General features: G+C 68.4%; 43 protein-coding genes and 2 pseudogenes. 18 read left to right on the top strand and 27 right to left on the bottom strand.

Annotated elements, in window-relative coordinates; genetic code table 11:
* A partial coding sequence (locus FFS52_RS18490; RefSeq protein WP_249358711.1) for a DUF222 domain-containing protein occupies positions 1 to 995 on the bottom strand: 995 nt, incomplete at its 3' end.
* Positions 996 to 1,542: 547 nt separating this feature from the next.
* Here FFS52_RS18490 and FFS52_RS18485 point away from each other — a divergent pair.
* Positions 1,543 to 2,589: a hypothetical protein gene (locus tag FFS52_RS18485; protein ID WP_078113514.1), complete on the top strand. Its 1,047-nt coding sequence runs from the start codon at positions 1,543 to 1,545 to the stop codon at positions 2,587 to 2,589.
* The gene (locus tag FFS52_RS18480; RefSeq protein WP_065631735.1) at positions 2,586 to 3,188 is read left to right on the top strand and encodes a CoA pyrophosphatase; all 603 of its coding nucleotides are present in this window, start codon (positions 2,586 to 2,588) and stop codon (positions 3,186 to 3,188) included. The genes FFS52_RS18485 and FFS52_RS18480 overlap by 4 nt, the downstream gene beginning before the upstream one ends.
* Positions 3,189 to 3,192: 4 nt before the next feature.
* Here FFS52_RS18480 and FFS52_RS18475 read toward each other — a convergent pair whose 3' ends face one another.
* Positions 3,193 to 6,480 (bottom strand): BTAD domain-containing putative transcriptional regulator, encoded by a 3,288-nt coding sequence (locus FFS52_RS18475; protein WP_137810548.1) that lies wholly within the window; start codon positions 6,478 to 6,480, stop codon positions 3,193 to 3,195.
* Between the two features lie 74 nt (positions 6,481 to 6,554).
* Between FFS52_RS18475 and FFS52_RS18470 the strand changes: the two genes are divergently transcribed.
* From FFS52_RS18470 to FFS52_RS18445, 6 genes are all read left to right on the top strand, one after another.
* Entirely contained in the window at positions 6,555 to 7,250 is a 696-nt protein-coding gene (locus FFS52_RS18470; protein ID WP_137810547.1) for a hypothetical protein, read from the top strand.
* A gap of 125 nt (positions 7,251 to 7,375) precedes the next feature.
* Positions 7,376 to 7,927: a YceI family protein gene (locus FFS52_RS18465; RefSeq protein WP_065631738.1), complete on the top strand. Its 552-nt coding sequence runs from the start codon at positions 7,376 to 7,378 to the stop codon at positions 7,925 to 7,927.
* A 307-nt stretch (positions 7,928 to 8,234) separates the two neighbouring features.
* The gene (locus FFS52_RS18460) at positions 8,235 to 9,950 is read left to right on the top strand and encodes an adenylate/guanylate cyclase domain-containing protein (protein ID WP_058253918.1); all 1,716 of its coding nucleotides are present in this window, start codon (positions 8,235 to 8,237) and stop codon (positions 9,948 to 9,950) included.
* Positions 9,951 to 10,040: 90 nt separating this feature from the next.
* Positions 10,041 to 10,931 (top strand): oxidoreductase, encoded by an 891-nt coding sequence (locus FFS52_RS18455; RefSeq protein ID WP_137810546.1) that lies wholly within the window; start codon positions 10,041 to 10,043, stop codon positions 10,929 to 10,931.
* A gap of 93 nt (positions 10,932 to 11,024) precedes the next feature.
* Positions 11,025 to 11,360, top strand: coding sequence for a hypothetical protein (locus FFS52_RS18450; protein ID WP_065631740.1), 336 nt, complete (start codon positions 11,025 to 11,027; stop codon positions 11,358 to 11,360).
* A complete protein-coding gene (locus FFS52_RS18445; RefSeq protein WP_249356467.1) occupies positions 11,321 to 11,680 on the top strand; it encodes a hypothetical protein in 360 nt (119 codons plus the stop codon). The genes FFS52_RS18450 and FFS52_RS18445 overlap by 40 nt, the downstream gene beginning before the upstream one ends.
* Before the next feature lie 20 nt (positions 11,681 to 11,700).
* Here the strand turns inward: FFS52_RS18445 and FFS52_RS18440 are convergent, their stop codons facing one another.
* The 6 genes from FFS52_RS18440 to FFS52_RS18410 form a co-directional block, all read right to left on the bottom strand.
* Positions 11,701 to 12,219, bottom strand: a complete 519-nt coding sequence (locus FFS52_RS18440) for a hypothetical protein (protein WP_137810545.1) — start codon at positions 12,217 to 12,219, stop codon at positions 11,701 to 11,703.
* 200 nt (positions 12,220 to 12,419) lie between these two features.
* The gene (locus FFS52_RS18435; RefSeq protein WP_068970695.1) at positions 12,420 to 13,049 is read right to left on the bottom strand and encodes an alpha-ketoglutarate-dependent dioxygenase AlkB; all 630 of its coding nucleotides are present in this window, start codon (positions 13,047 to 13,049) and stop codon (positions 12,420 to 12,422) included.
* A gap of 41 nt (positions 13,050 to 13,090) precedes the next feature.
* Positions 13,091 to 13,375: a GIY-YIG nuclease family protein gene (locus FFS52_RS18430; RefSeq protein WP_065631742.1), complete on the bottom strand. Its 285-nt coding sequence runs from the start codon at positions 13,373 to 13,375 to the stop codon at positions 13,091 to 13,093.
* 423 nt (positions 13,376 to 13,798) lie between these two features.
* Positions 13,799 to 15,517: a GMC family oxidoreductase gene (locus FFS52_RS18420; protein WP_137810543.1), complete on the bottom strand. Its 1,719-nt coding sequence runs from the start codon at positions 15,515 to 15,517 to the stop codon at positions 13,799 to 13,801.
* Positions 15,514 to 17,100 (bottom strand): NAD(P)/FAD-dependent oxidoreductase, encoded by a 1,587-nt coding sequence (locus FFS52_RS18415; protein WP_137810542.1) that lies wholly within the window; start codon positions 17,098 to 17,100, stop codon positions 15,514 to 15,516. Before FFS52_RS18415 ends, FFS52_RS18420 begins: the two co-directional genes overlap by 4 nt.
* Positions 17,093 to 17,674, bottom strand: coding sequence for a TetR/AcrR family transcriptional regulator (locus tag FFS52_RS18410; protein WP_137810541.1), 582 nt, complete (start codon positions 17,672 to 17,674; stop codon positions 17,093 to 17,095). Before FFS52_RS18410 ends, FFS52_RS18415 begins: the two co-directional genes overlap by 8 nt.
* A gap of 74 nt (positions 17,675 to 17,748) precedes the next feature.
* On the opposite strand from FFS52_RS18410, the gene FFS52_RS18405 reads away from it, so the two are divergent.
* A complete protein-coding gene (locus FFS52_RS18405) occupies positions 17,749 to 18,732 on the top strand; it encodes an LLM class F420-dependent oxidoreductase (protein WP_137810540.1) in 984 nt (327 codons plus the stop codon).
* A gap of 552 nt (positions 18,733 to 19,284) precedes the next feature.
* On the opposite strand, the gene FFS52_RS18395 is transcribed toward FFS52_RS18405, so the two are convergent.
* The gene (locus FFS52_RS18395) at positions 19,285 to 20,451 is read right to left on the bottom strand and encodes a pyridoxal phosphate-dependent aminotransferase (RefSeq protein WP_137810539.1); all 1,167 of its coding nucleotides are present in this window, start codon (positions 20,449 to 20,451) and stop codon (positions 19,285 to 19,287) included.
* A 97-nt stretch (positions 20,452 to 20,548) separates the two neighbouring features.
* On the opposite strand from FFS52_RS18395, the gene FFS52_RS18390 reads away from it, so the two are divergent.
* From FFS52_RS18390 to FFS52_RS18380, 3 genes are all read left to right on the top strand, one after another.
* Entirely contained in the window at positions 20,549 to 22,228 is a 1,680-nt protein-coding gene (locus tag FFS52_RS18390) for a serine/threonine-protein kinase (protein WP_137810538.1), read from the top strand.
* Between the two features lie 132 nt (positions 22,229 to 22,360).
* Complete coding sequence (locus FFS52_RS18385) at positions 22,361 to 22,633, top strand: type II toxin-antitoxin system prevent-host-death family antitoxin (protein WP_137810537.1); 273 nt, start codon at positions 22,361 to 22,363, stop codon at positions 22,631 to 22,633.
* Positions 22,630 to 23,034 (top strand): type II toxin-antitoxin system VapC family toxin, encoded by a 405-nt coding sequence (locus FFS52_RS18380; protein ID WP_137810536.1) that lies wholly within the window; start codon positions 22,630 to 22,632, stop codon positions 23,032 to 23,034. The genes FFS52_RS18385 and FFS52_RS18380 overlap by 4 nt, the downstream gene beginning before the upstream one ends.
* 1 nt (position 23,035) lies before the next feature.
* Here the strand turns inward: FFS52_RS18380 and FFS52_RS18375 are convergent, their stop codons facing one another.
* The 4 genes from FFS52_RS18375 to allB form a co-directional block, all read right to left on the bottom strand.
* The gene (locus FFS52_RS18375; RefSeq protein ID WP_321179980.1) at positions 23,036 to 24,703 is read right to left on the bottom strand and encodes a DNA repair helicase XPB; all 1,668 of its coding nucleotides are present in this window, start codon (positions 24,701 to 24,703) and stop codon (positions 23,036 to 23,038) included.
* 75 nt (positions 24,704 to 24,778) lie between these two features.
* A complete protein-coding gene (locus tag FFS52_RS18370; RefSeq protein WP_137810535.1) occupies positions 24,779 to 25,708 on the bottom strand; it encodes an oxygenase MpaB family protein in 930 nt (309 codons plus the stop codon).
* 55 nt (positions 25,709 to 25,763) lie between these two features.
* Positions 25,764 to 28,112 (bottom strand): helicase-associated domain-containing protein, encoded by a 2,349-nt coding sequence (locus FFS52_RS18365; protein WP_137810534.1) that lies wholly within the window; start codon positions 28,110 to 28,112, stop codon positions 25,764 to 25,766.
* Between the two features lie 57 nt (positions 28,113 to 28,169).
* The gene (allB, locus tag FFS52_RS18360) at positions 28,170 to 29,543 is read right to left on the bottom strand and encodes an allantoinase AllB (protein ID WP_137810533.1); all 1,374 of its coding nucleotides are present in this window, start codon (positions 29,541 to 29,543) and stop codon (positions 28,170 to 28,172) included.
* A gap of 246 nt (positions 29,544 to 29,789) precedes the next feature.
* Here allB and FFS52_RS18355 point away from each other — a divergent pair.
* Together FFS52_RS18355 and FFS52_RS18350 are read left to right on the top strand one after the other, a co-directional pair.
* Positions 29,790 to 31,301 (top strand): annotated as a pseudogene (locus FFS52_RS18355) (NCS1 family nucleobase:cation symporter-1).
* 18 nt (positions 31,302 to 31,319) lie between these two features.
* The gene (locus FFS52_RS18350) at positions 31,320 to 32,042 is read left to right on the top strand and encodes an aspartate/glutamate racemase family protein (protein ID WP_068970589.1); all 723 of its coding nucleotides are present in this window, start codon (positions 31,320 to 31,322) and stop codon (positions 32,040 to 32,042) included.
* On the opposite strand, the gene FFS52_RS18345 is transcribed toward FFS52_RS18350, so the two are convergent.
* Positions 32,039 to 32,647, bottom strand: a complete 609-nt coding sequence (locus FFS52_RS18345; protein WP_068970588.1) for a TIGR03086 family metal-binding protein — start codon at positions 32,645 to 32,647, stop codon at positions 32,039 to 32,041. The genes FFS52_RS18350 and FFS52_RS18345 overlap by 4 nt on opposite strands.
* A gap of 94 nt (positions 32,648 to 32,741) precedes the next feature.
* On the opposite strand from FFS52_RS18345, the gene FFS52_RS18340 reads away from it, so the two are divergent.
* Positions 32,742 to 33,506, top strand: a complete 765-nt coding sequence (locus tag FFS52_RS18340) for an alpha/beta hydrolase (protein WP_137810532.1) — start codon at positions 32,742 to 32,744, stop codon at positions 33,504 to 33,506.
* A gap of 10 nt (positions 33,507 to 33,516) precedes the next feature.
* Here the strand turns inward: FFS52_RS18340 and FFS52_RS18335 are convergent, their stop codons facing one another.
* Positions 33,517 to 33,927 carry an STAS domain-containing protein gene (locus FFS52_RS18335; protein WP_137810531.1) on the bottom strand — a complete coding sequence of 137 codons (411 nt, stop codon included), beginning with the start codon at positions 33,925 to 33,927 and terminating at the stop codon, positions 33,517 to 33,519.
* An 87-nt stretch (positions 33,928 to 34,014) separates the two neighbouring features.
* Entirely contained in the window at positions 34,015 to 34,470 is a 456-nt protein-coding gene (locus FFS52_RS18330) for a hypothetical protein (RefSeq protein WP_240199402.1), read from the bottom strand.
* A gap of 93 nt (positions 34,471 to 34,563) precedes the next feature.
* Here FFS52_RS18330 and FFS52_RS18325 point away from each other — a divergent pair, with 93 nt between their 5' ends.
* Together FFS52_RS18325 and FFS52_RS18320 are read left to right on the top strand one after the other, a co-directional pair.
* The gene (locus FFS52_RS18325; protein WP_137810530.1) at positions 34,564 to 34,956 is read left to right on the top strand and encodes a helix-turn-helix domain-containing protein; all 393 of its coding nucleotides are present in this window, start codon (positions 34,564 to 34,566) and stop codon (positions 34,954 to 34,956) included.
* 171 nt (positions 34,957 to 35,127) lie between these two features.
* Positions 35,128 to 36,522 carry an HNH endonuclease signature motif containing protein gene (locus FFS52_RS18320; protein ID WP_249356464.1) on the top strand — a complete coding sequence of 465 codons (1,395 nt, stop codon included), beginning with the start codon at positions 35,128 to 35,130 and terminating at the stop codon, positions 36,520 to 36,522.
* Here FFS52_RS18320 and FFS52_RS24105 read toward each other — a convergent pair whose 3' ends face one another.
* From FFS52_RS24105 to FFS52_RS18280, 9 genes are all read right to left on the bottom strand, one after another.
* Positions 36,523 to 36,894 (bottom strand): prolyl oligopeptidase family serine peptidase, encoded by a 372-nt coding sequence (locus FFS52_RS24105; protein WP_307814825.1) that lies wholly within the window; start codon positions 36,892 to 36,894, stop codon positions 36,523 to 36,525. It lies immediately after the preceding gene.
* Entirely contained in the window at positions 36,834 to 37,508 is a 675-nt protein-coding gene (locus FFS52_RS18315) for an alpha/beta hydrolase (RefSeq protein ID WP_307814824.1), read from the bottom strand. The genes FFS52_RS24105 and FFS52_RS18315 overlap by 61 nt, the downstream gene beginning before the upstream one ends.
* Before the next feature lie 4 nt (positions 37,509 to 37,512).
* On the bottom strand, positions 37,513 to 38,163 hold the full coding sequence (locus tag FFS52_RS18310; RefSeq protein ID WP_068972653.1) for a hypothetical protein: 651 nt from the start codon (positions 38,161 to 38,163) through the stop codon (positions 37,513 to 37,515).
* Between the two features lie 73 nt (positions 38,164 to 38,236).
* Positions 38,237 to 39,175, bottom strand: a complete 939-nt coding sequence (locus FFS52_RS18305) for a TAXI family TRAP transporter solute-binding subunit (protein WP_137810528.1) — start codon at positions 39,173 to 39,175, stop codon at positions 38,237 to 38,239.
* Between the two features lie 9 nt (positions 39,176 to 39,184).
* The gene (locus tag FFS52_RS18300; protein WP_137810527.1) at positions 39,185 to 40,576 is read right to left on the bottom strand and encodes an MFS transporter; all 1,392 of its coding nucleotides are present in this window, start codon (positions 40,574 to 40,576) and stop codon (positions 39,185 to 39,187) included.
* Between the two features lie 115 nt (positions 40,577 to 40,691).
* Positions 40,692 to 42,134, bottom strand: coding sequence for a HAMP domain-containing sensor histidine kinase (locus tag FFS52_RS18295; protein ID WP_068972649.1), 1,443 nt, complete (start codon positions 42,132 to 42,134; stop codon positions 40,692 to 40,694).
* A 3-nt stretch (positions 42,135 to 42,137) separates the two neighbouring features.
* Complete coding sequence (locus FFS52_RS18290) at positions 42,138 to 42,800, bottom strand: response regulator transcription factor (protein WP_068972650.1); 663 nt, start codon at positions 42,798 to 42,800, stop codon at positions 42,138 to 42,140.
* 37 nt (positions 42,801 to 42,837) lie between these two features.
* Positions 42,838 to 43,653 carry a bifunctional allantoicase/(S)-ureidoglycine aminohydrolase gene (locus tag FFS52_RS18285; RefSeq protein ID WP_137810526.1) on the bottom strand — a complete coding sequence of 272 codons (816 nt, stop codon included), beginning with the start codon at positions 43,651 to 43,653 and terminating at the stop codon, positions 42,838 to 42,840.
* The gene (locus tag FFS52_RS18280; protein WP_137810525.1) at positions 43,650 to 44,924 is read right to left on the bottom strand and encodes an aldolase/citrate lyase family protein; all 1,275 of its coding nucleotides are present in this window, start codon (positions 44,922 to 44,924) and stop codon (positions 43,650 to 43,652) included. The genes FFS52_RS18285 and FFS52_RS18280 overlap by 4 nt, the downstream gene beginning before the upstream one ends.
* Before the next feature lie 153 nt (positions 44,925 to 45,077).
* Here FFS52_RS18280 and FFS52_RS18275 point away from each other — a divergent pair, with 153 nt between their 5' ends.
* Positions 45,078 to 45,839: an IclR family transcriptional regulator gene (locus FFS52_RS18275; protein ID WP_058251688.1), complete on the top strand. Its 762-nt coding sequence runs from the start codon at positions 45,078 to 45,080 to the stop codon at positions 45,837 to 45,839.
* A gap of 11 nt (positions 45,840 to 45,850) precedes the next feature.
* Here FFS52_RS18275 and FFS52_RS18270 read toward each other — a convergent pair whose 3' ends face one another.
* Both FFS52_RS18270 and FFS52_RS18265 read right to left on the bottom strand, forming a co-directional pair.
* The gene (locus FFS52_RS18270; protein ID WP_078113539.1) at positions 45,851 to 48,223 is read right to left on the bottom strand and encodes a protein kinase; all 2,373 of its coding nucleotides are present in this window, start codon (positions 48,221 to 48,223) and stop codon (positions 45,851 to 45,853) included.
* 126 nt (positions 48,224 to 48,349) lie between these two features.
* A pseudogene (locus FFS52_RS18265) lies at positions 48,350 to 49,325 on the bottom strand (serine/threonine protein kinase); the annotation flags it as partial.

Here is a 49,325-nt window from a genome sequence, read left to right as displayed (position 1 = left end):
GGGGTGACCGGGGCCAGGGTGGCGTCGGGGCGGGCGGCGAGGTCACGGACGTGTTCGTCGCTGATGATGCCGTGTTCGTCGAGGAACCCGACCCCGGGTGCCCCGGCCAGGGTGGTGGCATCGGTGACGACATGGATCACGACTTCGGCGCGGACCGCGTCGAGGACGTTTTGTGGGTCCGGGATGTCGGCGGTGCAGGGCTGTTCATCGTCGCACTGGCAGTCGAAGCTGGTGCGGGTCAACAGCGCGAACATCGCATCGGATCGTCGTATCCCCTGGGTGCGGCCATCCCGCTTGCAGACCGAGTCGGCGAGGATGGCGACGGCTTTGGCCGAGATCCGCACGTTCTCCGCCGACATCACCGCGGTGAGTTCGGCGGTGCCGTCGGGCAGTTCGTGGGTCCATACCCCACGTTGATCCATGGCGTCTTTGCGGCGTTGCCGTACCGCGTCGGGGTCGTGGCGGAAGACCAGGCGGTCGACCATGTCGCGCAGCCGCGCCCTATCCCACACACCCTTCCGGCGGCGCACAGTATCGGCGATCTCAGCATCAAGTACTGGGGTGATCGGGTCGTCGGCAGGTACCAGCTCGGTGCGGGAAATGACCAACCGGATCTGCCACTGCGCCAAGACCCCGTCACGCAACGTGTCGGCGGTGTCGGGGAGCCGGTCTCGTAGCGCGATGGCCTCGTCGATCAGGGTTTCGGCGTGCCGGCGGGACACCCCGGCTTGGCTGGCGATGCGGGCCGCGCAATCGGCATGGCCGTCCATCACGAACCCGGACGCGCTGGTGGTGATCAGGCGGTCGGTCATCGCCGCGATCGTCTGATAGCGGTGCCAGGCGAGGTAGGACTCGCCGCGTCGTGTGGCGTCGAGGCCGGCCATCAACATGACCATGTCGGTCTCGGCGGCGTGGGCAGGATCGACCCCGGCGGTGTACTCGCCCGGTAGATCGGTCCATGCCTTCACCACGCCCCCCGACGCCTGTTCACTCACCCGCTGCGACCAGGTGATCTGTTGAAACCAATGTAAACCCGGCCACCGACAAAAACCGGATGAGTCTCCACAGGAGTGACATCGTTGTCGACGAAATAGATTCTGGGCGTTGCGGTATGGTGCCGCCCGGGTTGTCGATGGCTGAGATCGTCGGGTCGCCAGGTGGTTTCGACACGGCGACTCGCCTAGCGGCTCGTTGCCGGCTCAACCAGCGGAGGGGGCGCCGGCTCAACCAGCGGGGGTGGGCGACTCGTCTAGCGGCTCGTTGCCGGCTCAACCAGCGGGGGTGGGCGACTCGCCTAGCGGCTCGTTGCCGGCTCGACGAGCGGGGGACGGCGCCGGCTCAACCAGCGGAGGGGGGTATCGGCTCGACCAGCGGAGGGAAGGGGTGGTCGCCAGGTGGCTTCGACACGGCGACTCGCCTAGCGGCTCGTTGCCGGCTCAACCAGCGGAGGGGTGCCGGCTCGACCAGCGGCAACGGCGCAATCGTGCCGCTTCCGTTCGTCGGACCGGCCATACTCATTCGATGAGAACTCGCACGACCAGGGTGGTCGTCCGCAGCGTGTACGGCACCGCCGCCGTCGAGTGGTTCTTGATCCTCGCGATCGCGACGATCATCGTCACGCGCCTGTATCTGCACCTCACCGGGTATCCGCAGGTCGGAAGCGGAACACTGCACATCGCGCACGCGCTGTGGGGTGGCGCGCTGATGATGCTGGCGCTCATCACCGGATGGTTGTTCCTCGGGGCGACGGCGCGGATCATCGCGATCGTGCTGGGCGGTATAGGTTTCGGGTTGTTTCTCGACGAGGTCGGCAAGTTCGTCACCCGCTCCAACGACTACTTCTATGGGCCGTCGGCGGAGATCATGTACGTGCTCGTCGTGATGATCCTGTTGATCAGCCGCGTCGTCCGGGATGTCAAGCGGCCCACCGGCGCCGAGGCGCTCGCCAATGCGGCGGTCATCGCGGCCGACGGTGTCGCGCACGGGCTTCCGGAACGTCGTCGACGCCAGGCCGAAGAGTTTCTCGTGGTGGCCGAGGGCAAGGGGCTCGACGTCGAGACGATCGGTCACATCCGAGCGCTCCTCGAATCCAGCGAGGGTACGCCGGACCGGTTGATGCGACTCCGCGACCGGGCGGTCGCCCTGATCCCGGACTTCTTCCGCAGTCCCCGATGGATTCCGGTCGTCGGGTGGGGGTTGGTCATCGCGTCCGCACTGACCGTCATCGTCGGCGTGCTGAGCTTCTACTTCTCCGGAGACCGCAGCGAAGAACTCGACATCTACATCGAACTCACCGGCAGCACGCCCGCCACCTGGATTCTGTTGATCAGCGGGATCGCAACACTCGCCCTGGCGCTTCCGGCGATGGTCGCGCGCCGGCGCGGTGTGGAGCCGGCCGGGCCGCTACGAGGGCTGCGTATCGCCGCCTTGGTGTTCATGCTGTCGAACGCTCTTGTCGACTTCGCGCTCGAGGGCTTCGGTGCCCTGTTCAACCTCGCCCTGGGTTTGTTCGCCCTCAGCATCGTGAGTTACCACCTCGCGCAGGCGTCCGTCGCGTCGGACGGCAGTCGTGATCAACTGAGGGTGTGACTCATCTCGATCGGACTGTGGCTGCCGCGCGTGTCGAGGGCTTCGACCGGCGGACCGCGGACGTCCCGGGCGCACGGGCCGCCTCGGTCGTCCTTGCAGTAGCGGAGAAGGACGGCCGTCAGGGGATCTGGCTGTGCAAGCGTCCCACGACGATGCGACGCCACGCCGCCCAATTCGCACTCCCCGGTGGCCGGCTCGACCCCGGTGAGGACCATGTCACGGCCGGCCTACGCGAACTCGACGAAGAACTCGGCATCCAGCTGCCGCCGAGCTCGGTGCTCGGGGCGCTCGACGACTATCCGACGCGCTCGGGTTTCGTGATCACCCCGATCGTCTGCTGGGCCGAGGAATACCAGGAGCCGACGCCCAATCCCGACGAGGTGGCGCTGCTGTTCTTCGTCACCTTTGAGGAACTTCTCGTCGAACCGCGGTTCCTCACGATCCCGCAGTCGGATCTCCCGGTCATCCAGTTGCCCATCGTCGGCTCCCTCGTCCACGCCCCGACCGCCGCGGTGATCTACCAGTTCGCCGAGGTGGTCCTGCGGAACCGGCAGACACGGGTCGACGGCTTCGAGCAGCCGGTCTTCGCCTGGAAATAGCCACTCAGCCGGCGACGAGTCGCTGCTCGGCCCGACGCACGTAGGGCCGGGCTCCCGTGTCGCGGGCCACCCGGACGGCATCCTGCAGGTCGGCGGTTCCATCCAGCCCGACGACCTCGCGTGCGGTTCCGCGGTACAGCGTCGCGGGTCCCAGACACACGAGTCCGGGCCATTGCACCACCAGGCCCGACGACCAGTCGGCGGTGAACGGCTCGATGCGGCGGCAGATCTCACCAGCGGCGTCGCGGTGACGGGAATCGCGAGACACCGCGTAGAGCGTCTCGATGAGCAGTGGAACGCGCGCCACCACGCGCGAACCGGCCCACTGGTCGACGTCCGCGGTCAGCTCCGTCGCGAGTTCGAGGGCACGGTCGAGGTCGCCGCTCTCGGCGGCGCCCAGTGCGATCACCAGGGTGAAATCCTCGTCCACTTCTTCGGCGAGCGCATCGAACGGCGGCAACGCCGAGGCGAGCTCGCCGCGGTGCCACGCGGCGATCGACGCGCTGGTCGCCATCGACGACTCGGCGAGAAGTCGTGCACGGTCGGACAGCCCGCCGACCGTCGCAGCGAACGTCTCGGTCAGTGCCGTGCTGGTGTCGTAGTCGCCACGTAACAGCGCGATCATCACCTGCCACCACAACTGCATCGTCTCCACATCGGTACCGCCGATACGTTCGGCGAGCCGGGTGAACTCGGTGGACAGGCGTCGCGCCAGACGCAGATCAGCCGCCTCCAACGCGCAGACACGTTGCAGATGCAGCGCGGTGGCGCGTTTGTGGAGGTCGCCGGCCGACAGTTCGTACAGCTCCCGGGCGATCTTGCGTCGATCCGCCAGACGGTCGGGAACCCACCGGACGAGGAACTCGGCGAGGTCGATCTCGAAATCCACGGCACCGCTGTCGTGGACGACACGTGCGGCACCGAGATGGTCGTCGGCGCCCGGCAAGCCGAGGACGGTCAACCGGGCTGCCTCCGATGCGTGAAGGCGCGCAACCACTTCGGGGTCCAGGGCCTCGCCGTGCGTCAGTGCCTCGCGGGCGAGAGCGGCATGGTCGGCCTGCACGACGCCGTAACCGGACCAGTAGCCCGCGACCCCATTCGGTGCCGACAGCAGTGCGGTCTCGGCGAGGGCGGGCCAATCCCGCGTCAGCCGACTCACCGTCGCGGCCGATTCGAAAGAGTCCGCAGCCGAATCGAACTCCCCGATGCGCAGCGCGGCGGTGCCGGCGATCCGGCGCAATTCGACGGTCGAGTCGGGGTCGAGTCCGGGCAGACCGAGCCCACGTCGTGCCAGGTCGAGCGCACGATGATCGGCCGTTGCCGAGAGTGCGCGGTGAGCCGCCCCGATGCATGTGCGAGCGGCGACGGCGGTCGAGTCCTCGTCGACGGCGCACTCGACGCGGTGCACGGCCAGTGACTCGAGATCGTCGGGACGCACCGCTTCGAAAGCAGCGGCGAGCCGCGCGTGCGCCTCGACCCGTTGCTCGCGCGAGAGGTGGTCGGCGAGACCCTTCGTGATGCTCGCAAGCTCGCTCCTCAGGGGGCTGGTGGTGACGCTCGCAAGCTCGCTCCTCAGGGGGCTGGTGGTGATGCTCGCAAGCTCGCTCCTCAGGGGGCTGGTGGTGACGCTCGCAAGCTCGCTCCTCAGGGGGCTGATGAGCCCGCTGCGGACTGCCTCGTCGGCCACGCCCTGACCGAGGGTGCGGGCCACCTCGGTGAACACATCGTCGGGGAGATCGCCGCCTGCGATCGTCACGGCCGTGACGATCGCACGAGCGGCAGGGGAGAGATCGTCGAACCGCGTCGAGTACATCGATCGGGCGGGATGGTCCCGGTCCGGCGGCGCCCCGGTTCTGGCGATGGTGCACAGTTGTTGCGCCACAGCAGGATTGCCGAATGACTGCGCGACCAGCGCGTCAGCGTCGACCCGGCCCGTGTCACCGAGCTGCTCGAGACGCCGAACGATCAACGCGCGCATGTCGTCGGAGCCGAGTTCGGTCAGACGCACCTCGACGACCGGCCCGTGCCGGTTCAGTGTCGACCGGAGGATCTCGACGGGCCCGGCGTCGGGGTCGCGGCAGGTGACCAGGACCGTCATCGGTGCCTGTCCGATACCTGCTAGCACGCGTCCCAGCACAAGAGCCGAGTCGGCGTCGAGCCACTGGGCGTCGTCGACGAGTAACACCGACCGCCCGTGCTCGGCGACGTCGGACCAGATGCGGGCGGTGAGGTCGGCGACGATTCGCGCCGTCGGGACGGAGACCGGGGACTCGCCGAAGAGTTCCTCGAGGCCGCCGAACGTCGGTCCGGGCGGGCCGGGTCGGCCGATGAAGCGGCGGGCCACGGCACTGTGCCGTGCGATGAGGTGCTCGACCAGCGCGGTCTTCCCGATGCCCGACGGGCCGATGAGGACCACACCCGCGGGACGGTCCGCGCCGGTTTGCCAGACCTGTTCGAGCACTGCGTGTTCGGCGACTCGGCCGATGAGTTCGCGTACCGGCTGCGGCGTGGCGGAGGTGGCGGAGAGCGGCGAGACCGCGGGAGACGGGTCGAGCAGGTCGTCTTCCAGCGCGATCGTGTCGGGATGCGGATCGAGACCCAGGTCGTCACGGAGGGCCTGCCGGAGTCGGCGCAGTACGCCGAGGGCGTCGACCGTGCGTCCGTCGTCGTGCAGCGCACGAGCGAGGGTCCGCGCGGCGCCCTCGCGGTAGGGGTGCCGTTGACAGAGCGGCGTCAGCAACGCGACCGAGCGACGGTACTCGCCGACCGTGCGCAGCGCGTCGGCTGCGGTCTCGGTGAACTCGGCACGTATCTCCGCGAGCCGGACGAGTTCGGGTGCGATGTCGGCGATGTCGGCGATCTCCGGAAGCGGTTCGCCCCGCCATAGTTCGAGCGCTCGGCACAACACCTCTGCGCCGGCCCGGGGGTCGGACCGGACGAGCTGCAATCCCTCCTGGCCGAACTGGTCCAGCAGATCGAGGTCGGTGACTGCGCCGTCGCAGTGCAGTAGGTATCCCGCGGGGACGGTGTCGATGCGGACGACGCCGGTCGGGGCCAGCGAGCGTCGAAGCCGGGACACGTATCCGTGCAGTGTGCTCGCCGCCGACGCCGGTGGACGACCACGCCACAGGAGCTCGGTCACCCGCTCAGGCGAGCACGCGGTCCGTTCCGCGGCGAGGATGGCAAGCAGCTCGGCGTGCTTGCGGGCTGTCATCGGGATCGGCGACCCGTCGGCAGCCGTGACCGACAGTGGACCCAGGACCCGGATCGCCAGATGTGGTTCAGAAGCCAACTCACGCGCCGTTCGTCGGGTCGCACCAGTCGCGCACAAGGCTAACACCAGCGCGGGTTGTCAGCGTTGGCGTCATGACAACCACTGCACACACCCAGAACCAGAACCTCGACGCGTCGGATGGCGACACACCCGGCCCGTTTCGCAGCCCGAGCTGGCCGGTCCTACGCCGTGTCAGCGGCGGCGCCCTGACCCTCGGCGGGGTCGCCTGTATCGCCGGCGGGACGTTGCATCCCATCGTCGACGGCGAGGCCCACTCCGTGGAGGCGCTTCAAGCGGTGGGCTCACCGTGGGCGCAGATCCTGCTCGCCGTCGGCACGACGCTGCTACTGCTCGGCCTGCCCGGGATGTACGCGTGGCTGGCACCCCGGATCGGGATCGCCGGGCTGATCGGCCTTGTCGCCTACGCGGTCGGCAATCTCGTCACCGCGACCGGGCACCTCATCGTCGAGCTGTTCGTCGCGTACCCGTTCGCGAATGACCCGGACAAGGCCGCGCTCATCGCCGCCGACGACTCGATGCTGGGCACCACCGCTTTCGCGCTGCTCAACACGGTCGGCGGGCTCGTGATGCTGGTCGGTATGGGGATGTTCGGCGGCAGCCTCATCCGCAACCGGGCGGTCCCGCTCTGGATCGGCATCCTCACCGTCGTCGGCATGGTCGGTTTCATGCTGCCGATTCCCGCGGTCGCCGGGATCTCGGGATTCATCTACGAGGCGCCGCGTGGAATCGCCATCGCCGCGATCGGAGCACTGATGGTTCGCCGGTGATGTAGATCACAACGCGGGTGGGGATGAAATCGGACCGCGGTCCGGTTAGTGTCTGGTGATGGGTCGCGAAGGCCCACCAGCCATCGATCGAGACCCGAACCGAAAATTCCTGGAAGGACCACGACATGACCTCCGCCACCACCGTCAAGGCACCCATCCCCGCCGGCACCTGGACCATCGACACCGTGCACTCCGCGGTGAACTTCTCCGTGAAGCACCTCATGGTCAGCAAGGTCCGCGGCAGCTTCGACACCTTCTCCGGCACCATCACCGTCGACGAGAACGGGACCCCCGCCGTCCAGGCCGAGATCGACGTCACCTCGATCAACACCCGCAACGAGCAGCGCGACGGCCACATCAAGTCCGCTGACTTCTTCGACGCCGAGAAGTACCCGAAGGCCACCTTCGTCTCCACCGGCGTCCGCCAGAACGGCGACGACTACCTCCTCGACGGCGACTTCACCCTCAAGGGCGTCACCAAGCCCGTCACGCTCGAGCTCGAGTTCGAGGGCACCAACCCCGGCATGGGCCAGGGCGCCGTCGCCGGCTTCGAGGCGAAGGTCGTCATCAACCGCAAGGACTTCGGCATCGACATCGAGATGCCGCTCGAGGGTGGTGGCGTCGTCGTCGGCGACAAGATCACCATCACGCTCGAGATCGAGGCCCTGCAGGCCTGATCCGCACGATCCCCGATGGACCGGCACCGTGAGGTGCCGGTCCATTTGTGGTTTCGACACGCCGCGTGGCCGCTTCGCGTCCGCGTGGCGGCTCAACCAGCGGGGGATGGCCGCGTGGCCGCTTCGCGTCCGCGTGGCGGCTCAACCAGCGGGGGATGGCCGCGTGGCCGCTTCGCGTCCGCGTGGCGGCTCAACCCGCGGGGGATGGCCGTGTGGCCGCTTCGCGTCCGCGTGGCGGCTCAACCAGCGGGATGGTCGGCTCTCCCTTGGGTAGGCTTCGGGGAACGCCGTCAGGCAGGAGAAGCCGATGGGACGACCACGCCGGACCCGTCGTGGTGTGCCGTGGACACGTCTGCGCCGACGCACCGCGGGTTTCTTGTGGGGCACCTCGACGGTTCCGAGCCCCCGGGGATGGGCCCGGATCGGCCCGCCCATGCGCAGCAAGATCGCCCTGCACGCCACCGTCACCGCGATGACCGCCGTGATCGCCAGCAATACAGTGATCGGCGTCGAGACCTTCTTGCTCGTCCAACTCGCCTTCAACGGCGGCCAACTCACCTTCGACGAGACGCTGGGCGCGCCGAATTTTCCCGTGGTCGTGGGTGCGATCATCGTCGGCATCCTCACGAATCTGCTGTTGGGGATGCTGGCGGTCCGGCCCCAGCTGCGCTGGTTCATCAGCTGTCAACCCGCCGACCATGCCCGTCGACGCGCCGTACAGCGGATACCGATCGTGCAGCTCGGAGTCACGGTCGTCTCCTGGAGCGCGGCGGCGCTGTTCTACGTGTTCATCGCCGAAGAGCTCACGACCGCGACCGTCGCCGGCGTCGCGGTCGCCTTCGCGCTGGCCGGTATGTCGAGTGCCTGTCTCACCTATCTGTTCGCCGAACGCGCGGCCCGCCCCCTGGCCGTCGTCGTCCTCGAGGACTTCCCCACGAACCACGTCATGAACGGTGTGCGCGTGCGGATGCTGGCCGTGTGGGCGGTGAGCTCGGCGGTGCCGATGGTCGGTCTGCTGACGGTCAACGCGGGGCGCTGGACCGGTCTGCTGCCCGATGTCTACGGCGCGGTCGACTGGACGACCGTGATCCTCTGCCTGGTGGGCCTCGCATCCGGAGCCCGTGTCATCGCGCTTGTGGGGCAGGCGATCACCGATCCGCTGACGGAGATGCGCCGGGCGGTGCACCGCGTGGACCACGGCGACTACAAGGCTCGCGTGCCCGTGTACGACTCCTCGGAACTCGGTGTGCTGCAACACGGTTTCAACAGGATGGTCGAAGGTCTCGCCGAACGGGACCGCATGCGTGAGATATTCGCGCGACACGTCGGCGACACCGTGGCCGAGCTCGCGATCTCCGACGGTGTCGGCATGCACGGCACCAACACCCGCGTCGGCGTCCTGTTCGTCGACATCGTCGGATCGACGGGGCTGGCGCAGCAGCGTAGTCCGGACGACACCGCCGCCCTGCTCAATGCCTTCTTCAGCATCGTCGCCGACGTCGTCGATCAACATTCGGGCTTCGTCAACAAATTCGAGGGCGACGCCGCGCTCGCCGTCTTCGGCGCGCCCGTCGAGATCGACGACCCCGCGGGCGCCGCGCTCGGCGCCGCCCGCGACCTCGCGGACCGGCTCGCCAGCAGCCTCGACATCCGTTGGGGGATCGGCGTTTCCTACGGGGAGGCGTTCGCCGGCAACATCGGCGCCGAACGACGCTACGAGTACACCGTCATCGGCGACCCGGTCAACGAGTGCGCTCGGCTGTCCGACATGGCCAAGACCGGACGCATCCCGGCTCTGGCCAGCGGCGCGGCCATCGACGCCGCCGGCGAGGAAGCGCAGGAGTGGAAGCTGCTCGGCACGCGGATCATGCGCGGGCGTTCCGAGCCCACCGCCTTCCATGCGCCGATCGAACTCGTCGAGCGGTTGGGGACGTCGACCAACCTCATCGCGGAATTGCTACGGCCCGCGCGTCGCATCGTCGGCGCCAACCCGTTGCGGCTGACCACATTCTTCGGCGGGTGACTCGTTGACGCCTTCCGGGTGTGTCAATAGCGTGGGTCGCACGAGCCCGGCGTCGGTGCCGGGCGAGACAACGCATCCCAGGGGGTCGCGATGAGTGGTTGGACGACAGCGGACGTGACGGACCAGACGGGCCGGACGTTCGTGGTGACCGGCGCCAACAGCGGTCTCGGGTATCAGACCGCGAAGGTGCTCGTCCGCGCCGGTGCCGAGGTGGTGCTGGCGTGCCGGAACACCGCCAAGGCCGATGCCGTGGCGTCGGAGCTGGGGCCGAAGGCGACCGTCGCCAAACTGGACCTCGCCGACCTCGAATCCGTGCGAGCCTTCGCCGCCGGGGTGACCGGCGCCGACGTGCTGATCAACAACGCGGGACTGATGGCGGTCCCGTTTCGACGCACCACCGACGGTTTCGAGATGCAGATCGGCACCAATCATCTCGGGCATTTCGCTCTCACGGCGCTGCTGCTGCCGAAGATCACCGAACGGGTGGTCACCGTGTCGTCGACGATGCACCAGATCGGCGACATCCAACTCGACGACCTGAACTGGGAACAGCGCCGCTACCGGCGCTGGCGGGCCTACGGCGACTCCAAGATGGCCAACCTGATGTTCGGCAAGGAGCTCGCCGCACGGCTGGCGGCGGCCGGGTCGTCGAAGAAGTCGTTGATCGCCCATCCGGGTTACGCCTCAACGGAATTGCAGGGCAGAAGCGAGAACTTCTCCGACTTCTTCGCGAAGCTGGGCAACAAGCTGCCGATCGCCCAGCCGGCGGCCGACGGGGCGCTGCCCCAGCTGTACGCGGCGACCCTGCCGGATGCGAAATCCGGGACGTTCTACGGGCCGACGCAGTTCTTCGGGATGCGCGGCGCCCCCGGACGCAGCGGTTACAAGAAGGCCGCCGACGACGTCGAGTTCCGGACCGCGCTCTGGGAGGAATCGGAGCGGCTCACGGGGGAGAAGTTCGACGTCGGGGCCGTCGGCTGAGAGCCGAGTCACCGCCTCGTCCGTTCCCATGATCGGACGAATGATGTTCGAGATAGAGAACTTCGGACGCTTGCGTGCCTTAGATTTCTCGGCATGACTCTCTCGAAACGTTCCTTGCGCATCGTCCTGGCCGGAGCGTCATGCGTTGCCGGCGCGACCTTCTCCACCGTCGCGGCCCCGTCGGCATCGGCCGAACCCACCGGTTGCGTCGCCGGGGCGGCCGTCGTCGTCGCCGCGTCCTACTGCAGTGGTGGTACGGGGGAGCATCGGGTGCAGGCTGCATGTCTGGACTCGACCATGGTCGCGACACTCACCAACGCAAACGGCCCCTGGCGCGCACCGGGGCAGCTGTCGGTCGTGACCATCGGCGCTCAGACGAACGTCGGGAAGTGCATACTCCCCGTCATCGCGATCACGGGCGTGCGGTGATCCTGGCGCGCACCCTGGTTGCCGGCGCCCTGTGCGTCGGCAGTGCTGCGCTGTCGGCGGTGTCCGCGTCCTCGGCATCGGCCGAACCCACCGGTTGCGTGGCGGGGTCGGCGATCGTCGTCTCGGCGTCGTACTGCAGTGGTGGCACCGGTGAGCACCGGGTGGAGGCGGGCTGCATCGTTCCGGCGCTCTACGCCACGACCTTCGAAGCGTATGGGCCCTGGAGAAGCCCGGGGCAACTGTCGGTCGTGACCACCGGAGCGCCGACGAGAGCGGGGGAGTGCATTCTCCCCATCCAGGTCTTCGTCGGGGTGCGCTGAACCGGTTGAAAAAGGCCCGACTACTGGACGCTGAACGCGATGCTGTTCGACGCGCCCGAGATGGTGTCGGTGACGCGGATCGTGAAATCGCCTGCGCCCTTGAAGAAGTAGGACTTCACCGCGGTGCAGTCCTGGGTCTTGAACAGCGAGGCCTGCTTGGGGACCTTCGGTCCGGACAAGCGGACCTCCATGCGGCACTCGTTGCCGTCGACGATCGGCCCGGCGTCGATGATCGAGTTCCAGCGCACGCCCAGACGCGAGTTCTTCGGATAGGTGTTGGGCACGACGGCCGCGGTGTTGTTCGGTGTGTACACCCAGACGTTGATCGACTTGATGCCGTTCGGTGCGCCGGGGCGGCCGAGCTTGCCGTAGTGCGTGACCTTGTCGCCGCCGGACGAGCCGAGCGCGGAGCTGCCGGAGTCGAGGCTGCCGCTCGCGCTTCCGAAGAGTGTGTCGAGCGGGTTGGCGGTCGCCGGTGCGACGGGCAGTGCCAGTGCGGCGGTGGCGAGCAGGGCGGCGGCGATACGGGTGCGCTTCATCGACTTCTCTCGGTCCTCGCGGTTTATAACGAAATGATTAAAGCATGAGGATCGGCGTGTGCGTAGACAACTGCCCCCGCTGTTTGAGCCGGGACCGAGCGAAGCGAGGCGCCGAGTCGAAGCCACCTGGTGACCTCGACGGGCGCGGCGTTCTCGCTGCGCTCGGTCGACGCTGCTCGGCCAGCGGAGGGCGGCCCAGGTCACCACACCCCGGGCGGCCGCAGTTGAATGCTGATCCGGGCACCGACGCCGCGCACCTTGGGAACCGCGTGCTCCCAGGTGCGCTGACAACTGCCGCCCATGACGAGTAGGTCGCCCGACGACAGCGTGAATTTCAGTGACCGTCCGCCACCGCGGGGTCTGAGCATCAGTGGCCGAGGTGAACCGAGCGAGATGATGGCGACCATCGTGTCGTGTGTGGATGCCCGGCCGATGCGATCGCCGTGCCACGCAACCGAGTCATTGCCGTCGCGATAGAGGCTGATCCCGGCAGTCGCGAATCCCTCCGGCAGTTCGGCGCGGTAGTGCTCGGTCAATGCGGCGCGTGCGCCGGTGATGATCGGGTCGGGGAATCGGTCATCGGCCTGGTGGATCGAGACGAGCCGCGGGACCTCGACCACCCGCTCGTACATACGACGACGCTCGGCCCGCCAGGGGACGCACTCGCGGAGGCGGTCGAAGAGCTCGTCGGCACCACTGATCCAACCGGGACACAGGTCGACCCACGCCCCCTCGGTCAGCGGACGGCGCGAGATCGATGTCGACAGGTCGCCGAGCGTCGGCTCTGCAGCCTGCTCGGAGAACAAAGAGCCCTGGGTGCCGAGAGACATGACTTCAGGCTACACCCAGGTCGCACGTGTGTTCGAGCGCCTTATCCAGGATTCGTGCGCGACAGTTCCGGAAGCAGGTCGAACCGTCCTGCGACGAGGGCGGACCGTTTCGCGCGAGACCAGCCGTGGACACGGCGCTCGGCCGCGTAAGCCTCGCCGATGTTGGGAAACTCCTGCTGGAATACGAGCCGGACCGGCCGACGAGGACGCGTGTAGCGCGAGCCGTTTCCGGTCTGGTGCTGGTCGACTCGATGCTCGACGTTCCGAGTACTCCCGACGTACAGCGTGCCGTCGGAACATTCGAGGATGTAGAGGAAGCCACTCATGGTGTGACTGTCGAGGATTGCTGCGACGAATCGGTCGTGGTCTCCACAGCCAGCGGATCGTGGCGAGTCTGTCCTCAGGGTCGTTGGCAGGTTTCGCAGATCGGTCGCCAAGTGGCTTCGACTCGGCGCCTCGCTTCGCTCGGTGCCGGCTCAACCAGCGGGGGTTGGCCGAGCGTCGCGGGGAGGTCGCGTGCGTTGAGGTCACTTCGCATGATCGGTCGCCAAGTGGCTTCGACTCGGCGCCTCGCTTCGCTCGGTGCCGGCTCAACCAGCGGGGGTTGGTCGAGCGTCGCGGGGAGGTCGCGTGCGTTGAGGTCACCTCGCATGATCGGTCGCCAGGTGGCTTCGACTCGGCGCCTCGCTTCGCTCGGTGCCGGCTCAACCAGCAGTGGATGGTGCCGGCTCAACCAGCGGGGGGTCGGGTCAGCCGGCGCGAGTGGCGTCGGAGACCGGCGTGATCGGGAGGCGCAGCGCGCCGGGCGCGTGGGCGGGGACCGTCGGGTGGTGGGGCTCCACCGGCTGGACGGGCCGGTACGCCGCACCGAGCTCGGGCCGCGGGTCGGCCTCGCCGGCATTGGGCCACATCGCCAGGGCGCGTTCGGCCTGCGCGGTGATGGTCAGCGACGGGTTGACGCCGAGGTTGGCCGAGACGGTCGCGCCGTCGACAATGTGCAGCCCCGGGTGGTTGAACACCCGGTGGTACGGGTCCACCACGCCGTCGGCCGCCGAGCGTCCGATCGAGCAGCCGCCCAGGAAGTGGGCCGTCATCGGGATGTTCAGCAGGTCGACGATGGAACCGCCGGCGTCGCCGTCGATCTCGCGTGCGACGGCGCGCACCGCCTCGTGTCCCTCCGGGATCCACGTCGGCGGGGGATCGCCCTCGCCCTGCCGGCTGCGCAGCATCGGGCCGAAACGACCTCGGCGCGAGAACAACTCGAGCGAGTTGTCGGCGGTCTGCATGACGAGTGCGATGATGGTGCGCTCCGACCAGCGTCGTACCGAGAGTCCGCGAAGCGTGATCACCGGGTGACGGACCATCTCGATCAGCGCCTGCAGCAGTCGCGGCAGCGGACCGCCACCGTCGACGAGAATGGCCTGCAACATGCCGATGAGGTTGCTGCCCTTGCCATATCGCACGGGTTCGATGTGCGTGTGGTCATTGGGGTGGAACGACGACGTGATCGCGACACCCTCGGTGTAGTCGATGTCGAGGTCGCGTGCGGTGGCGGCCAGGACCGCCTCGGAGTTGGTGCGGACCACCTTGCCCAGGCGCGACGACAGCCCGGGCAGGTGGCCGCCCTGCTGCATGTCCAGCAGCAGCTTGTTGGTGCCGTACGTCCCGGCGGCGAACACCACGTGATCGGCGGTGAAGGTGCGGCGCCCGCGGCGCGACCAGCGTCGGCCCGACCGGTGCGACTCCACGACGTACCCGCCGCCCGAACGCGGCCGGACGGTGTCCACGGTCGTCATCGGAATGATCTCGGCACCGGCCTGTTCGGCCAGGTAGAGGTAGTTCTTGACGAGCGTGTTCTTCGCTCCCACCGGACATCCCGTCATGCAGGCGCCGCAGTCGGTGCACCCGGTGCGTGCCGGGCCGGCGCCGCCGAAGAACGGGTCGTCGACCGTCTTGCCCGCCTCGCCGAAGAACACGCCGACCGGGGTGTGGACGAAGGTGTCGCCGACTCCCATCTCCTCGGCGACCTTGCGGATCACGCGGTCGGCGGGCGTCACCTTCGGATACGTGGTCACGCCGAGCACGCGTGAGGCCTGGTCGTAGTACGGGTCGAGCTCGGATGCCCAGTCGGTGATCGATCCCCAATGCGGGTCGTCGAAGAACGTCGGCAGCGGACGGTACAGGGTGTTCGCGTAGTTCAGCGATCCACCGCCGACGCCCGCACCGGCCATCACGAGCACGTCGCGCAGCAGGTGCATGCGCTGCACCCCGAACAGTCCGAGCGCGGGTGCCCAGACGTAGTCCTTGAGGCGCCAGCTCGTCTTGGGCAGCTCGCCGTCGGAGAAACGCCGACCGGACTCGATGACCGCGACGCGGTAGCCCTTCTCGGTGAGTCGCAGGGCCGCAACCGATCCGCCGAAACCGGAGCCGATGACGATGGCGTCGTAATGGTCAGGGGTGGAACTCACGGTGCGACGGTCCTCTCGGTGTCGGATTCGGTGGCGTCGGATGCAGTGTCTGATCCGGTGGTGACGGCCTGGTCGACGGGTGCGACGGGGATCGCGGCGTCGAAGCGGTGGTCGGTGGGTTCGAAGGACGACATCATCCGGCGGAAGTCGCTCGTGAACTTCGGCCACATCACCGAGTTGCGACCGGTGGAGTCGAGGTACCAGCTCGAGCAGCCACCCGAATTCCAGACGGTGCGTTCGAGTTCGGGATCGAGTTCGGAGTTGTAGCGGTCCTGCGCATCCTCGGTGACCTCGAAGGTCGACCGGCCGCTACGCGAGAGTTCGGCGAGGGCCTTGCTCATGTAGTACGCCTGCGGCTCCAGCATCAGCACGATCGAGCTGTGACCGAGATTCGTGTTGGGGCCGTACAGGAAGAACAGATTGGGGAAGCCGTGGACCTCGACCCCGCGGTAGGCGCGCGGTGAACCCTTCCACGCCTGGGCCAGCGTGCGGCCGTCGCGCCCGGTGATCGCCGACGCGATGGGCGGCTCGGTGGGGGTGAACCCGGTCGCGAAGACGACCGTGTCGACCTCGTGCTCGCGACCCTGGTCGTCGACGGCGCCGCGTGCGGTGAGGCGGGTGATCGCGCCGGTGACGGTCGCGTTGTCATGCTGGAGGGCGGGGAACCACTTGTTGGTCAACAACATCCGCTTGCAGCCGATGGTGTAGTCGGGGGTGAGCCGACGACGCAACGCGCGGTCGCGGACCTGGACACGCAGCTGGGCCAGCGCGATGGTCTTCGCGATCGGCAGCAGCTTGGGGTTGCGGGCCATCATGAGGACGTAGGACTCGCGATAGGTCCACACCATCCGCCGGACCAGTCGGTGGATACCGGGAACCCGACGATAGAGCGCGCGTTCGAGCGTGCCGATGTTGCGGTCCAGACGCGGGACGACCCAGGCGGGGGTGCGCTGGAAGACCGTGAGATGTCCGACCTCGTCCACGATCTCGGGCACGATCTGGATCGCCGACGCGCCGGTGCCGACGATCGCGACGCGTCGACCGCGCAGGTCGTGGGAATGATCCCAGTCGGCGGAGTGGAACATCGTGCCGGTGAACTCGTCGGCGCCGGGGACGGTCGGCAGGCCGGGTTCGGACAGGGCGCCGGGCGCGGCGACCAGGTAGCGGCACCGGATCTCACCGTCGGTCGTGTCGACGACCCACTCCTGCGTGCCACCGTCCCAGCGCGCCGACGTCAGCGCGCAGTTGTATCGGATCTGATCGGCGAAATCGACTGCGACCGAGCGTAGATACCGATGGATCTCGTCGCGACGCCCGTAGGTGTGCGACCACTCCGGGTTCGGCGCGAACGACAACGAGTACAAGGACGTCGGGACGTCGCAGGCCGCGCCCGGGTAGTCGTTCTCGCGCCAGACACCACCCGCGCCGTCGCCGCGCTCGATCGCCAGGGTCTGCAGCTGCGGATGGTCCTTTCGCAGACGATGCAGGGCGGCGAGGCCGCCGAATCCGACACCGACGACGAGGACGTCGACGCGCCGGGGCAGCGTGTCCTGCTGCGCGAGGGTCGGACTGGGTTCAGTCATGAGACAGGAGTTCCTTCCATACGGGCAGGAGTCGGTCGAGCAGCGCGCGGTCGGCGTCGGGCGAGCGCAGGATGCGCGACACCGCGAGTCCGCGTGCGAGTTCGATGGTGAGTTCGAGTTCCGCGGCGGTGTACCGGTCGCCGAACAACTCGGCACAACCGACGGCGAGGGCGTCGGAGACCTGTTGTTCGAGCGGGATGATCGCGGTTCGTAGCCCGACGTCGCAGCGGGCGGCGACCCACAACTCGAGAGCGGCGTCGAACAGCGGGCCGCTGAACGCCTCGACGAGGATCTCGAGTCCCTCGTCGCCCGTGCGGGGCCGCGACAGGATCTCTGCCAGCCGGCGTTCTACGAGGTGCCCGACCGCGGCGACCACCAGCGATTCCCGGGTGGGGAAGTGATGCAGCAGGGCGCCGCGCGAGATGCCCGCGCGGCGGTTCACCTCTTGCGTGGTGGTGGCTGCGTAGCCGACGTCGACGAGGGCGTCGACGGCCGCGTCGAGGATGAGCGCACGGGTGGTCGCGGTGCGTTCGGCCTGCGTACGACGACGCGGGGCGCGGGTGGGCTCGGTCACATCAGTGACGATAGCACAAACAGTCCGGACTGCTTGTAAGTTTCCAAGAGATCGCGGCGCGTAAGTTGGACCGCATGCGATTCGGACTCTTCATTCCCCAGGGCTGGCGTCTCGATCTCGTGGGTGTGGAACCTGCGGACCAGTGGGGGGTGATGTCGTCGGTCGCCGACCGCGCCGAGTCGGGCGGCTGGGACTCGATCTGGGTGTACGACCACTTCCACACCGTCCCGCTGCCCACCGACGAGGCCACGCATGAGGCGTGGACTCTCGTGGCCGCCCTGGCCGCCACCACGAGTCGGGTCGAGATCGGCCAGATGTGCACCGCGATGGGTTATCGCAACCCGATGTACCTCGCGAAGGTCGCCGCCACCGCGGACCTGATCTCCGGCGGTCGCGTGCAGATGGGCATCGGTGGCGGCTGGTACGAACACGAATGGCGTGCATACGGTTACGGATTCCCGTCGGCGGGTGAGCGGCTGGCGCGGCTCGACGAGGGAGTGCAGATCATGAAGCAGGCCTGGGAGACCGGACGGGCGACGCTCGACGGCAAGCACTACACCGTCGACGACGCCATCTGCGCCCCGCAGCCCACGGCCGGGCGGCTGCCACTATGGATCGCCGGCGGCGGGGAGAAGAAGACGTTGCGGATCGCGGCGAAGTACGCCGACTACACCAACTTCGACGGCACGCCGGACGGGTTCGCGCACAAATCGTCGGTCCTGCAACAACATTGCGCCGACCTCGGACGCGACTTCGAGTCGATCACCCGCTCGGCCAATTACAACGTGATGCTCGGCGAGACCGAGGCCGACGTGGAGCGCAAGCTCACCGACCTCGAAGCCCGGCTGAGCAATATCGTCGGACCCGACGCGGCGTCCGGCAGTTTGGGCGCGTTCCGGGGGATGCCCGCGGTTGGGACGCCTGAACAGGTCGCCGAGAACCTTCGCGGGCTCGCCGACGCCGGGATGTCCTACGGGATCTGCTACTTCCCGAACATCGCCGTCGACCGCGAGGACCTCGAGATGTTCGAGCAGCGGGTGATCCCGGCGCTGCGCTGAGCCGCATTGCCCCGCCCGCTGGCCGAGCCTCCTTCCGCTGGCCGAGCTTGTCGAGGTCACCAAGTGGCTTCGACTCGGCGCCTCGCTGCGCTCGGTGCCGGCTCAACCAGCGGGGGTGGTCGCCAAGTGGCTTCGACTCGGCGCCTCGCTGCGCTCGGTGCCGGCTCAACCAGCGGGGGTGGTCACCAAGTGGCTTCGACTCGGCGCCTCGCTGCGCTCGGTGCCGGCTCAACCAGCGGGGGTGGTCGCCAAGTGGCTTCGACTCGGCGCCTCGACCTCGACGCGCTCCTTTGTCGCTTGCTCGGCCCGGCGGCTGCGCTCGGTGCCGGCTCAACCAGCGGGGGTGGTCGCCAGGTGGCTTCGACTCGGCGCCTCGACCTCGACGCGCTCCTTCGTCGCTTGCTCGGCCCGGCGGCTGCGCTCGGGGCCGGCTCAACCAGCGGGGGTGGTCACCAAGTGGCTTCGACTCGGCGCCTCGACCTCGACGCGCTCCTTCGTCGCTTGCTCGGCCCGGCGGCTCCGCTCGGTGCCGGCTCAACCGGCGGGGTGGAGTCACAACCGGCGCAACCGCTCGGCGGCTTCGGCGATCACGTCGTCGCGTTTGGCGAACGCGAACCGGAGCATGTGGTGCCAGGGTTCGCGGTCGTCGGTGAACACACAGACCGGCACCGCGGCCACGCCGATGCGTTCGGGCAGCGTTCGGCAGAACTCGATGCCGTCGTCGACGCCGAGGGGACGAGGGTCGGCACAGACGAAATAGGTTGCCTCGCTACGGTGTACGACGAAACCGGCGTCGGACAGCGCGGTCGAGATCAGGTCGCGTTTGGCCTGCAGCCCCCGCGCCGACTCGCGGACCCAGTCCAACTCGTGCTCCAGCGCGTGTGCCACCGCGGGTTGGAACGGCCCGGAGCCGACATAGGACATGTATTGCTTCGCCGTCCGCGCCGCGCCGACGAGCTCGGGCGGACCGCTCACCCAGCCGACCTTCCAGCCGGTGCAGTTGAAGGTCTTGCCGGAGCTGGAGATACGCAGCGTGCGTTCCCGCATACCCGGTAGCGCCGCGAGCGGGGTGTGCGTCCGTCCGTCGAAGACGAGGTATTCGTAGACCTCGTCGGTGACGGCGATGACGTCGTGCTCGACGCACAGCCGTGCGATCTCGGCGAGGTCGTCGGTCGACAGCACGGTCCCCGTCGGATTGTGCGGGCTGTTCACCACCACCATCGACGTCTTCGGCCCGAAGGCCGCGGCGAGCCGCTCGCGATCAAGACGGAAGCCGTCGCCGTCGGGGACCAGCGGCACGACGCGCCGCACACCCCCGGCCATCGCGACAGCGGCGGCGTAGGCGTCGTAGTAGGGCTCGATCATGATGACCTCGTCACCCGGCTCCACCAGACCGACGACGGCACCGGCGATCGCCTCGGTCGCGCCGACCGTGATCAACACCTCGCGGTCGGGGTCGTAGTCCAGGCCGTACCGGTCACGCTGCTGCCGCGCGACCGCGTGCCGCAACTCCGGCACACCGATACCCGGCGGGTACTGATTGCGACCGTCACTGATGGCTTCGCGCGCGGCATCGAGCATCGATGCCGGCCCGTCGGTGTCGGGAAAGCCCTGTCCGAGGTTCACGGCGTCGTGCTCGACGGCCAGCGCCGACATCTCGGCGAAGATCGTCGTGGTGAACGGACGCAGGCGGTCGACTGTCCGGTTCGCGGATGACATGTTCCAACAGTGGCACAGGTCCTCTCTTCAACGGTCGCGGTGGGCGCTGCGGGGGTGACAGACTGACCCCAGTCGCCGACACGGGTGAGGAGGAGCGATGCCGCGCAATCCCGGCGAGCACTTCGCCGGCTACACCATCATCCGACTCGTCGGCCGGGGTGGCATGGGCGAGATCTACCTTGCGCGGCACCCGCACCTGCCACGGAACGAGGCGCTGAAGGTGTTGCCCGCCGATCTCAGTCGCGACCCGATGTACCGGCAGCGGTTCGTCAAAGAGGCCGAGCACGCCTCGAGCGTCGTCCACCCGTCGATCGTGACGATCTTCAATTCCGGTGAGTACGACGGCCACCTATGGATCGCGATGGAGTACATCGACGGCATCGACGCGCTGAAGCTGCTTCGGCAGAACCCGCGGGGACTCGACACCGCGACGGTGATCGCGATCGTGCGCGCGGTGGGCGCCGCGCTCGACCGGGCCCACGCGACGGGGCTGCTTCATCGCGACGTCAAGCCGGCCAACATCCTGCTGCAGGGCGCGGGTGGTCCGGAGCCGCGAGTGTTGCTCGCGGACTTCGGGATCGCCAAGTCGGAGCAGGACGTCAGTCATCTCACCTGGACCAACGTCTTCCTCGGCACCGTCGCGTATGCCTCACCCGAACAGTTGCTCGGCGATCCGGTCGACGGTCGCGCCGACCAGTACGCGCTCGCGGCCACCGTCTTCGAACTGCTCACCGGGCGGCCGCCGTTCCAGGGTGCCGGCACCGCCTCGATCATCGCCGGCCACCTGCAGGCGATGCCGCCGCGACCGTCCACCCTGCGTCCGGGTATTTCGGGCGATGTCGACGCGGTGTTCGGTCGCGCCCTCGCGAAAGAGCCGGACCGCCGGTACGGGTCGTGCCGCGACTTCGCCGTCGACCTCGAACGCGCGCTCACCGTTCCTCAGCTGTCCAAGGAGCCGACGGTGCGCGCGCCGTCGCCCGTGCCGCCGGTTCCGGCGGCCCCGCCCGTTCCGGTGAACCCCGTGTCCTATTCCCAAGGGCCGCAGCAGTATTCGCCGTATCAGTCGCAGCCGGGGACCTACCCCGGCGGGTTCCCCTCGCAGGGTGGCTACGCACCACCACCACCGCCGAAGAAGCGGTCCGGGCTGCTGATCGCACTGGGGTCACTCGCGGCCGTCCTCGTGCTCGCGATCGCGGCCGGGGTCGTCTACGTGGCGACGCAGGTGTCGAGTGCACCGACCGCGAGTGACACCTCGACGTCGCGCTCCACCACGGCCGCCGGGCCGGAGACCTCGACGTCCGCCGCCGGCACGTCTGCTCCCCGCACCACCGACTCCTCCACGTCGCCGGTCAACGGACCGGGGGACGTGCAGGTCGGCGAGTGCATCGGCATCGCGACCGACTCCGGATCGGCGACGAGCGTGAACGCGTCGAAGGTCGACTGCGACTCGGCCGGTCTCAACTTCTACACCGCCTCGAAGATCGCCGCGTCGACATCGTGTGCGAGCCCGCAGAACTCGACACTCACCTTCCCGGGCAGCTCCGACAAGGTCTGTCTCACGCCGAATTTCTACGAGGATCTGTGTTATCTGGTGCCGCTGTCGGGCGGTTCCCTCGCCGACTACCGGGAAGCCCCCTGCACGAGCGCCGCAACGGCGCAGACCGTCCTCGCCCGTGTCACGACGCGGTCGGATGCGTCGGTGACTTGTTCGGGCGAGGAGACGACATGGGTTTTCTACGAGCCGGAGTCGATCGGGTACTGCCTCGTCGAGACGTGAATCGACCCTTCGTGACGCGCCCTCCGCAAGCTCCGGGCGCTCCTCAGGGAGCAGTGGACGCGCCCTCCGCAAGCTCCGGGCGCTCCTCAGGGAGCACGGGGCAAGTAGCACTTCAGGTGCTACCCTGCAGGAATGAGGACGATCGGTATCCGCGAGCTCAGGCAGCACGCCTCGCGGTATCTCGCGCAAGTCGAGGCCGGGGAAGAGTTGGCCATCACCAACCGAGGCCGCACGGTTGCGCGGTTGGTCCCGGTGTCTGCGGGGGAAAGAAGTAGAGAAGCGCTCATCGAGGCCGGGATACTCGTGCCGGCCCGCAGTGCGGGCGGCATAACCGGGCTGCACCCCGAGACGTTGCCGACGCGCGCGCTCACCAAAGTCCTCGACCAGGTTCGCGAGGATCGTTGATCTATCTCGACACCTCAGCGATGGTGAAACTCGTGGTGCGCGAGGCCGAGACCGCACCGCTGATCGAGTGGTTCGCGCTGCGTCCAGGGGTCCCGACCGTGACGAGTGCGCTGGGACGAGTCGAATTGATGCGCACCGCGTTGCGTGATGGCAGCCCGGGCCTTCATGAGCGAGCGCGTGATCTCCTCGATGCTCTGGACGTGATCCCGCTGAGCGCCGCCGTCATCGACATCGCCGAATCGATCGGCCCGTCCTCGCTGCGCTCGCTCGACGCCTTGCACTTGGCCTCGGCAACCGTGATCCGCGCCGAGATGACCGCGTTCGTCGCCTACGACCAACGACTCACGGCGGGTGCGTCTGCGCTCGGTTATCCGGTGGTCGCTCCAGGCGCCGAGTTGTGACTCAGCCGGCTGAACCCTCACCGATCGTCGGGCCCAGGAGGTCGTCGGCGTCGGTGATGCGGTAGGCGTATCCCTGCTCGGCGAGGAACCGTTGGCGGTGCGCGGCGTAGTCGGCGTCGAGGGTGTCGCGCGACACCACCGAGTAGAAATGCGCCTGTCCGCCATCGCGTTTCGGTCGCAACAACCGGCCGAGCCGCTGGGCCTCCTCCTGGCGTGACCCGAACGTCCCCGACACCTGCACCGCGACCGACGCCTCAGGCAGGTCGATGGAGAAGTTCGCCACCTTCGACACGACAAGGGTCTGCAACTCGCCGGAGCGGAACCGGTCGAACAGGACCTCGCGTTCCTTGTTCTTCGTCGAGCCCTGGATCACCGGGGCATCGAGTTCGCGGCCCAGTTCCTCGAGCTGATCGATGTAGGCGCCGATGATCAGGGTCTGCTGACCCCGGTGCTTGTCGAGGATCGCCTTGACCACGTTGACCTTGGTGTGGGCCGTCGAGCAGAGCTTGTACTTCTCCTCGGGCTCGGCGACCGCGTACTGCAGACGCTCCTCGTCGGTCAGCGTCACCCGGACCTCGACGCAGTCGGCCGGCGCGATCCACCCCTGCGCCTCGATGTCCTTCCACGGGGCGTCGTAGCGCTTGGGTCCGATCAGGCTGAAGACGTCGCCCTCGCGGCCGTCCTCGCGGACCAGGGTCGCGGTGAGGCCGAGTCGACGACGCGATTGCAGGTCGGCGGTCATCCGGAAGACGGGTGCGGGGAGGAGATGGACCTCGTCGTAGATGATCAGACCCCAGTCGCGGGAGTCGAAAAGGTCCAGATTCTTGTACTCGCCCTTCGACTTCCGTGTCATCACCTGGTAGGTGGCGATCGTGACGGGACGGATCTCCTTGCGCTCGCCCGAGTACTCGCCGATCTCCTCCTCGGTGAGCGTCGTGCGCGCGATGAGTTCACGTTTCCACTGGCGGCCGGCGACCGTGTTGGTCACCAGGATCAGCGTCGTCGCGCCGGCCTTGGCCATCGCCGCCGCGCCGACCATCGTCTTGCCGGCACCGCAGGGGAGCACCACCACGCCCGAGCCGCCGGCCCAGAACGAGTCGGCTGCCATCTCCTGGTAGTCACGCAGCTGCCAGTCGTCCTGGGCGAGGTCGATGGCGTGTGCCTCGCCGTCGACGTATCCGGCGAGGTCCTCGGCCGGCCAGCCGACCTTCAGCAGCACCTGCTTGAGGCGACCCCGCTCGGACGGGTGCACGATGACCGTGTCGTCGTCGATGCGCGCACCCAGCATCGGGGCGACCTTCTTGTTGCGCATCACCTCGATGAGGACCGCCTGGTCGAGGCTGACGAGGGTCAACCCGTGCGCCGGATGCTTGACCAGTTGCAGGCGACCGAACCGGCCCATGGTGTCCACGACGTCCATCAGCAGCGGCTGGGGCACCGCGTACCGCGAGTACGTCACGAGTGCATCGACGACCTGTTCGGCGTCGTGACCTGCGGCGCGGGCGTTCCACAGCGCGAGGGGGGTGACCCGGTAGGTGTGGACGTGCTCGGGGGCGCGTTCGAGTTCGGCGAAGGGTGCGATCGCCGCGCGCGCCGCCGCGGCGTCGGGGTGATCCACCTCGAGCAGCAGCGTCTTGTCGGATTGCACGATCAGGGGTCCATCGGTCACCCGCTCCATTGTCCAGATCGCACCGACGATTGTCAGCGTCGGGCCTGCGCTGTGACGCGAGAGACCCCGGCGAAGTCAGAAGACGGGGATGCCGAGCTTGCGACGGACCCGCAGGTCGATGATGTTGAGCCGGAAGATCCCGCGCAGAACGGGTGCCACCAGTGGGTCGACGCGGCGGAAGCCGGCAAGCGCCCGCTGATAGCGGCGTTCGTCGCGTTCGGTCCACCGCCACCGCATCATCGTGCGGAACTCCGGCGGCAACCCGGCCTTGATCGCGTAGGCGAGCGACGGCCCGATCGCGGCGTGGAGCAGCGTGCCGAGCTTTCCGACCCGGTACTCCAGGAAGGACAGGTCGGCGAGGCTGCGGAGCTCGTCGCGCACCGGGTCGTCGATGCGCAGTGAGGACAATTCGGCGTTCCAGTAGACGAGCAGTTCGTCGTAGGTCGCCGGCCACTTGTCCCGGGGAACGTTGAGTGCGGTGCCCAGCGGGTGCGCCTCGTCGAGCACCATCTGCTTCTCCTCGGCGCTCAGCGGACCATAGAGCAGTTCGTACTGGTCGATGAAGTACTTGAGCAGACACACCGCGACCCACAGCTGCAGGCGCGAGTCGTTCCCGCTGTAGCGAACGGGACTCGACTGGGTGGAGTACACCTGGTCGTGGATGCGGCCGACGGCCTCGTGGACGTAGGCCTTGTCGTCGTCGGAGCCCATCAGTGCGACGGCGAGGAACGTGCCGGTGGTGCGCCCCCGTTTGATGGGCCGCTTGATCGCATTGCCCGACGGCACGCGGCTCTCGTGGACGCCGTACCCGACCTTCGGATTGGCGAGCTGCATGATCACGTTGGTGCCGGCGAGCGAAGGCCCGATGGCGGTGACCAGATCGACCGGCCGCTTCACCCGGCGACGCTTCGGCGCGGGTTTCATCCGCGCGACGAGGTCGTGCTGGTAGGTGTCGGCGACGAGGCCGAGATGTTCGCGAGCGGGGAGTTTCGGTGCCGCGGTCATACCCGAGGCTACCAAGGATGAGACGTCTTTCACAGGATGTCTCTACCCGCTGGACTCAGGCGTCGAGCAGCTCGACGCTGGTGAGGCGGTGCAGCGAGAACCGTTGCTCGTCATCACTGCCCTCCTCGACGGCCACGAGCTGGCCGGCGCCGAGGATCTTCGGGGTCACCACATGCCGGCTCGCCGATCCCTGTGCGTCGACGTATCCCACGCGCAGCCTGCGGTTGGCGCGCAGTGCGAGCTGGATGAGCGCAGTGGCGGATTCGCCTCCGCCGCTCGCCCGCACCGGGGTCGTCGTGACGGCGCCGCGCACCGGGGTCGCCGCCGCCGCCCGGTCGGTCGAGCGGATGCGGGTCACCACCGACCGCAGCTGTGCCTCCGACGGCGCGTTCCGGCGTGGCTGGGCCTGCCGACGTGCCCGCGACACCGAAACCCGGCTGCCGCGTTCGCGGAGGTCGACCAGGGCTCCGGACGAATCTTCGCCCGCCGGAGCGAATCCCGCCGCCCGCAGCTGATCGATCACGTCGCGGACCTCCGACGGCGACACCGCGACCGTGGGTGCCAGCGCCCGCAGCGCGAGCGGTTCGGCCGCCGCACTGCGCAGCACAGCCGCCAGCACGGTCGGGTCCTCGCAGCGGATGAACGCCGACGCGACGCCCACGCGCAACTGGCCGTGGCGTCGTGCGACGTCGTCGATGAGATACGTGAGTGACTGTGGCACCGGGGTTCTCGAGTGTTTCGTGAACATCGAGAGCAGTTCGTTGCTGCTGCGGCCCGCGTCGAGCGCACGGCGCACGCTCTCCGGTGAGACCCGATAGACCGACGCCGCACCGCCCGATTCCAGATCGGCGACGAGCTCCACCTGTTCGGCGAGTTCGGGCGTCATCGGGCCGGGGACCGTCAACGTCAGATCGGCCTGGGTCAGGAAGTGGTCCACCGGCTCGGGCAGGGCTTTGCGCATCGCGGCGAGCACCGCCGCGTCGACGTCGGCGGGGTCGGAGTCCGGTGACTCCTCGATGGTGTACGCACGACCGACGGTGGTCAGGGCGTCGTGCGCGACCAGTCCCAATTCCCGTGCCTCACGCAGGGTCTCGGCGACGACGCGGCGGCTGAAGCGCCGGATCTGACGGGGGCGGTGCCAGTGCAGGTTCGCGAGGAGAGTGTCGGCGGGGACTCCCACCGCGGGGTCGGCGTGGGCGAGGGTGGACAGGATGAGCTGACGCTGCACCGGGGCGTACGCGTCGTGGAGGTCCGAGCCCAGCGTCGGCAGCGCGTTGCCGTCGCGATCGGGTTCGCCGACCTGCCAGGCGCGGCGCGGCATGTGCATCCAGGCGTCGGCCAGCGCGAGCCACTGGCGTTCGCGCGGTTGGTGCAACCAGGTGTCGGCGGTGGAGGTGGGCGCGAAGGACTGCTCGCCGGAATCGTTGGGCGGCGGGGGATCCGGGAAGCCCGCGTCGATGAGCCGGAGATAGGCGGCGAGTTCGACGAGGAACGCGACCCGCTGTGTCTCGAGACCGGTCAGCTTCGCCAGACGACGGAGCCCGCGGACGCCGAGCGCGCCGGAGCGGAGCACCGCCGCCGGCGTCGCGCCGAGGACCGCGATCAGCTGGGTGAGGTGACGGATGAGTTCGAGTGCCTCGCCGCCGGCTGCGGCGTCGACCGCCTTGGCCCCGAAACGTGGCTTCGCGCCGGGTTCGTGGAGCGGTGGCGGCTCCAACACGTCTGTGCGCCAAGCAGGTTCCTCGCGGAGCACGGCGCCCACCATCGGCGGTAGCTCGACGGTCTGATCGTCGATGCGCGCGAGGAGGCCCGACGAGATCAGTCGGGCGACCGGGGAGGACGGGTCGGCGTCGTGGGCCGCATCACGACTGCGGCCCAGGGCCGGACCGCGGGCGAGGGTGTGCAGCAGACCGAGGGGTCGCTCGTCGAGATCGGCGATCATCGCCGCGATCTCCTCGCCCGACCGCCCGACGAGCGGACCACTGAGGTGCTTGGCCTTCCACGGCATCGCGGAGTCGACGTGTTCACCGGCGCCGAGGGACGAGTCCTCGCCCCAGAGGATCGCGCGGCGTCGGAGGAGATCGAGACGGGCGCGGACGGCGGCCGCATCGGCGCGGCCGGACAGGGCCTTGACGATCGTGGTGACCGACGGACGCCGCGACTTCTTCGGGCTGCGGCTGTGGCGGGCGGCGACCTCTTCCAGAACCGCGACGGCAAGGATGTCGAGATCCTCGCCGGCCAGGGCCAACGACGCCGCCGACAGGGCCCGTTGCGCCAGTACCCGCGTCCCCGACGGCGTCGGTGAGGCGAGGTCGGGGCGCTCGAGGAGGAGCTCGGTCAGCGCGTCGTCGGAACGCGCCGCCAACTCATCGGCCAGGCCGGTGTGCTGGTCATCCGAACTCATTCGGCCCAGCTTACCGGGGGCTCAGGCAGCGGGGACCGGGGCTCAGGCAGCAGGAGGTCAGACGTCGCCGCGGCGGAGCATGCGACCGCGGGCGGTCTCGAAGTCGACCTTCTGCCCGCGCACCCAGGTCCCCTTGACCACACCGGCGAGTGCCCGGCCGTCGTAGGGGCTGACCGGGTTCTTGTGGTGGAGGCGGTTGACGTCGACGATCTGCGCGGATTCCGGCTCGAAGATCGCGAAGTCGGCGTCGCAGCCGAGGGCGATGCGACCCTTGGTCGGCAGGCCGGCGAGGTCGGCGGGTTTCGACGCCATCCACTCGATGACCTGCGGCAGGTCGATGCCGCGCTTCTTTGCCTCGGACCAGATGAGCGACAGCCCGAGCTGAAGCGAGGCGACCCCACCCCATGCGACGCCGAAGTCGCCGTTCTCGGGGTCCTTGAGGTCGACGGTCGAGGGCGAGTGGTCGGAGACGATGCAGTCGATGGTGCCGGCCAGCAGCCCCTCCCACAGCAGTTCACGGTTGCCGGCCTCGCGGATGGGCGGGCAGCACTTGAAGGCCGTCGCGCCGTTGGGTACCTCTTCGGCCAGCAGGGTGAGGTAATGCGGGCAGGTCTCGACAGTGATCTTCACACCGTCGCGCTTCGCGCTGGCCAGCATCGGCAGCGCGTCCGACGACGACAGGTGGAGGACGTGGGCGCGGACGCCGGTCCAGCGCGCCCGCTCGATGACCTCCGCGATCGCCAGGTTCTCGGCGCCGCGCGGACGGGACGCGAGGAAGCGGGTGTACTCATCGCCCTCGGGGGAGGGGGCCTTGTCGATGGCGCGGGAGTCCTCGGCGTGGACGATCATCAGCGAGTCGAATTCGGCGAGTTTGGCCATGTCGGCTTCCATCTCGTCGGCCGTCAGGTGCGGGAACTCGTCCACTCCCGAATGCAGCAGGAAGCACTTGAAGCCGAACACACCCGCGTCGTGCAGGCCGCGCAGATCGTCCTCGTTGCCCGGGATGGCGCCGCCCCAGAATCCGACGTCGATGTGTGTCTTACCTTGTGCCGCAGCACGTTTCTCGGCCAACGCGTCGACGTTCACGGTCGGCGGGATCGAGTTGAGCGGCATGTCGATGAGCGTGGTGACACCACCCGCGGCCGCCGCCCGGGTGGCCGAGTCGAAACCCTCCCACTCGGTGCGCCCGGGCTCGTTGACGTGTACGTGGGTGTCCACGAGTCCGGGGATCATGACCTGATCGTCGGCGAGCTCGATGACCTCGGCCCCGGTCAGTCCGCTGCCGAGGGGCTCGATCGCGACGATCCGACCGTCGCGGATACCGATCTCGCGGGCCACGATGCCGGCCGTGGTGAGAGTCTGTTCACCCCGCACGACCAGGTCGAACGGTGCGTCGGAAGTAGCGGCCGGGGCATCGGGTGTTGCGGTCATGGGGCGGGACTCCTTGCTGGTGCCGTGTCCGGTGTCGTTCCAGAGACTAACCCAGGTTATTCCTCATCATGGAATGAAGCTGCGTCATTTCGGAACTCAACTCGCGAGTAGGCCGGTGTCGTGCTATTGACAACGGCCTCGATCGTCAGGCTAACTGTCACGAACGCGGAAAATTCATTCCACATCACGGAACTCCGCGAGTGTAGGAGCGCGGTCATCGATGACCGTCCGACCGAAAGTGCAGACATGAGCACTGAGTAGCACACAGCCCCCGTCGACGGACCGGTTTCGGAGGTCACCGGCACCGTCCCGGCCGGGCTGAGTCCGAAGCTGTACAACGACGACCTGGCACCGACCAGCCGCGTCGGACGACGCTGGAACACCTACAACATCTTCACGTTGTGGGCCAACGACGTACACAGTCTCGGCAACTACGCCTTCGCCATCGGTCTGTTCGCGCTCGGGCTCGGCGGGTGGCAGATCCTGACCGCCCTGGTGCTGGGTGGGGTGTTCCTCTTCCTGCTGCTGAATCTCTCCGGCTTCATGGGGGAGAAGACGGGCGTGCCGTTCCCGGTCATGAGCCGCATCTCGTTCGGGTTCCGCGGCGCCCAGATCCCCGCCCTCATCCGCGGTGGGGTGGCGATCGCGTGGTTCGGCATCCAGACCTACCTCGCGTCGGTCGTCCTGCGAATCATGCTGGTGGCGCTGTTCCCCGGCGCCGCCGACCTGGACACCAATCGTTTCCTCGGGCTCTCCACCCTGGGCTGGATCTCGTTCGTCTCGCTGTGGGTGATCCAGGTGATCATCGTCAGTTACGGCATGGAGATGATCCGTCGCTACGAGGCCTTCGCCGGTCCGGTCATCCTGGTCACCATGGTCGCCCTGGCCGTCTGGATGCTGAGCAACGCCGACTGGACCATCGCGTGGTCGACGCCCGATTCGCTGACCGGCGTGGACATGTGGCTCCAGATCATCGGCGGCGCGAGCCTGTGGGTGGCGATCTACGGGACCTTCGTCCTCAACTTCTGTGACTTCACCCGCAACGCGGAATCGCGAAAAGCGATCGTGCGCGGGAACTTCTGGGGCATCCCGCTGAACATGCTGCTCTTCGGCGCCATCGTGATCACCCTCGCCGGAGCGCAGTTCCGCATCAACGGCACAGTCATCGAGTCGCCGTCGGACATCGTCCAGACCGTTCCCAACACGTTCCTGCTGGTGCTGGCCTGCCTCGCGCTGCTGATCCTCACTGTCGCCGTGAACCTCATGGCCAACTTCGTCGCGCCGATCTACGCGCTGTCCAACCTGTTCCCGCGCCACCTCGACTTCCGGCGCGCGGCGCTCGTCGCCGCGATCATCGGCCTGGTCATCCTGCCGTGGAACCTCTACAACTCGCCGGCGGTGATCAACTACTTCCTCGGCGGACTCGGTGCCCTTCTCGGCCCGCTGTTCGGTATCGTCATGGCCGATTACTGGCTCGTCCGCCGTTCGCGAATCGACGTGCCCGCGTTGTTCACCGAGGCACCGGGCGCCGCCTACCACTACCGGAACGGGGTCAACATGCGGGCGATCCTCGCGCTCGTCCCGACTGCGGCCATCGCCCTGGTGATGGCCTTCGTCCCGGCCTTCGAGGTGATCTCGGAGTTCTCCTGGTTCATCGGCGCCGGTCTCGGTGCGATCGTGTACCTGGCGGTCGCCGACCGTCGCGGTCCGTTCGCCGAGGTGTCGGGCGAGTCGATCTCCGTCGCCAGCACTCACTGACCCACAAAGGACATCACCGTGCGCATCCTGGTCGCCAACGTCAACACCACCGTGTCGATGACCGAGGCCATCGCCGACTCGGCCCGCTCGGTCGCCTCCCCGGGGACCGAGATCGTGGGGATCACACCGCGTTTCGGCGCCGACTCGTGTGAGGGGAATTTCGAGTCCTACCTCGCCGCGATCGCCGTGATGGACGCGATCCTCGCCTACCCCGAACCGTATGACGCGGTCATCCAGGCCGGTTACGGCGAACACGGCCGAGAGGGACTCCAGGAGCTCCTCGAGGTGCCGGTCGTCGACATCACCGAGGCCGCGGCGTCGACGGCGATGTATCTGGGACACCGCTTCTCGGTGGTGACGACCCTGGACCGGACGGTCCCGCTCATCGAGGACCGGCTCAAGCTCGCCGGCCTCGACCAGCGGTGCGCATCGGTGCGGGCGTCGGGACTCGGTGTGCTGGAACTCGAGTCGGACCCGGAGCGGGCCGTGAAGGCGATCGTGGAACAGTCCACGCGTGCGGTCAGCGACGACCACGCCGAGGTGATCTGCCTCGGGTGCGGCGGCATGGCCGAACTCGAGGAGCAGGTTCGTGAGGCGACCGGAGTGCCGATCGTCGACGGTGTGCGGGCGGCGGTCACGATCGCCGAAGGTCTTGTCCGAATGGGGCTCTCGACGTCGAAGATACGGACCTACGCCCCGCCGCGGGAGAAGAAGATCACCGGCTGGCCGTTCAACCGCTAGTCCGCCTTCGCCGCCTGCGGCCACCGGGGATCCCGTCCGGTCAAGGCGGCGAGGCGGTCGACGAGGGGTGCGTCGTCGGGTACCTCGACCACCGGCCCGAACATGCCGTCGCGCTCTTCCTGCGGTTGGGGTGGGTAGTGGAGGTCGAAGACGACCTGGAGGATGTCGTCGGAGATGTCGAACGGGATGCCCATGGCACGTGCGATGTCCCATCCGTGCAGCACGAGTTCCGACAGCGCCACGAGTCCCATGATCTCGGCCGGCAGTTCGACACCGCCCGCCCGGGTCATGCCGTCCCAGGCGGCGGGGTCATCCCAGGAGTCGGCGAGGTCGTGGACGTGGCGACGCAGGTCGTCGCGCCACTGCGTCGAGAGCTGACTCTGCGCTGGGTCCGGCGGCGTCGAGGTCAGCGGTCCGAAGTCCTTCCGCGCCGCGGCCGCGAAGGCCTGGGACAGGCCGTCGACGTGGGCGACCAGCGCGGCGAGGTCCATGTCGCCGCAGGGGGTCGGACGGCCCAGGTCGGCGTCGGCGACTGTGGCGGTCAGAGCGAGCATGTGATCGGCGGCCGCCGATATCGATCGTGCCTGCGTGGTGTCGGTGGGCATGGGACTCCCTCTCGTCGTGTGTGCACTCAACAAGGCTGACCCGCTCGACGCCGGTTTCTCATCGGCCGCACCGATGCCCCCGTACGGTGGTCACGTGACCTCTCCGATCCGCGAGTACACGACCATCAGTCATCCGACGCCGAATACCCGTGTCTGGCACGAGATCCAGGGCGCCGGGCAGCCGCTCGTGCTGCTCCACGGCGCCTTCTCGGGTGCATCGTCGTGGGGCGGGCAGGTGCCGGCCCTTGTCGACGCGGGGTGGAAGGTCTTCTGTCCGGAACGTCACGGTCACGGACACAGCCCGGACGTGACCGACGAGTTCCACTACGCGGACATGGCCGAGGAGACGATCGCCTACCTCGACGAGGTAATCGGTGGTCCCGCCGAGATCGTCGGGTGGAGCGATGGCGCGGTGGTGGGTGTGCTGGTCGCGCTGCGTCGGCCCGACCTGGTCCGGCATCTGGTCCTGATCGGCCAGTACTACAACAGTTCGGGCCGGGCGGTCGGCGGCATCCTCGACGCGCTCGATTCCGCCGACGACGAGCTGATGGAGTTCTTCGCTGCCGACTACGCGTCCGAATCCCCGGACGGTGCAAGGCATTTCCAGGTCATCTTCGACAAGACGATGGCGATGATCAACTCCGAACCCGAGATCGACCTCGGTGATCTGGCCGCGATCACAGCACCGACGCTGGTCATGCAGGGGGACCGCGACGAGGTGACGCTCGAGCACAGCCGCGACGTCGTTGCCGCCATTCCGGGTGCCCGCCTGGCCGTGATCCCCGGGACGCACCTCATCCCCATCGAGGCGCCGCAGGCGGTGAACGCGGTCCTCGTCCAGTTTCTCGGCGCGGAGTGAGCCGGAGCCGTCAGTCCGGGACCATCGCCGAGAACGCGTCGGCCAGGGTGGGATAGAGGTCGAGCGTGTCGTCCAGGCCCGTCAGCCGCAGGGGCCGAGTGATGGCGGGATGCCCGCCGACGACGCCGAACCGGCCGCCGGCCGGGGTGACGGCCGCGTGCGCGGCGAGGAGCGCGGCGATGCCGGACGACGCGAGGAAGTCGGTGGCGGTGAGGTCGACGATCAGCCCCCGGGGTCGCTCGCTCACTGCTTCCAGCACGGCCGCACCCAACTGCGGGACGGTGAGCAGGTCGATGCTGCCGTGCACAGTCAGGATTATGAGTTGATCGCGCTGCGTCGAGATCACTGCCAGCGCGCGACCTGCCCGGGACGCGTCCTGGTCATCGTCGACGACCACCGGTTCGAAGCTGTCTGCCCTCATGTAGCCCTGCCTCCCTGTTCGCTCGAAGTCGCCCGTCCGTGAGATGGCAGCGCCTCGAGGTCCGCCTGGTGGCGTCGGCAGTTGGCTTCACCGGTGCCTTGGTGTGTCCTCGATATGACGTTCGGCGCCGTCGAAGACGCGGATGGCTGCGTGCCCCTCCCCGAGCACCGCGACATACCCGGCGACAGCTACTGCGCTGATGAGGAGCAGGTACCAGCCGGCAGCGTGATCGAAGGCCAGCAGGTAGAGCGCGGTCAGTGTCGCGGCGCAGATCGCCGCGGGCGGCAGTGCCGGAAGCCATCGTCTGTCTCGCAGGACGAGTATCGCCGCCTGACACTGCACGGCGATCTGCATCAGGGCCAGGAGCGCCCCGGCGCCGGCCATCCCGAGCAACCCCGGCAGTGTTCCGGTGTCGGAGAGGGCCGCAGTCGCGACGGTCGCGAGAATCGCGACCGAGCCGAGGGTTGCTCCGACCGTCGGGGAGGTGAAGCGCGCGAAGTCCTGGTCTACAGAGTTCTCGGGGTTGTCGACGGAAAGGTACATGACTTCTGTCTAACGCCTGATGCACGTCGGCGGTAGTATGCACAATATTGTCCATATGGACGAGAATGTCCACGGCGATGGCAGGGATGTGCGATGGAGAACCAGGATGATCCCGTGTTGCGCGACCCGGTTCGACGCGCCTACGAGGTGTGCCCGGTCGAGGTGAGCGTCGCCGTGCTCGGCGGTTCCTGGAAGATGACCATCGTCAAGAACCTTCTCGAGGGGCCGATGCGATACGGCGCCCTCGGGCGGGCAGTCGGTCCGGTCACGCCACGAGTGCTCACCCGCCAGCTACGTGAACTCGAATGTGACGGCATCGTGCAGCGCACGGCCTATCCCGAAGTCCCACCGAGAGTTGAGTACTCGCTCACCGAACAGGGACGGGCGTTGCGCCCCTTCGTCACCGCCCTCAACGAGTGGGGTAAGACCTACGCGACCGAGGTGATCGAACCCAAGGTCGCGCAGCGGGAGAGTGCGGCGAGCTGAGTCGAGGTCGCCGCCAGCCGGCGCAGTGTTCCGCGGAACACTCATGACCTCTGATCGAGGGGCGGGAGGAATTGTCGGTGCCTGGCGATACCTTGTTCCGGTACTTCTCGTTCGGTTCTGGGGGTTGCGATGGGGGTCAGTGCTTTTCGTTCCGGTGGAGATGCGTCGTCGATGTTCGACGATGCGGATCCGGTCTCATTGACGGATGAGGTGCTCGAGGCGCGGGTGCTGGGATATGCGGCTCAGATCACGGCGCTGACAGCGGAATTCCTTGAACTGGTGGCAGAACTGGATGAGCGGGAGTCGTGGCGGGGGCCGGGGATTCATTCGCTGGCGCACTGGTTGTCGTGGAAGGCCGGCATTGCACCGCGAACGGCGCATGAGCAGTTGAGGGTCGCCAAGGCGATACGAGAATTGCCGGCGATCCGCACGGCGTTTCGCGAGGGTCGGCTGACGTATTCGAAGGTCCGCGCCCTGACACGGGTGGCTACGCCGGAGCGGGAGGCGGAGTTGGTGAATCTGGCGTTGTCGTGCACGGCGAGTCAGTTGGATCGGGCGGTACGGGCGATGGGCCAGGTCGACCGCAACTGTGGCGTCGAAGAGGAAAGCCGGCCACCGGTGGAGTCGACGGGCCGGTGGAAGTGGAACGATGACGGGTCGTTGTCGGTGTCGCTGCGGTTGAGTCCGTTGGATGGGGCGCGGTTTTTGGCCGGGACGGTGCGTGCGGAGTATGAAGGCACCCGGACCTGCGATGATCCGGATCTACCGTCGGCTGAGAGTGTTCCGCGGAACACTGACGCCGGTTCGGCACCTGAGGATTCGGAGGTGGTTCCGTCTCGGCGTCGGGATCTGTGGCGGCAGGTGCCGTCGAATGTTGCGCCGGCGGTGGTGGCGATGGCCGACATGGTGCATGACGGGATCGCGATGCCCGATCTTGCGCCGGGTGCGGAGATCCTGATTCATGCCGGTGACGGGGTGGAGTCGGCTCATCTCGATGACGGTCCGGCGTTGTCGGAGGCCGAGGTGGACGAAGCCCGGTGCGGGGCGTCGACGCGGGATGTGGCGAGTCGCCGGGTGCCCGGGCAACTCGGCAAGCTGGCGTTGTTGGGGGTGGGGCGTCGGAAGCGGGCGCCGAACAAGGCGTTGGTGCGGGCGTTGTTCGTGCGGGATCGGTGTTGTCAGGTGCCGGGGTGTGGGCGTACGCGTCATCTGCATGCCCATCATGTGGTGTTCTGGTCGGCGGGTGGGGGGACGGATCCGGACAATCTGATCTTGTTGTGTGGGTCGTGTCATCGGTCGTTGCATCGGGGCGAGTTTGCGATCACCGCGCATGGGTTGCAGCGGTTCACGTTTCATCGCCCGGACGGCACTGAGATCGAGGTGGCGCCACCGACTTCGAGGCCGGGCGGGTGGCGACCCGATCAACGGATCGGGGTAGATGCGACGGTGCCGATCGGTGGGGGTCGGATGGATTTGGGTTACACCACCGAGGTGCTCTACGCGGTGTGGGAATGGAAGCAGCGCAACGAGACTCGCTCAGCACCAGTCGTCCGAGAGGCGGCGTAGCTATTCGTCGCGCAGCTCATCGATGTCGGTCCGCGTGATCTCGGTGAGCCGGTCGAGGATTCGGGTGTAGGACGGGGACTGGCGGTGGACGAGGGAGGTGTGGGTCTCGCCGTCGAACATGTGCAGCTCGGCCGAGCCGCCGGCGGCGTCAAGGGCGGTCGCGTAGCGGCGGGAGTTGGTCGGGTCGACATCGTCGTCGGCCAGTCCGTGGAACAAGGTGACCGGTAGCGCCGGATCGAGATTGCGGATGGGGTCGACCGAGTCATAGCGCGCGGGGACCTGTCGTGGTGTGCCACCCAGGACATGGGTGATCACCCGGTTGTTGCCGTGGTCGACGGCGTGGCGCATGTCCAGCGGGCCGGAGATGGACACCGCCCGGATGGAACGAAGGCCGGACGCGAACCCACTTCGTCATCGGTGAGGCGATGGCGCGTGCCGCCCCACACGGCCAATTGCGCACCGGCGCTGTGACCGACCACCAGCTCGTCGTCGATTCGCAACTGCGGGTAGGTCTCGGCCATCGCGGGCACATGGTCGAGTGCTCGGGCCACGTCGTGGAAGGTCGTGGGCCACCCTCCGCCGGTGCCCAGACGTCGGTACTCCACGTTGTAGACGGCCAACCCCCGGTCGGCGAGGTCTCTGGCCATCTCGTCGAATTGCTCTGCACCGGCCCGGCTTTCCCAACCGCCACCGTGGATGATCGTCACCAGCGGCAGCGAGTCGTCGTCGCGGGCGCCCGCAGGCAGGTACAGATCGGCCCAGTTCTCGGCGGGGTCGGCATCGTCGGAATTGAGATACTCGACGCGGACGACGTCGAAGGATTCGGTCCCCGCGGGGACCGGGGGAGCCGTCGCGGGTCCGTGCGCAGCCGATGGCGTACCGAAAGACGGTGATGGCGTTGACGACTGCTGGTCCGGCGGAGTCGAGCAACCACCGGCCACGAGCGCGATCACGCTGACAGCCACCGCGACAATCCGACGTCTCATCGCCTCACCGCAAACCGGAGGGCACGATCTTGCCGTTGACCGTGACGGTCACCTCGCCGGTCTCGGTGTTCTCGGAGATCTCGCCGTGCTCGAAGGTGACCACCTCGAGGTCACCGTCGACCGTCACGTCGCTCGTGGGCACACCGAGCGGCCCGGCCGAGCCGTTGGTGCCGAGGAGCAACGGGGTGCCGTCCGGAGCGCGCTCGGTGTTCCAGGCGTCCCGGATCTTGCCGGAGGTGACGATGTACCCGGGCGTTGCGGGGTCGCTGTCCCTCGCGATGATCACGCCACCGCGGAACTGTTGGTAGACAACGCCACTCTCTCGTGTCCCCGCGTTGTGATCCCCGGTCAACGGCTTGCCCAGGGCGGCCCGCTGTGCCTCGGTCGCCGACGCGTACTTCGTTGCGATCGGACCGGTGAGGGTCACCTCGACATCGTCCTCGCCCATGACCGTCGTCTCGGTGGGCTTCGCGTTTTCTACGACAGGAACGGGGCCCGTCGTGTCGCCGGCCGCTGAGGTCGTCGTCGAACCCCCGGTCGTCGAGGCTCCGGAGGGTGACTCGTCGGCGTCTGACGTGCCGCAACCGGCGGCGATCAGTGTGATCGCGAACAATCCGGCGACCAACTCGGAGCGGCGGGATGCCACCAGTTTCATGTGATCCTCTCGACCCTCGACTCGTCGGCCTAGGTGTATCACGGACCGCGACCCGTCGCCGAGCGGCTGCGGTTCACCCGTGCCGACGGCGGTACTCGCCCGCGGCACCCGGATGCAGGGGGATGGGTCCGGTGAGGATCAACGACTGCGCGTCGAGGAACTGGCTGCCGATCGCCTGGGCGGGCACGAGGTGAGCAGCCTGGTCGAGCAGGACGTCGGCGATGGCCGCGGCGGTCGCATCCGGTACATCCCGACGGGCGAGCAGGAGATTCGCGATCCCGACGGTGGTGACCGCGGGGTGCCGGCCGTAGATGTCGGCCGGGATGCGTACGGGCTCGTATGCGGGTCCGAACCGCTGTCGTAGGCCCGCGACTACGCCACCGAGGTCGAGCAGGACGATCGGCACGCGCAAGTCGGTGAACGCCGGGGTCGGCAGACCGCCCGCCCACATGACGGCGTCGACCTCTCCCGCGGCAAGGGCGGCGCCAGCGTCGGCCATCGTCTGCTGGACCGGGCGGATGTCGCGGCCGGCATCGAGGCCGGCTGCGGCGAGTACCCGCTCGGAGAGTCCGGCGGCGCCGGACCCCGGTGCTCCGACACTCACCGACCGCCCGCGCAGGTCGGCGACCGTCGCGATCCCGGACCCTGTGCGGACCGCCACCTGAAAGTAGTTCTCGTACACGCATCCGAGCGCCGTCAGCTGTGGGCCCGCGCGCTCGATGGCCGTGTCGCTGAGACTGATGGCGAGTTCCGCGGAACCGTTCGCCAGGGCGTCGAGGTTCTCGGCCGAGCCGCCGGACTGCCGCGGGCGGATCTCCAGCGCGCCGGACCGGTCGGCCGCCGCGGCGAGGAGACCGGCGAACTCCCAGAAGAAGCCACCGGGCTCGCCCGCCGCGAGGCGGACCGGTGCGCCGCGTTCGGTTTCGCACGCGGTCAGGAGAAGCAGCGCGCCCAGGCCGGTGGCCCCGCGGAGCATAGTCCGCCGGTCCACCGGCCCGCGCGCGAACGACATGATGACACCTTAGGCCCGCCGGGCAACGGCCTCTGCGTCGAGGAAGGCCCGCCCCTGCTCGCGATCGAGTGGGGTCTCCGCCTTGTTGCGCAAGACGAAAATGTAGACCATCAGCGACACCGCGATCACGACGGTGACGTAGGCGATGAACCACGGGACATGACCGCCGTTCTTCGCGGCCTGGTAGATCAGCGGCGCGGTGCCGCCGAAAGCCGAGTTCGCGAGCGCGTAGCCCAGACCCACTCCCAGCGCGCGAACGTGAGAGGGGAAGAGCTCCGCCTTCACGATCGCGTTGATGGAGGTGTAGCCGGTGAGGATGATGTAGCCGACTGCGAGCAGGGTCAACGACGTTGCCACCGAGGTGGTCTGGGGCAGGTAGGTGATCAGGACGTAGGTGTACAGGACACCGCCGACGCCGAAGAAGATGAGGACGGGTTTGCGTCCGACCTTGTCGCTGATCATCCCGCCGATCGGCTGCAACACCATCAGGAAGATCAAACCGATGAGGTTGATCCAGGTCCCGGTGCGACCGTGGTCTTCGTAGGCGGTCTTGACGATGGCCGGTGCGTTGACGCTGTAGGTGTAGAAGGCGATGGTGCCGCCGATGGTGACCAGGAAGCAGACCAGCAGAGGGCGCCAGTAGTTCAGAACGAGTTCGCGAATCGAGCCGGACTCGGAGTCGGCCCCGCTGCGGACGGCCTCCAACTGCTCCGGGGTGAGCGACTCGTCCATGCTGCGGCGCAGCCAGAAGACGACCACCGCGGCCACGCCGCCGATGAGAAACGCGATACGCCAACCGAAGTCGGAGATCTGGTCCTTGTCGAGGAAGCCCTGCATCACCAGCAGGGTGAGCTGCGCCAGTACGTGTCCGCCGATGAGCGTGACGTACTGGAACGACGAGAAGAAGCCGCGACGCTCCCGGGTGGCCGCCTCGGACATGTAGGTGGCCGACGCGCCGTACTCGCCACCGGTCGCGAATCCCTGTACCAGTCGACAGAGCACCAGGACGACCGCCGCCCATACGCCGATCGACTCGCGACCCGGTGTCAACGCGATGACCAATGAGCACGCCGCCATCAGCGACACGCTGAAGGTCAACGCGGCCCGGCGGCCCCGACGGTCCGCGTACCGACCGAAGAACCAGGAGCCGACCGGCCGCATCAGGAAGGTGACGGCGAAGATGGCATACACGTAGACGGTTGAGTTCTTGTCGGCCGAGTCGAAGAACTGGCTCTCGAAGTAGGTCGCGAAGACGGTGTAGACGTAGACGTCGTACCACTCGACGAGGTTGCCGGACGACCCGCGCAGGGTGTTGAGCACGGCACGACGCGTCGCCGCGGCCGACGACGTCGGCGGTGCGCTCCGGGCGTTCGCGGGTTGCCGGGTGGGCGAGTCGGTCATCAGGGTCCTCCAGGTCGTCGAACGTGCACCCGACCCGGTCCGGCGTCGGTGCCCCTAACACTGTGAACGCAGTCACAGGCGGAACGGAAGCCGATCGCGGTTTCCTAACACTCCCTTAGGACAGGTCGTCCACGGCCTCGTGGAATGGGACGTCGGAGGCCGGGATCCAGAGGTCCACCCGCAGTCCCGCGGGGCGTCCGGCGGTCACCTCCAGTTCGCCGCCGGCTCCTTCGACAAGGGCCGCGGCGATGGCCAATCCGAGTCCGGAGCCCGGCCCGCTGCCGGACGACGCGCGGAAGAACCGCTCCGTGATGTGTGGCAAGTCGTCGGCCGTCACGCCCTGTCCGGTGTCGGCGACCCAGACCCGGATACGCGCTCCCTCGGATCGACAGCCCAGCTCTACGTGGGCACCTTCCCCGGCGTGGTTGACCGCGTTGCTCATCAGGACGTCCATCGCCCGGATGAGGTCGTCCTCGTCGAGCGCGGCGATCACCGACCCGGGCCGGGGCGGCGAAGTGATCGACGCCGACATCCCCGCGTCGGCGAGCGCGTCCGCCCAGAAATCGTGGCGCTCGACCAGCACGGCGGCGACGTCGCAGACCCCTGTGGTGGAACCGGCGGGCCGCGACTCGGCGGTGGCGAGGACGAGGAGGTCGTCGACGATGCGGTCGAGCCGGTCGATCTCCACGACGGTCTTCCGATGCGATTCCAGCGAGCGGCCGGTCAATCCGAGGCCGAGGGTGTCGAGGCGAAAGCGGACCGCCGCCAACGGATTACGAAGTGCGTGCGCGGTGTCGGCGACCAGGCGGCGCTGGGCGGCGGTGGCGTTCTCGACGTCGTCCGCCATCGCGTCGAAGATCCGGGCCAGCTCGCGGACCTCCGGTGGGCCGGTGTGGCGTTGACCGGGCGATCCGCCCGGGGTCGTGTCGTTCGCCGACGGGCCGCTGTCGATGATCGAGGCGCGCAGCGAGCGCACCCGTGCCGACAACGCCGTGAGTGGGCGAACTGTCCACCGCGACAACGCAACCGCGATCATCGACCCGATCACGAGCATCGCGAGGGCCCCGGCGGCGATCACGGCCCACGTTCTGACGACATCGCGTTTCGCCGCCGTCGTCGACGCCTCGATGACGACCGCGCCGTCGACCTGGGTGCCCGTGCCGATCGGCATGGCCACGAGTACCGAGTCGGGCGACCAGGGCGTAAGCCCCGACGCGATCCGCGTGCGTTGATTGCGCAGCGCCTCGGAGACAGCCTCGGCGACCGCGGGTGACCGGGCTGCGAGGCCGGCCGAAGCGCGCGTCGTGCCGGCTCGATCGACCACCACGACACCTTCGTCGTAGAGGTCGCGGTAGCGCTCGGCGGCCCGCTGGAGTTCCGTACCCCGCATCTCCGGATCCCGATCCGCGAGGTCGGCGAAATAGACCGCGGATGCGGTCCGGCTCTCGGTGAACCGTTGCAGCCGTTCACGACTCGCCGTCGTCGCGAGGGGTACCGCCAGGCCCAGGACCACGATCGCCGAATAGACGACGAGCACGAGCAACACGCGCCGCCACATCGCTCAGGAACCCCAGCGGTAGCCGTACCCGCGGATCGTCTCGATCACGCCGGGCCTGCCGAGCTTCGCCCGGAGCGCGGTCATGTGGACGTCGAGGCTGCGCGAGATGGCGACGTAGGCGTCGCCCCAGATCGCGTCCATCAACTGTTCGCGGCTCACGGCTTCGCCCCGGCGGGTGACGAGGTGCGCGAGGAGTTCGAACTCCTTGGGAGTGAGGGCGACGTCGGTGCCGGCCACGGTCACCAGTCGCGCGTCGAGATCGACGACGATGTCGCCGGTGGCGATCTGTCGCGCCGCGGGTGGAGGTGCGTCGGCGGTGCGCCGACGGGCGGCCACCTCCAGGCGGGCCATCAGCTCGCCGAGGCGCGCCGGTTTCACCACATAGTCGTCGGCGCCCCCGCGCAGCGCACGCACCACCGACCTCTCGTCCTGCCGCGCGGTGAGCACCACGACCGGCATCTCACTCACCGCCCGCAGCCTGCGCAGCACGGTCAGCCCGTCCTCGTCGGGCAGCCCCAGGTCGAGAAGCGCGAGGTCGAAGTCACGGTGACCCAGGAGGAGATCGGCGCCGCGGCGCATGCGACGGGGCTCGTGCCCGACCTCGTTCAGGGCGTCGACGAGTGCGTCACCGACCCCGTCGTCGTCTTCCACCACCGCGATACGCATCGTCTCTCACGGTACGACAGGAACCGGAGGCGACCTCTCAGAGCACGATCTGCCGATTCACGTCCTTGTATAGGAGGTACCGGAAGTTCGACGGCCCGCCGGCGTAGCAGGCCTGCGGGCAGAAGGCGCGCAGGGACATGTAGTCGCCCTCCTGGACCTCCACCCAGTCCTCGTTGAGCCGGTAGACGGCCTTGCCCTCCAGGACGTACAGGCCGTGCTCCATCACGTGGGTCTCGGCGAAGGGGATCGATGCGCCGGGCTCGAAGGTCACGATGTTGACGTGCATGTCGTAGGCGAGGTCCTGGGGATCGAGCATTCTCGTTGTGCGCCACGCGCCGTCGGTGTCGGGCATCGGGGAGGGCTCGATGTCGCGCTCGTTGCCGAACTTCGGGGCCGGCTCGTGGCCCGTGATGGGCTCGTAGCGCTTACGGATCCAGTGGAAGGAGACGGGGACATCGCCGCGGTTGTGTGCCGACCACGGTGTGCCCGCGGGCAGGTAGCCGAAGCCGCCGTCGGTCAGGACGTGTTCCTCGCCCGCGATGGTCACGGTCAGCGATCCGGCGGTGACGAAGACGAAACCCTCGACCTCCGACTGCGGTTCGGGCGCAGCCGATCCGCCGCCCGGGGCGACCTCGACGATGGTCTGGGCGAAGGTCTGCGCGCCACCGGGCACCGGGCGGTTGAGCACCCAGGCGCGGGTGTCGGTCCACTCCGGGAACACCGAGGTCACGATGTCACGCAGCACGCCGCGCGGGATCACCGTGTACGCCTCGGTGACGACCGCGCGGTCGCTGAGGAGATCGGTCTGCGGCGGGAGCCCACCGGCGGGGGTGTAGTACGGCGTCGCGTTCATCGGGTTGTCCTCTGTGAGTGGGGGAGTGCGAAGTCGCGCACCTTCTCGATGGGCAGATCGGTCGCGGTCTCGACCTCGTCGACGGTCAGCGCGCCGCACACCTCGCCGCGTCGGATGAAGCCGGCGAGTGCGCGGGCCGTCGCCGGTTCGTCGAGCACCGACGACTCGAGCTTGTGCGCGTAGTTGCGCAGACGCACTGCGGCGGAATCGAATCCGTCACGGTAGAAGGCGTATGTGGCCAGGAAGCGGGTGACGAGCTGCGCGGGGTGGAGGTCCCACCCCTGATAGAAGCCGCGCTCGAGGTGGCGCCGGACCAGTCGCGCGTGCAACGCCCAGCCGGCTTCGACGGCCTCGGCGTCTCCGACGGGGAGGATGTTCGTCGAACCGTCCGACAACCGCACACCGGTGCCGGCCGCGGCGAGTTGCATCACGGCCTTCGCGTGGTCGGCGACGGGATGTTCCATCGACTGATACGCCGCGGCGATGCCGAGGGATGCCGAATAGTCGTAGGTTCCGTAGTGCAGTGCGGTCACCCGGCCCTCGCCGGCCTGGATCATCGCCGCCACGGCCGCGGTGCCGTCGGCGCTCATCACCGACTGCGGGGTCTCCACCTGGATCTCGAAACCGATGCGACCCTGCGGAAGTCCGTGAACCCGCTCGAGTTCGCGGGCGACGGCGACCATCGCGACGACCTGGTCGGTCGAGGTGACCTTGGGCAGCGTGAGCGTCAGACCCGCCGGGAGGTCCCCGGTGTCCGCCAGGCCGGCGACGAACAGATCGAGGGTGCGCAGGCCGCGGGCGCGGACGTCGGCCTCGAAACACTTGAAGCGGATGCCGAGGAACGGCGGTGAGGCGTCGCCGGCCGCCCGGATCGCGGCGACGGCGGCGCTGACGTGCGCGTCCTCCTCGTCATCGGCGCGGACACCGTAACCGTCCTCGAAGTCGATGCGCAGATCCTCGATGGGCTCGGTGCGCAGCTTGTTCTCGACGAGATCCGCGAGCGCGGTGGCCGCCGAGTCGGTCCGGGCGACGGTCGAGCGGGCGATCGCGGCGAGGCCGCCGTGGTCGGCGGCTGCCTCCAGGGCGGAATGGCCCCACTCCCGGGCGAGCTCGGCGGTGTACCGGTCGGCGGGAACGTAGACCGTGTGGACCGGCTGCCGGCTCCCGTCGTCGCCCGGATACCGATCGGATAGCACCGCGTCCGACGGTGCGAGGGCGGCCTCGATCTCAGCGAGGAAGGTCGCGCCGAGGCGACCGGGTTGCACGCTCATGGCGCCCCTTCGTGTCGGATCAATGGAAATCAAATTCCGCAGAGCGGAGTTTACTCCAGAACTGTCGGATGCGACCACCCGTGTGCGCAGACGGACCCTGATTGTGGTTTCACATCATGGAACGTAGCGTGATGCCGGACTGTGGAGGTGGCGATGGCGGGGAACTCCGGCGGTGTGCAATCCGTCGAGCGCGCATTCGAACTGCTCGAGCTCATCGGGCGCGCCGGCGGCGAGTGCTCACTGAGCCATCTGTCGGCGGAATCCCCGCTTCCGCCCCCGACCATCCACCGGCTGCTGCGAACACTCGTGGGAATCGGGTATGTCCGGCAGCTCCCGAACCGGTCGTACGCCCTGGGCCCCCGGCTCATCCGACTCGGCGAGGTGGCCAACCGGCAGCTCGGCGCGGTCGCCGCACCCGTCCTCGCCTCCCTGGTCGGCGAACTCAGCGAGACCGCAAGTCTCGCCGTCCTCGACGGCGACATGGTCATCTACGTGGCGCAGGTTCCGTCCCCGCACAGCATGCGCACCAACAACGAGGTCGGCCGTCGGGTCACGATGCACAACACCGCGGTCGGCAAGGCCGTGCTCGCCGAACTCGACGATGCGCGCATCCTCAAACACGTCACGCAGGCCGGGCTCACCCCCGCCACCCAATGGAGCGTCACGTCGCTGTCGGGTGTGTTCGCGGCCGTCGAGCAGGTACGGGCGAGCGGGGTCGCCACCGACGAACAGGAACACGAGGTCGGCGTCTGCGGGATGGCGGTCGCCGTCCCCGGTGCGCCCACGCCCATGGCGGTCGGGATCTCCGGGCCGGTCGCCCGATTCGACGACGGGCTCCGGGCCCGCGCGGTCGGGGCGCTCCGCACGGCCGCGGAGACCGTGTCCGAGGCGCTGATCGGGTCGCGCGAGTCCTAGGGGCGGGGCGGCTAGATGGTCAGTTTCGTGGGCGTCGTGCGGTTGGCGCCGTCGCCGCTGGAACCATCGCCGACCTGACCGTCGTTGTTGAATCCCCAGCAGTACACCGACGCGGCCGCCATCGCGCACGACGTCCCGTTGCCGGTCGAGATCGAGGTGACGTCGGTCAGCGTCGAGACCTCGCGGGGGATCTTCACCGACCCGCCGGACGAGCCGAGCTGGCTGCGGTCGTCGTCTCCCCAGCAGAAGGCCCGGTCGTCGGAGACCGCGCAGGTGGTGCCCCAGTCGGTGGAGATGGCGGAGACGCCGCTCAGATTGCCGACCTGAACGGGGGCCTGGCGGGTCTCGGTGGTGCCGTCGCCGATCTGGCCGTAGGCGTTGGAACCCCAGCACCACGCGTCGCCACCGGCGACCGCACAGGTCGTCTGGAAGTACGTGCTGGTGTTCGTGTTCGGATCGTCGTCGTCGGATGCCTCGTGATAGCCGCCGACGGTGATGTCGGTGACATCGGTCAGCGAGCCGACCTTCACCGGTGCCGAGCGCGCCGTCGTGCTGCCGTCGCCGATCTGCCCGTTGTCATTGGCGCCCCAGCAGAACGCCGAGCCGTCCGACACCGCGCAGGTGGTGCCGTAGGCGGTGGTGATGTCGGTGACCACGCCGAGCCCGGGGATCTTCGTCGGTGCCGAGACCGGGTCGGTGCCACCGCCGGTGCCGAGCTGGCCGTATTCGTTGTTGCCCCAGCAGTAGGCGTCGGTGCCGGCGACCGCGCAGGTGGTGCCCCAGCCGGTGGAGATCGCCTTGACGTCGGAGATGGCGCCGACCTTGGTCGCGGAGTCCACCGTCGAACCGCTGGAACCGTTGCCGACTTCGCCGTAATGGTTGTTGCCCCAACAGAATGCGTCGCCGGCGGCGATGGCGCAGGCCGTCGAGACGTAGGCGTTCTCGCCGGTGAGGTAGCCGCCGGTGGTGACCGCGGTCGCGTTGGCGACCCCGGTCACCGCCACCGGTCGGGTGTGCGGCGTCGTGGAACCGTCGCCGAGCTGACCGGAGTCGTTGTCGCCCCAGCAGTGCACGCTGCCGTTGACCACGGCGCAGCTGCTGCCGAAGTTCGTGCTCACCACCGGCTGCGCGACGGTCGCCTTCTCCGGGTCGGCGACGGTGCTGCCCAGGACGGCGAGTCCCACGACGGCGGCGACCACCAGCAGCAGCACGGCGCCGAGGACGCCGGCGACGATGAGGCCGGTCCGCTTCTTCTTTTTCGGCGGGACCGGCGGCAGACCCGGGTAGCCGACCTGGGGATGCCCGGGCTGCGCGTGCGGGCCCGAGAGGTGAGGGGCCGAGGAGTGCATCGGCTGGGGACCCGACGGCTTGTTCATCAGCGGCTGCGGGCCCGACGGCCCGGTCATGGTCGGCTGCGGCGGCGGGGTGTACTGGCCATGGGGTGGGCCGAACTGCTGCTGGGGTCCCGAGGGGTGACCCGTGGACGGGCCGCCGGTGCCACCGCCGACGAGGGTGGGCGGCGGTACCGAACCCGCGATCATCGTGTTTCCCTGTGCGGCAGGGGATTCGAGCGCCGACTTCAAGGCGGCCGCGAAACTGCGGCAGTCGGGATAGCGGGATGCGGGATTCTTCGACAGGGCGCGCTGGAACACCGGGTCGAGGTGCGCGAGGTCGCCGCGCAGCTGGCCGATGTGGGGGACCGGGCGCTGGATGTGGCCCAGCATCACCGACGGTTCGGACTGTCCGACGAAGGGCGGCTGCCCCGCGAGCATCGCGTAGGCCGTGCAGGCCAGCGAGTACTGGTCCGACCGGGCCGTGGCGTCGGCGCCCTCGAGTGTCTCCGGGGCCGAGAAGGCGACCGTCCCGATGAACGAATGGGTGCCGGTCAGGTTGGCCGAACCGGCGAGCTTGGCGATGCCGAAGTCGAGCACGAGGGCGCGTTCGACGGCGTTCGTCGCCGGGTCGCGCGTGACGAGGATGTTGGCGGGCTTGATGTCCCGGTGCACCACGTGGTGGCGGTGCGCGTAGTCGAGGGCGTCGGCCACCTGTCCGACGACCGTCGACACCTCCGCCGGCGTCAGACGTTCCTCGGTGAGATCCTTGCCCTCGACGTAACTCATCGAGAACCAGGGCGAACCGTCCTCGATGCCGTACTGGTGGATGGTGATGATGCTGCGATGGTCGAGCTTCGCGGTGGTGCGGGCCTCGTTGGTGAAGCGCTGGTTGAACCCGGGCTGGGCACTGACCGCCGTGGAGATGACCTTCAGGGCCTCTCGCCGCTCGAGTTGCAGGTTCTCGACGAGGTACACCTCGCCCATACCGCCCGCGCCGAGCTGGGAGACCACGCGATAACCGGCGATGTGGGTGCCGGGACTCAACGGCACGGCGTCACCTCTTTCTGGCTTGGCGGGAGAGCGGCTGCCAAATGGCTGCTCTCGCAGACGTATGCAGGGACGATACCGAACCGGGAAAGGTCCGGGGCACCCTTCAACCGGATGACGGAGCCGACGCTAGAACGTGACCTGGGTGGGGGTCAGACGGTCGTCGGTGCCCCCGACGCCGAGCTGTCCGGTGGCGTTGAAACCCCAGCACCACAGGTATGACGACGCGAGCGCGCACGTGGTTCGTTCGCCGGTGGACACCGCGCCGACATCGGACAATCCGTTCACCCGGGTGGGCGCCGGCCGGTCGGTCAGGGTGCCGTCGCCGACCGAGCCCCAGGCATTGGCGCCCCAGCAGTACGCGATCCCGGCCGCGAGTGCGCAGGTGGTGTTCGACGTGCCGGTGCTGATGGCCTCGACTCCGTCCAGGCCGGACACCGGCGTCGCCGTGCGTCGGCCGTAGGTGGTGCCGTCGCCGAGTTGGCCGAACGCGTTGTCGCCCCAGCAATATGCACTCGCCCCGGCGATCGCGCAGGCGGTCGCGGCGCCCGCGGAGACCGACGTCGCGCCGTCCAGGTCGGCGACCCGGGTCGGGCGGGCCCGGTTGGTGGTCGTGCCGTCGCCGACCTGTCCGTTGTCGTTGAGGCCCCAGCAGTAGGCGTCGCCGGCTGCGACGGCACACGTGAAGTTCACACCGACGCTGATGGCGGTCACGTCGTCGAGCCCGGCGACCCGGACCGGCCGGTACTGATTCGCGGTCGAACCGTCACCGAGCTGGTCGAAGTCGTTGGTGCCCCAGCAGTACGCCGAGCCCGCCGAGATCGCGCACGTGGCCCAGTTGGCGGTCGAGACGGCGGTGACATCGGCGAGACCGGCGACCCGGGTCGGCGTCAGCCGCGCGTCGGTCGTGCCGTCGCCGATCTGCCCGTAGTCGTTGTTTCCCCAGCAGTACGCGAGTCGCTCGGCGATCGCACAGCTGTTGGGTCCGCCGGTGCTGATCGCGGTGACGCCGCTGAGATCGGCGACCGGCGTGGGCGTCTGGCGGGTGTCGGTCGTGCCGTCGCCGAGTTGGCCGGCCGCGTTGTCGCCCCAGCAGTAGGCGGTC

The sequence above is a fragment of the Gordonia sp. ALPHA1B1 genome (genome assembly GCF_005502615.1).
Classification (GTDB): domain Bacteria; phylum Actinomycetota; class Actinomycetes; order Mycobacteriales; family Mycobacteriaceae; genus Gordonia; species Gordonia hongkongensis.
This window is presented reverse-complemented; position numbering and strand designations above follow the sequence as displayed.

Coding starts and splice junctions, on each gene's coding strand:
- FFS52_RS18470 (WP_137810547.1), top strand. CDS start 6,555: ATGACAACCACTGCACACACCCAGAACCAGAACCTCGACGCGTCGGAT.
- FFS52_RS18465 (WP_065631738.1), top strand. CDS start 7,376: ATGACCTCCGCCACCACCGTCAAGGCACCCATCCCCGCCGGCACCTGG.
- FFS52_RS18460 (WP_058253918.1), top strand. CDS start 8,235: ATGGGACGACCACGCCGGACCCGTCGTGGTGTGCCGTGGACACGTCTG.
- FFS52_RS18455 (WP_137810546.1), top strand. CDS start 10,041: ATGAGTGGTTGGACGACAGCGGACGTGACGGACCAGACGGGCCGGACG.
- FFS52_RS18450 (WP_065631740.1), top strand. CDS start 11,025: ATGACTCTCTCGAAACGTTCCTTGCGCATCGTCCTGGCCGGAGCGTCA.
- FFS52_RS18440 (WP_137810545.1), bottom strand. CDS start 12,219: ATGAAGCGCACCCGTATCGCCGCCGCCCTGCTCGCCACCGCCGCACTG.
- FFS52_RS18435 (WP_068970695.1), bottom strand. CDS start 13,049: ATGTCTCTCGGCACCCAGGGCTCTTTGTTCTCCGAGCAGGCTGCAGAG.
- FFS52_RS18430 (WP_065631742.1), bottom strand. CDS start 13,375: ATGAGTGGCTTCCTCTACATCCTCGAATGTTCCGACGGCACGCTGTAC.
- FFS52_RS18415 (WP_137810542.1), bottom strand. CDS start 17,100: ATGACTGAACCCAGTCCGACCCTCGCGCAGCAGGACACGCTGCCCCGG.
- FFS52_RS18405 (WP_137810540.1), top strand. CDS start 17,749: ATGCGATTCGGACTCTTCATTCCCCAGGGCTGGCGTCTCGATCTCGTG.
- FFS52_RS18395 (WP_137810539.1), bottom strand. CDS start 20,451: ATGTCATCCGCGAACCGGACAGTCGACCGCCTGCGTCCGTTCACCACG.
- FFS52_RS18390 (WP_137810538.1), top strand. CDS start 20,549: ATGCCGCGCAATCCCGGCGAGCACTTCGCCGGCTACACCATCATCCGA.
- FFS52_RS18385 (WP_137810537.1), top strand. CDS start 22,361: ATGAGGACGATCGGTATCCGCGAGCTCAGGCAGCACGCCTCGCGGTAT.
- FFS52_RS18370 (WP_137810535.1), bottom strand. CDS start 25,708: ATGACCGCGGCACCGAAACTCCCCGCTCGCGAACATCTCGGCCTCGTC.
- FFS52_RS18365 (WP_137810534.1), bottom strand. CDS start 28,112: ATGAGTTCGGATGACCAGCACACCGGCCTGGCCGATGAGTTGGCGGCG.
- allB (WP_137810533.1), bottom strand. CDS start 29,543: ATGACCGCAACACCCGATGCCCCGGCCGCTACTTCCGACGCACCGTTC.
- FFS52_RS18345 (WP_068970588.1), bottom strand. CDS start 32,647: ATGCCCACCGACACCACGCAGGCACGATCGATATCGGCGGCCGCCGAT.
- FFS52_RS18335 (WP_137810531.1), bottom strand. CDS start 33,927: ATGAGGGCAGACAGCTTCGAACCGGTGGTCGTCGACGATGACCAGGAC.
- FFS52_RS18330 (WP_240199402.1), bottom strand. CDS start 34,470: ATGTACCTTTCCGTCGACAACCCCGAGAACTCTGTAGACCAGGACTTC.
- FFS52_RS18325 (WP_137810530.1), top strand. CDS start 34,564: ATGGAGAACCAGGATGATCCCGTGTTGCGCGACCCGGTTCGACGCGCC.
- FFS52_RS18320 (WP_249356464.1), top strand. CDS start 35,128: ATGTTCGACGATGCGGATCCGGTCTCATTGACGGATGAGGTGCTCGAG.
- FFS52_RS18315 (WP_307814824.1), bottom strand. CDS start 37,508: ATGAGACGTCGGATTGTCGCGGTGGCTGTCAGCGTGATCGCGCTCGTG.
- FFS52_RS18310 (WP_068972653.1), bottom strand. CDS start 38,163: ATGAAACTGGTGGCATCCCGCCGCTCCGAGTTGGTCGCCGGATTGTTC.
- FFS52_RS18305 (WP_137810528.1), bottom strand. CDS start 39,175: ATGTCGTTCGCGCGCGGGCCGGTGGACCGGCGGACTATGCTCCGCGGG.
- FFS52_RS18300 (WP_137810527.1), bottom strand. CDS start 40,576: ATGACCGACTCGCCCACCCGGCAACCCGCGAACGCCCGGAGCGCACCG.
- FFS52_RS18295 (WP_068972649.1), bottom strand. CDS start 42,134: ATGTGGCGGCGCGTGTTGCTCGTGCTCGTCGTCTATTCGGCGATCGTG.
- FFS52_RS18290 (WP_068972650.1), bottom strand. CDS start 42,800: ATGCGTATCGCGGTGGTGGAAGACGACGACGGGGTCGGTGACGCACTC.
- FFS52_RS18285 (WP_137810526.1), bottom strand. CDS start 43,653: ATGAACGCGACGCCGTACTACACCCCCGCCGGTGGGCTCCCGCCGCAG.
- FFS52_RS18280 (WP_137810525.1), bottom strand. CDS start 44,924: ATGAGCGTGCAACCCGGTCGCCTCGGCGCGACCTTCCTCGCTGAGATC.
- FFS52_RS18275 (WP_058251688.1), top strand. CDS start 45,078: ATGGCGGGGAACTCCGGCGGTGTGCAATCCGTCGAGCGCGCATTCGAA.